Origin of the sequence: Pseudarthrobacter cellobiosi, assembly GCF_023913755.1 — a bacterium.
GTDB classification, from domain to species: domain Bacteria; phylum Actinomycetota; class Actinomycetes; order Actinomycetales; family Micrococcaceae; genus Arthrobacter; species Arthrobacter cellobiosi.
This window is the reverse complement of record NZ_JAMXBJ010000033.1, coordinates 1-55,210: the sequence shown is the minus strand read 5'-3', so window position 1 is coordinate 55,210 and position 55,210 is coordinate 1. Positions and strand designations below refer to the sequence as shown.

At 64.5% G+C, this 55,210-nt stretch carries 59 protein-coding genes, 5 pseudogenes and 1 riboswitch (1 of these 65 cut by a window edge); of the genes and pseudogenes, 33 read left to right on the top strand and 31 right to left on the bottom strand.

Features of this window, described 5'->3' with window-relative positions:
* The 6 genes from NG696_RS04555 to NG696_RS04530 all read right to left on the bottom strand — a co-directional run.
* Positions 1–235, bottom strand: partial view of a copper resistance CopC family protein gene (locus tag NG696_RS04555; RefSeq protein WP_252574319.1) — the beginning only. It extends 389 nt beyond the left edge of the window; 235 of the gene's 624 nt are visible here — the first part of the coding sequence; the start codon lies at positions 233–235; the stop codon falls past the left edge of the window.
* 70 nt (positions 236–305) lie between these two features.
* Positions 306–932 (bottom strand): hypothetical protein, encoded by a 627-nt coding sequence (locus NG696_RS04550; RefSeq protein WP_252574317.1) that lies wholly within the window; start codon positions 930–932, stop codon positions 306–308.
* Positions 933–1,011: 79 nt separating this feature from the next.
* Positions 1,012–1,671, bottom strand: coding sequence for a DsbA family protein (locus NG696_RS04545; protein WP_252574315.1), 660 nt, complete (start codon positions 1,669–1,671; stop codon positions 1,012–1,014).
* A 47-nt stretch (positions 1,672–1,718) separates the two neighbouring features.
* Positions 1,719–2,630 carry a cation diffusion facilitator family transporter gene (locus tag NG696_RS04540; RefSeq protein WP_252574313.1) on the bottom strand — a complete coding sequence of 304 codons (912 nt, stop codon included), beginning with the start codon at positions 2,628–2,630 and terminating at the stop codon, positions 1,719–1,721.
* A complete protein-coding gene (locus tag NG696_RS04535; protein WP_252574413.1) occupies positions 2,627–3,007 on the bottom strand; it encodes an ArsR/SmtB family transcription factor in 381 nt (126 codons plus the stop codon). The genes NG696_RS04540 and NG696_RS04535 overlap by 4 nt, the downstream gene beginning before the upstream one ends.
* Before the next feature lie 54 nt (positions 3,008–3,061).
* Positions 3,062–5,158 carry a bifunctional copper resistance protein CopD/cytochrome c oxidase assembly protein gene (locus NG696_RS04530; RefSeq protein WP_252574311.1) on the bottom strand — a complete coding sequence of 699 codons (2,097 nt, stop codon included), beginning with the start codon at positions 5,156–5,158 and terminating at the stop codon, positions 3,062–3,064.
* Between the two features lie 215 nt (positions 5,159–5,373).
* Here NG696_RS04530 and NG696_RS04525 point away from each other — a divergent pair, with 215 nt between their 5' ends.
* The 6 genes from NG696_RS04525 to NG696_RS04500 all read left to right on the top strand — a co-directional run bounded on the left by NG696_RS04525 (position 5,374) and on the right by NG696_RS04500 (position 10,138).
* Positions 5,374–5,790, top strand: coding sequence for an ArsR/SmtB family transcription factor (locus tag NG696_RS04525; RefSeq protein WP_305884616.1), 417 nt, complete (start codon positions 5,374–5,376; stop codon positions 5,788–5,790).
* Positions 5,791–5,832: 42 nt separating this feature from the next.
* Positions 5,833–6,810 carry a cytochrome c oxidase assembly protein gene (locus NG696_RS04520; protein ID WP_252574309.1) on the top strand — a complete coding sequence of 326 codons (978 nt, stop codon included), beginning with the start codon at positions 5,833–5,835 and terminating at the stop codon, positions 6,808–6,810.
* A 144-nt stretch (positions 6,811–6,954) separates the two neighbouring features.
* A riboswitch (cyclic di-AMP (ydaO/yuaA leader) is annotated at positions 6,955–7,138 on the top strand.
* A gap of 3 nt (positions 7,139–7,141) precedes the next feature.
* Complete coding sequence (locus NG696_RS04515) at positions 7,142–7,927, top strand: M23 family metallopeptidase (RefSeq protein ID WP_252574307.1); 786 nt, start codon at positions 7,142–7,144, stop codon at positions 7,925–7,927.
* Positions 7,924–8,598: a DUF305 domain-containing protein gene (locus tag NG696_RS04510; protein ID WP_252574305.1), complete on the top strand. Its 675-nt coding sequence runs from the start codon at positions 7,924–7,926 to the stop codon at positions 8,596–8,598. Before NG696_RS04515 ends, NG696_RS04510 begins: the two co-directional genes overlap by 4 nt.
* A 26-nt stretch (positions 8,599–8,624) precedes the next feature.
* Complete coding sequence (locus NG696_RS04505) at positions 8,625–9,260, top strand: thioredoxin-like domain-containing protein (RefSeq protein WP_252574302.1); 636 nt, start codon at positions 8,625–8,627, stop codon at positions 9,258–9,260.
* Positions 9,261–9,265: 5 nt separating this feature from the next.
* A complete protein-coding gene (locus NG696_RS04500; protein WP_252574299.1) occupies positions 9,266–10,138 on the top strand; it encodes an SURF1 family cytochrome oxidase biogenesis protein in 873 nt (290 codons plus the stop codon).
* A gap of 325 nt (positions 10,139–10,463) precedes the next feature.
* On the opposite strand, the gene NG696_RS04495 is transcribed toward NG696_RS04500, so the two are convergent.
* Positions 10,464–11,138, bottom strand: a complete 675-nt coding sequence (locus NG696_RS04495) for a metal-dependent transcriptional regulator (RefSeq protein WP_252574297.1) — start codon at positions 11,136–11,138, stop codon at positions 10,464–10,466.
* 82 nt (positions 11,139–11,220) lie between these two features.
* Between NG696_RS04495 and NG696_RS04490 the strand changes: the two genes are divergently transcribed.
* Positions 11,221–12,336, top strand: coding sequence for a multicopper oxidase domain-containing protein (locus NG696_RS04490; RefSeq protein WP_252574294.1), 1,116 nt, complete (start codon positions 11,221–11,223; stop codon positions 12,334–12,336).
* Positions 12,333–13,565, top strand: coding sequence for a ZIP family metal transporter (locus tag NG696_RS04485; protein ID WP_252574291.1), 1,233 nt, complete (start codon positions 12,333–12,335; stop codon positions 13,563–13,565). Before NG696_RS04490 ends, NG696_RS04485 begins: the two co-directional genes overlap by 4 nt.
* Positions 13,566–13,846: 281 nt before the next feature.
* Here the strand turns inward: NG696_RS04485 and NG696_RS04480 are convergent, their stop codons facing one another.
* The 3 genes from NG696_RS04480 to nhaA form a co-directional block, all read right to left on the bottom strand.
* Positions 13,847–14,650 carry a hypothetical protein gene (locus tag NG696_RS04480; RefSeq protein ID WP_252574289.1) on the bottom strand — a complete coding sequence of 268 codons (804 nt, stop codon included), beginning with the start codon at positions 14,648–14,650 and terminating at the stop codon, positions 13,847–13,849.
* Positions 14,643–15,326 carry a DNA-binding protein gene (locus NG696_RS04475; RefSeq protein WP_252574287.1) on the bottom strand — a complete coding sequence of 228 codons (684 nt, stop codon included), beginning with the start codon at positions 15,324–15,326 and terminating at the stop codon, positions 14,643–14,645. Before NG696_RS04475 ends, NG696_RS04480 begins: the two co-directional genes overlap by 8 nt.
* 215 nt (positions 15,327–15,541) lie before the next feature.
* Positions 15,542–16,885, bottom strand: a complete 1,344-nt coding sequence (gene nhaA, locus NG696_RS04470) for a Na+/H+ antiporter NhaA (RefSeq protein ID WP_252574285.1) — start codon at positions 16,883–16,885, stop codon at positions 15,542–15,544.
* Positions 16,886–17,065: 180 nt separating this feature from the next.
* On the opposite strand from nhaA, the pseudogene NG696_RS04465 reads away from it, so the two are divergent.
* A pseudogene (locus NG696_RS04465) lies at positions 17,066–17,198 on the top strand (DsbA family protein); the annotation flags it as partial.
* A 384-nt stretch (positions 17,199–17,582) separates the two neighbouring features.
* Here NG696_RS04465 and NG696_RS04460 read toward each other — a convergent pair.
* From NG696_RS04460 to NG696_RS04450, 3 genes are all read right to left on the bottom strand, one after another.
* The gene (locus NG696_RS04460; RefSeq protein WP_252574409.1) at positions 17,583–18,449 is read right to left on the bottom strand and encodes a F510_1955 family glycosylhydrolase; all 867 of its coding nucleotides are present in this window, start codon (positions 18,447–18,449) and stop codon (positions 17,583–17,585) included.
* Between the two features lie 356 nt (positions 18,450–18,805).
* Positions 18,806–19,033: a hypothetical protein gene (locus NG696_RS04455; protein ID WP_252574283.1), complete on the bottom strand. Its 228-nt coding sequence runs from the start codon at positions 19,031–19,033 to the stop codon at positions 18,806–18,808.
* 2 nt (positions 19,034–19,035) lie between these two features.
* Positions 19,036–19,269, bottom strand: coding sequence for a hypothetical protein (locus NG696_RS04450; RefSeq protein WP_252574281.1), 234 nt, complete (start codon positions 19,267–19,269; stop codon positions 19,036–19,038).
* Positions 19,270–19,737: 468 nt separating this feature from the next.
* Here NG696_RS04450 and NG696_RS04445 point away from each other — a divergent pair, with 468 nt between their 5' ends.
* Entirely contained in the window at positions 19,738–20,067 is a 330-nt protein-coding gene (locus NG696_RS04445; RefSeq protein WP_252574279.1) for a zf-HC2 domain-containing protein, read from the top strand.
* A 23-nt stretch (positions 20,068–20,090) separates the two neighbouring features.
* Here NG696_RS04445 and NG696_RS04440 read toward each other — a convergent pair whose 3' ends face one another.
* The 3 genes from NG696_RS04440 to NG696_RS04430 form a co-directional block, all read right to left on the bottom strand.
* A complete protein-coding gene (locus NG696_RS04440; RefSeq protein WP_252574277.1) occupies positions 20,091–22,358 on the bottom strand; it encodes a heavy metal translocating P-type ATPase in 2,268 nt (755 codons plus the stop codon).
* Positions 22,359–22,369: 11 nt separating this feature from the next.
* Positions 22,370–22,600: a heavy-metal-associated domain-containing protein gene (locus tag NG696_RS04435; RefSeq protein WP_252574275.1), complete on the bottom strand. Its 231-nt coding sequence runs from the start codon at positions 22,598–22,600 to the stop codon at positions 22,370–22,372.
* A 67-nt stretch (positions 22,601–22,667) separates the two neighbouring features.
* On the bottom strand, positions 22,668–23,009 hold the full coding sequence (locus NG696_RS04430) for a metal-sensitive transcriptional regulator (protein WP_252574272.1): 342 nt from the start codon (positions 23,007–23,009) through the stop codon (positions 22,668–22,670).
* A gap of 363 nt (positions 23,010–23,372) precedes the next feature.
* Here NG696_RS04430 and NG696_RS04425 point away from each other — a divergent pair, with 363 nt between their 5' ends.
* Positions 23,373–23,966 (top strand): TlpA family protein disulfide reductase, encoded by a 594-nt coding sequence (locus NG696_RS04425; protein ID WP_252574270.1) that lies wholly within the window; start codon positions 23,373–23,375, stop codon positions 23,964–23,966.
* A gap of 97 nt (positions 23,967–24,063) precedes the next feature.
* Here the strand turns inward: NG696_RS04425 and NG696_RS04420 are convergent, their stop codons facing one another.
* Both NG696_RS04420 and NG696_RS04415 read right to left on the bottom strand, forming a co-directional pair.
* Positions 24,064–25,980: a bifunctional copper resistance protein CopD/cytochrome c oxidase assembly protein gene (locus tag NG696_RS04420; RefSeq protein WP_252574267.1), complete on the bottom strand. Its 1,917-nt coding sequence runs from the start codon at positions 25,978–25,980 to the stop codon at positions 24,064–24,066.
* Positions 25,977–26,633, bottom strand: coding sequence for a copper resistance CopC family protein (locus NG696_RS04415; protein WP_252574265.1), 657 nt, complete (start codon positions 26,631–26,633; stop codon positions 25,977–25,979). Before NG696_RS04415 ends, NG696_RS04420 begins: the two co-directional genes overlap by 4 nt.
* Before the next feature lie 166 nt (positions 26,634–26,799).
* Between NG696_RS04415 and NG696_RS04410 the strand changes: the two genes are divergently transcribed.
* The 6 genes from NG696_RS04410 (at position 26,800) to NG696_RS04385 (ending at position 30,966) form a co-directional block, all read left to right on the top strand.
* A complete protein-coding gene (locus NG696_RS04410) occupies positions 26,800–27,795 on the top strand; it encodes a cytochrome c biogenesis CcdA family protein (RefSeq protein ID WP_252574262.1) in 996 nt (331 codons plus the stop codon).
* Entirely contained in the window at positions 27,795–28,472 is a 678-nt protein-coding gene (locus tag NG696_RS04405) for a peroxiredoxin family protein (RefSeq protein WP_252574259.1), read from the top strand. Before NG696_RS04410 ends, NG696_RS04405 begins: the two co-directional genes overlap by 1 nt.
* On the top strand, positions 28,469–28,774 hold the full coding sequence (locus tag NG696_RS04400; RefSeq protein ID WP_252574255.1) for a glutaredoxin family protein: 306 nt from the start codon (positions 28,469–28,471) through the stop codon (positions 28,772–28,774). Before NG696_RS04405 ends, NG696_RS04400 begins: the two co-directional genes overlap by 4 nt.
* 102 nt (positions 28,775–28,876) lie before the next feature.
* Positions 28,877–29,515, top strand: a complete 639-nt coding sequence (locus NG696_RS04395) for a thioredoxin-like domain-containing protein (RefSeq protein WP_252574252.1) — start codon at positions 28,877–28,879, stop codon at positions 29,513–29,515.
* Between the two features lie 105 nt (positions 29,516–29,620).
* Positions 29,621–30,001: a BlaI/MecI/CopY family transcriptional regulator gene (locus NG696_RS04390; protein WP_252574250.1), complete on the top strand. Its 381-nt coding sequence runs from the start codon at positions 29,621–29,623 to the stop codon at positions 29,999–30,001.
* Positions 29,998–30,966 (top strand): M56 family metallopeptidase, encoded by a 969-nt coding sequence (locus NG696_RS04385; protein ID WP_252574247.1) that lies wholly within the window; start codon positions 29,998–30,000, stop codon positions 30,964–30,966. The genes NG696_RS04390 and NG696_RS04385 overlap by 4 nt, the downstream gene beginning before the upstream one ends.
* An 86-nt stretch (positions 30,967–31,052) precedes the next feature.
* Here the strand turns inward: NG696_RS04385 and NG696_RS04380 are convergent, their stop codons facing one another.
* The 6 genes from NG696_RS04380 to NG696_RS04355 form a co-directional block, all read right to left on the bottom strand.
* Positions 31,053–32,402: a prolipoprotein diacylglyceryl transferase gene (locus NG696_RS04380; RefSeq protein ID WP_252574245.1), complete on the bottom strand. Its 1,350-nt coding sequence runs from the start codon at positions 32,400–32,402 to the stop codon at positions 31,053–31,055.
* A 213-nt stretch (positions 32,403–32,615) separates the two neighbouring features.
* Complete coding sequence (locus NG696_RS04375) at positions 32,616–33,068, bottom strand: hypothetical protein (protein WP_252574242.1); 453 nt, start codon at positions 33,066–33,068, stop codon at positions 32,616–32,618.
* Between the two features lie 195 nt (positions 33,069–33,263).
* Positions 33,264–33,485, bottom strand: coding sequence for a hypothetical protein (locus NG696_RS04370; RefSeq protein ID WP_252574240.1), 222 nt, complete (start codon positions 33,483–33,485; stop codon positions 33,264–33,266).
* Positions 33,482–33,736: a hypothetical protein gene (locus NG696_RS04365; protein WP_252574238.1), complete on the bottom strand. Its 255-nt coding sequence runs from the start codon at positions 33,734–33,736 to the stop codon at positions 33,482–33,484. The genes NG696_RS04370 and NG696_RS04365 overlap by 4 nt, the downstream gene beginning before the upstream one ends.
* Before the next feature lie 146 nt (positions 33,737–33,882).
* Positions 33,883–34,164, bottom strand: coding sequence for an SHOCT domain-containing protein (locus tag NG696_RS04360; protein WP_252574236.1), 282 nt, complete (start codon positions 34,162–34,164; stop codon positions 33,883–33,885).
* Positions 34,165–34,348: 184 nt separating this feature from the next.
* Positions 34,349–35,098 (bottom strand): cytochrome c biogenesis CcdA family protein, encoded by a 750-nt coding sequence (locus NG696_RS04355; protein ID WP_252574234.1) that lies wholly within the window; start codon positions 35,096–35,098, stop codon positions 34,349–34,351.
* A gap of 401 nt (positions 35,099–35,499) precedes the next feature.
* Between NG696_RS04355 and NG696_RS04350 the strand changes: the two genes are divergently transcribed.
* The 5 genes and pseudogenes from NG696_RS04350 (at position 35,500) to NG696_RS04330 (ending at position 39,114) form a co-directional block, all read left to right on the top strand.
* The gene (locus NG696_RS04350; RefSeq protein ID WP_374211170.1) at positions 35,500–36,174 is read left to right on the top strand and encodes a vitamin K epoxide reductase family protein; all 675 of its coding nucleotides are present in this window, start codon (positions 35,500–35,502) and stop codon (positions 36,172–36,174) included.
* Between the two features lie 122 nt (positions 36,175–36,296).
* Positions 36,297–36,478 (top strand): annotated as a pseudogene (locus tag NG696_RS04345) (thymidine phosphorylase); the annotation flags it as partial.
* Positions 36,479–36,557: 79 nt separating this feature from the next.
* Positions 36,558–37,193 (top strand): DedA family protein, encoded by a 636-nt coding sequence (locus NG696_RS04340; RefSeq protein ID WP_252574232.1) that lies wholly within the window; start codon positions 36,558–36,560, stop codon positions 37,191–37,193.
* Between the two features lie 584 nt (positions 37,194–37,777).
* Positions 37,778–38,263, top strand: coding sequence for a hypothetical protein (locus tag NG696_RS04335; protein ID WP_252574230.1), 486 nt, complete (start codon positions 37,778–37,780; stop codon positions 38,261–38,263).
* 98 nt (positions 38,264–38,361) lie between these two features.
* Complete coding sequence (locus tag NG696_RS04330) at positions 38,362–39,114, top strand: class F sortase (RefSeq protein WP_252574228.1); 753 nt, start codon at positions 38,362–38,364, stop codon at positions 39,112–39,114.
* A gap of 832 nt (positions 39,115–39,946) precedes the next feature.
* Here the strand turns inward: NG696_RS04330 and NG696_RS04325 are convergent.
* Complete coding sequence (locus NG696_RS04325) at positions 39,947–40,249, bottom strand: hypothetical protein (RefSeq protein ID WP_252574226.1); 303 nt, start codon at positions 40,247–40,249, stop codon at positions 39,947–39,949.
* Positions 40,250–40,723: 474 nt separating this feature from the next.
* Between NG696_RS04325 and NG696_RS04320 the strand changes: the two genes are divergently transcribed.
* From NG696_RS04320 to NG696_RS04305, 4 genes and pseudogenes are all read left to right on the top strand, one after another.
* Positions 40,724–43,543 (top strand): heavy metal translocating P-type ATPase, encoded by a 2,820-nt coding sequence (locus tag NG696_RS04320; protein ID WP_252574223.1) that lies wholly within the window; start codon positions 40,724–40,726, stop codon positions 43,541–43,543.
* Between the two features lie 221 nt (positions 43,544–43,764).
* Complete coding sequence (locus NG696_RS04315; protein WP_252574218.1) at positions 43,765–43,938, top strand: YHS domain-containing protein; 174 nt, start codon at positions 43,765–43,767, stop codon at positions 43,936–43,938.
* A 302-nt stretch (positions 43,939–44,240) separates the two neighbouring features.
* Positions 44,241–44,502: pseudogene (locus NG696_RS04310) on the top strand (helix-turn-helix domain-containing protein); the annotation flags it as partial.
* A gap of 109 nt (positions 44,503–44,611) precedes the next feature.
* Positions 44,612–45,034, top strand: a complete 423-nt coding sequence (locus NG696_RS04305; protein ID WP_252574216.1) for a YybH family protein — start codon at positions 44,612–44,614, stop codon at positions 45,032–45,034.
* Between the two features lie 246 nt (positions 45,035–45,280).
* Here NG696_RS04305 and NG696_RS04300 read toward each other — a convergent pair whose 3' ends face one another.
* Positions 45,281–45,652 (bottom strand): DUF7793 family protein, encoded by a 372-nt coding sequence (locus NG696_RS04300; protein WP_252574214.1) that lies wholly within the window; start codon positions 45,650–45,652, stop codon positions 45,281–45,283.
* Between the two features lie 250 nt (positions 45,653–45,902).
* On the bottom strand, positions 45,903–46,211 hold the full coding sequence (locus NG696_RS04295) for a hypothetical protein (protein ID WP_252574211.1): 309 nt from the start codon (positions 46,209–46,211) through the stop codon (positions 45,903–45,905).
* Positions 46,212–46,684: 473 nt separating this feature from the next.
* Here NG696_RS04295 and NG696_RS20930 point away from each other — a divergent pair.
* The 4 genes and pseudogenes from NG696_RS20930 to NG696_RS04275 all read left to right on the top strand — a co-directional run.
* A pseudogene (locus tag NG696_RS20930) lies at positions 46,685–47,158 on the top strand (FAD-binding oxidoreductase); the annotation flags it as partial.
* 98 nt (positions 47,159–47,256) lie between these two features.
* The gene (locus NG696_RS20925; protein ID WP_252574209.1) at positions 47,257–48,144 is read left to right on the top strand and encodes an FAD-binding oxidoreductase; all 888 of its coding nucleotides are present in this window, start codon (positions 47,257–47,259) and stop codon (positions 48,142–48,144) included.
* 15 nt (positions 48,145–48,159) lie between these two features.
* Positions 48,160–48,395 (top strand): annotated as a pseudogene (locus tag NG696_RS04280) (DUF4193 family protein); the annotation flags it as partial.
* A complete protein-coding gene (locus tag NG696_RS04275; protein WP_252574206.1) occupies positions 48,367–48,783 on the top strand; it encodes a hypothetical protein in 417 nt (138 codons plus the stop codon). The pseudogene NG696_RS04280 and the gene NG696_RS04275, both read left to right, overlap by 29 nt.
* A gap of 77 nt (positions 48,784–48,860) precedes the next feature.
* On the opposite strand, the gene NG696_RS04270 is transcribed toward NG696_RS04275, so the two are convergent.
* A complete protein-coding gene (locus tag NG696_RS04270) occupies positions 48,861–49,517 on the bottom strand; it encodes a uracil-DNA glycosylase (RefSeq protein ID WP_252574202.1) in 657 nt (218 codons plus the stop codon).
* A gap of 222 nt (positions 49,518–49,739) precedes the next feature.
* On the opposite strand from NG696_RS04270, the gene NG696_RS04265 reads away from it, so the two are divergent.
* Both NG696_RS04265 and NG696_RS04260 read left to right on the top strand, forming a co-directional pair.
* Entirely contained in the window at positions 49,740–50,897 is a 1,158-nt protein-coding gene (locus NG696_RS04265) for a competence protein CoiA family protein (RefSeq protein WP_252574199.1), read from the top strand.
* Positions 50,898–51,025: 128 nt separating this feature from the next.
* Complete coding sequence (locus NG696_RS04260; RefSeq protein WP_252574196.1) at positions 51,026–51,238, top strand: DUF4177 domain-containing protein; 213 nt, start codon at positions 51,026–51,028, stop codon at positions 51,236–51,238.
* A gap of 128 nt (positions 51,239–51,366) precedes the next feature.
* On the opposite strand, the gene NG696_RS04255 is transcribed toward NG696_RS04260, so the two are convergent.
* Together NG696_RS04255 and NG696_RS04250 are read right to left on the bottom strand one after the other, a co-directional pair.
* Entirely contained in the window at positions 51,367–52,233 is an 867-nt protein-coding gene (locus NG696_RS04255; protein WP_252574193.1) for a DUF6994 family protein, read from the bottom strand.
* A gap of 57 nt (positions 52,234–52,290) precedes the next feature.
* A complete protein-coding gene (locus tag NG696_RS04250; RefSeq protein WP_256471946.1) occupies positions 52,291–52,779 on the bottom strand; it encodes a DUF2199 domain-containing protein in 489 nt (162 codons plus the stop codon).
* 170 nt (positions 52,780–52,949) lie between these two features.
* On the opposite strand from NG696_RS04250, the gene NG696_RS04245 reads away from it, so the two are divergent.
* Positions 52,950–54,653 carry a hypothetical protein gene (locus tag NG696_RS04245; protein ID WP_252574187.1) on the top strand — a complete coding sequence of 568 codons (1,704 nt, stop codon included), beginning with the start codon at positions 52,950–52,952 and terminating at the stop codon, positions 54,651–54,653.
* Positions 54,654–54,758: 105 nt separating this feature from the next.
* Here the strand turns inward: NG696_RS04245 and NG696_RS04240 are convergent, their stop codons facing one another.
* On the bottom strand, positions 54,759–54,941 hold the full coding sequence (locus tag NG696_RS04240) for a hypothetical protein (protein ID WP_252574185.1): 183 nt from the start codon (positions 54,939–54,941) through the stop codon (positions 54,759–54,761).
* Positions 54,942–55,210: the final 269 nt, after the last annotated feature.

Genomic DNA, 55,210 nt, shown 5'->3' with positions numbered 1-55,210 from the left:
CGGTTGAGTCTGTCACCGTGATGATGCTCAGGTTCAGGCTTTTCGAATCCGTGGGTGGTTCCGAGAGCGTCAGAGTCACAATCTCCGGGGCCGCGGCCACGGTGGTGTCGCGTTCAGGGGATGTTGACTGGAGGGCATCGTGGGCCTGCGCCGGCCCGGCCCCCAGCGCGGTGAACAGCAGGGCGCCGGCGAGGGCAAGCACTGCCTTGGAGCGTCCACGTTTCAGATCATTCATGAAATTGGTTCTGCAATTCTGGTTGTATCCGGACACTTGACGCCGTACTTTTGCGGCGCGGTGGCCCCGCTTAGCAGGCGGGGGCTTGGTGATTGCAGAACCCGTGCGGGGGTCCCCGGACACCGACCTGCCCGGGAACCGCAGCCCTGGCCGGGACCGTCCGGGGCTGTGCGGGCAGGACCCGGAAACGCGGCGGAATGGTCCCGGTTTCAGAGATCCCGTGCAGCGGCTTCAACCAGGCCGCCAGCGCCCAGAGGGCAGCCTCGCCCCGGGCCAGAAGGATCGCCGTCAGCAGTGTCGCCGCCAGGTGCAGGAGCGTCATTGTTGAACCGGCGTCGGCCGCCAGATGCTCGTAGGGCGCCGGGGTCTGGGCCGGCACCGAACTGGCCGCCGTGGTGGCGAACCCATGGTGGGGCTGGCCGGTAGGACCGGACGTCCCGGCGTCTGCGAGCCGTGAGAAGGCCAGGTGCAGGGCGAGCTGGGAGGTACCGAGGTAGCCGACCAGGCGCGGGGCTGTCATTTTCCGCCCCGCGAGAAGAACCGCGGAGAGGCCAACAACCGCGGCCACCGCCGTCAGGATCGGCAGTGCCGGGAGCTGCCCGCCGGCGGCGACGTGAGCGCCGCCGGCCAGGGTCAGCACGGTCAGCGCCACGGCGCCGGCCCGCGGCAACCGCAGAGGTGCACGCTGCAGGATCACTTAGGCTGCCTCCTTCCGGCGGACATAGTCTGTTCTACATCAAGTAGAACGCTAGCGGTTCTGAACCTTGCTGTGTGGGCTATTTGACGGCGTCGGCCAGTTTCTGCCGGAATTCGGCTTCGGTGTTAAGGGTGAGCTTTTCGCCGTTCAGGAAAAAGGTTGGAGTTCCGGAAACGCCAAGTGCCTTTCCGTCGGCAATATCTTTGCGGATCCGTTCCTTGGTCTCTTCAGCAGCCATGGCCGCGTCGTATTTTTCCATGTCCAGTCCAAGCTCTTCGGCGAAGGTCCTGAACAGGGCGTTCTGGAAGTCCTGCTTTTCGCCCCATTGGGGCTGGGTTTCGAACATCTTGGCGTACATCTGTTCGTACTTGCCCTGCTGGGCTGCTGCTTCGACGGCGAGGGCGGCCTGGCCGGAGTTCTTGTGTGAAGGGATCGGGAAGTAGCGGTGGATGAAGGTGATCTGGTCACCGAATTCCTTTTTCAGCTCAGCCACCAACGGTTCGGCGGCGCGGCAGGCTTCACATTCGAAGTCCAGGAATTCCACCAGTTGGGCTTTTTCCGTCGCCGGTGAGGTAACGCGGTGGCTGTCCTCCCGCACGAGCTGGGCGTCCGGTGCGGCCTGTGGCTCCACCGGGGCGGGTTTGGCTGCCGTAAAAACGGCGTACCAGATGATGCCTGCGCCCACGATGATGGCCAGCAGGATCCAAATGAGGCGGCGGGCCTTTTTGGCGGGGTCCATCGGGGAGTGCTCTGGTCGTGAAGGGGCGGTCTTGGTTGGTGGTGTCATCAGTGGTGCATGCTTTCCTGGTCGCGGTGGGCGGCTGGTTCGATCTGGAAGGTGGAGTGTTCGATGCTGACGTCAAAATGCTCGGCGACGCAGCGTTGCAGGTCCGCCAGGATTTCTGCGGCGTGCCCGTCGGTCATGCAGCCGTCTTCGACGGTGACGTGGGCCGAGAGGACGGGTGTTCCCGAGGCGACCAGGGAGGCGTGCAGGTCATGGACGTCTATGACGTGCGGCAGGGCCAGCATGTGCTCCCGGACCTTCGCCAGGTCCAGGCCCTTAGGGGTGCTTTCCATAAGCACATCGACTGTGGCGCGGAGCAGTTTCAGGGTCCGGGGAATGATCAGGACGCCGATGAACAGGGAGACCAGGGCGTCGGCCTGGAGCCAGCCGGTCAGGGCGATGATGACGGCGGCGGCGATGACAGCGACGGATCCCAGGGCGTCGTTGAGGACTTCGAGGAACGCGGCCTTCATGTTGAAGTTGTGGTTCCGGCCCGAGGAGAGGATGACCAGGCCCACGACGTTGCCGGCCAGCCCGATGATACCGAACCACAGCATCAACGACTCGCCCACCTCCGGAGGTTCGAACAGCCGGCGGATGCCTTCGACAATGACGAAACCGCCCACGGCCAGCAATAGCGCCGCCTGGGCAGCAGCAGCGATGATCTCGGCGCGTTTATACCCCCAGGTGCGTTTCAGGGTGGCAGGTTTCAGGGCCAGGGATGAGGCGATCAGCGCAATCAGGAGCCCGGCAGAATCGGTGAACATGTGGCCGGCGTCGGCCAGCAGCGCGAGGCTGCCCGTGAGGACCGAGCCCAGGATCTCGGCGAGCATCACCGTGAAGGTGATGGCGAAGACGGCGATGAGCTTGCCCCGCTGGCCGGACGCCGCCGCCCCGTGATCGTGTCCGCTCACGCGTGAAGCTCCATTCCCAAGGGTCCGGCGGTGGTCGCCCCTTCGTTGTTCTCCTGTGCACAGTCCGGTTCGTTGCAGCTGCAGATCGGCTCCACCGTCAGGATGGTGCCCAGCAGATCGCCTAGCGCGTGGGCCAGGCGGGGGTCCGAGAGTTCATACCGGACACGCCGGCCTGCCGGTTCGGCCACGACCAGTCCGCAGTCGCGCAGACAGGCCAGATGATTGGACAGGATCTGGCGGCTGACGCCGATGCCGGCGGCCAGGTCTGACGGGAAGGCAGGACCATTTCGCAGTTCGAGCAGTACCGCGGCGCGGGTCGGGTCGGCCAGGGCTTTGCCGAACCTGGCCAGGACATCGGTGCTGGAGAGGATACGCATACCCGCCATAGTACAGAATTTCATGGATTCAGAAATTCTGGACGCCGACAACTCTCACGGCAGGTCCTGTTGGCGGTCTATTCTCCTGCTGCGGTCATCAAGGCGGGCGAGCATGGCGTTGTACTCGCCCAGGTCCGCGTCGTTGTTGCGTAATGCGGCGCGGTCGGTGCGTCGCATCTCCCGGGTGTCGGAGCGTGACCACATAATGGCGACGCCCATGGCGATGAGCAGGGTGGGGATTTCGCCGATGCCCCAGGTGATGGCACCGGCCATCTGCTGGTCCTGCAGGGCAGGCAGTCCCCAGTCCCGTCCCAGCCCCGTGAACCAGTCCGGCTGCAGGAGGGTGGTCGAGCCCATGAGCGTCACGCCGAAGAAAGCGTGGAAGGCCATGGTCGCCAGCAGCAGCAGGAGCCGCAGCGGGTAGGGGGCGCGGCGGGGAACCGGATCTGTGCCGATCATCGAGAGGACAAACAGGTAGCCGGTGATGAGGAAGTGGACCGTCATCAACTCGTGTCCGGCATGCTCGCGCAGAGCAAATCCGAAGGCGTCCGAGTAGTAGAACAGGACGATGGAGCCAGCAAAGTTGGCGGCAACGAACAAAGGGTGCGTCAGGACCGCCGCGGCCCGGGAATGGACCAGGACCATCACCCATTCGCGGGGTCCGCGGGAGCCGTCCCGCCGGGGCGCCAGGGTCCGCAGGGCAAGGGTGACCGGGGCGCCCAGGACCAGGAAGATGGGGACGATCATGGTCAGGGCCATGTGGTCGAGCATGTGGGCGCTGAAAAGGACCCGGCCGTAGACCGAGGGGCCGCCGGAGGTGAAGAACACCAGCGCGGCCAGGCCAACGAACCACAGTACGGTCCGGATCCACGGCCAGCTGTCTCCGCGCCGCCGCAGGCGCCGGGCACCCATGAGGTAGAGGACGGCGCCGGTGATGGCCAGGGCGATCCACAGCCAGTCCGGCCGCCACACCGTAAACCACCGTTCCGGCGTCAGTTCCGGCGGAAGGAGGTATCCGGTGAGGATTTCGGCCGGGGTGAGGGCGGCGCGGATTTCTTCTCCGCCCGGGGGAGGGGTGCGGCCCAACGCCGCGGCAAGGCCGCTGGCGGCGCCCATGATCAGCAGTTCGGCCACGATGAACCGCCACAGCAGCCGGCCCGCACTCCCGCTCGGGGCTTTCTGCTCCAGCGCAGGGATCAGGCGTGCACGGTGCAGATACCCGATGATGCCCAGGACGATGACGGCCGCGGTTTTGGCCAGGACCAGGACGCCGTACGGGGAGGCCAGCCCTTCGGGCAGCGGCATCCGGATCGAGGCGTTGATAATGCCGGAAGCGGAGACCAGGATGAAAGCGAACAGGGCCAGGGACGAGAACCGGCGCAGGACTGGGGCTGTGTCCTTGCCCAGTGCTGTTCCGGCGACGGTGAGGGCGATCAGCCCGCCGAACCAGAGGCACACCCCGACCAGGTGCAGGCCCAGGGAGTTGGTGGCCTGCTCGTGGTCGGTGCCGCTGGAGGCGTGGCCAATCAGGATAAGGGGCAGCAGCCCTGCCATGGCCAGCAGCGCAGTGGCCGCAAGGGACCCCGGGGACCGGACACTGAAGGTCAGGGTCGATACGACTGCTGCGATGATGACCACCGACAGCCACGCATTTCCGGTGGGCAGTTCCGTTATGTAGGCGACGAGGCCGGCAGAGAACTCGGGACCGCCCGAGACGGGCACACCGGCGATGTCGGCGAAGCCCAGCACCAGCACGGCGAGGGCCGCAAAGGCCCAGAGAGTGCTCGCAGCGGCGGCCAGCATCATGATCCGGGTAAAGGCCGGATGTTCGGCCGCCGCCGGGGAAGCCGGAACATTACTCCGCGTCCGGGAACCCCGTCCCGGAGCCTTCGGCAGGGGCGGGACGATGAACGCGGCAAAGACAAGGGCCCCGATCGTCGCGGCCATCGCAACATTGTGCGCGGTCTGCGCGAGACCGTATCCCCACCGGACCAGCGCCCCCGGATCCCGGGCCTCGGCCGGAAGAGTTCCCCGGCCATAGGCGGTCGCAACCAACACCACCGCCAGGGCAATCGCGCAGGCGACAACCAGCCATACCGGCCTGGGCAAAACAGCCGGGCTCTCCTGTGAAGTGGAGGCTTTGAGCGCCACAATAAGTCCTAACCTGGTCCTGGCCCCGTCCCGGGAGGGCAGGAAATGGAGCGCGAAACTGAGCTCAGCGCGCGACACCAGATTATCTGTAGAGTTGTTCACACGTTAATCGCCCGCGCCCGGACGGGCGTCCCGGCGTCGGCGGGCCTTCTGTGCGCTTGCCAGGGAACTATGGGAAAGCGCGAAGCGTTAGCACGTAAAGGTAGCCTAGATGGATGATGCAGATTCCACCCCGGCCCACCGGGCCGGAGTGTTTTGTCCGGCTCGTCGATGCAGACAAAGTCGAAGCTGTCAGATCCAGGATGCCCGGGGACGCCGACGTGGCCGACCTGGCCGTGATCTTCGGGCTGCTCTCGGACCCTGGCCGGGTCAGGATCCTCATCGCCCTCCTCGAAGGGGAAATGTGCGTCTGCGACCTGGCAGCAACGACCGGTTTGAGCGAGTCCGGTGTCTCCCACGCCCTGCGCCTGCTGCGCGGGCCGCGGGTCGTGTCGGTGCGCCGTTCGGGAAGGATGGCCTACTACTCACTGGCCGACTCCCACGTCCGTATGCTCCTCGATCTCGGCCTGACACACGTCGGCCATACGGGCCAGGACCGGCTGCGCATGGTCGGAAGCGGTCACACACCCTGACAGGGGCAGGCCGGTCCCGGCAGGGCGATACCCGGTGCAGCGATGTCTGAGCCTGACATCACCGGTCCGGTCTGGCTTCCGTCGCTGCCCCCGTCGCTGGCTGAATACCTGGCGCCCAACCTGCAGCCTGTCCCGCTGATCCCTGCCCTGATGCTCCTGGCCGCAGTGCTCTACCTGGCGGGGGCGATCAGCTTATGGCGGCAGGGCCGGCGCTGGTCCGTGGTACGGACCTGTTCCTTCCTGACGGGCTGCCTGGCCCTCGTCGTGGTCATGGGCGCCGGCATCGAAGGGTACGGGCTGCGGATGTTCTCGATTTTCATGTTCCAGCAGTTGACCCTGATGATGGCCGTTCCGCCGCTGCTGGTCATCGGATCCCCTGGGACACTGCTGCTGCGGGCAACACCGCACGGCAGGCTGGGCCGCCGGGTTCTCCGGACAGCGCTCTGGGGGCTGCGTTCGCGCTGGGGACGCGTGGCAGTTCACCCCGCCTTCATGGTCCCGCTGTTCCTGCTCAGCTTTTACGGTGTGTACTTCTCCGGCCTGGCAGACCTGCTGCTGCCGACCTGGTACGGCCATGTCGGCCTGGAACTGCTGTTTTTAATCTCCGGGATACTCTTCACGGTGCCGCTGATCTCCGCTGACCCCCTGCCGAGCCGCCAGACCCACTTCGGACGGATGATCGACATCTTCGCGGAAATGCCGCTCCACGCCTTCTTCGGGGTCGTCCTCATGATGGCCACCGCACCCATGGTGAAATTCTTCGCCACACCACCCCCGGCCTGGAACATCAACCCGATAACGGACCAGGGCATAGCCGGCGGACTGGCCTGGTCCTACGGCGAACTGCCCGGAGTGCTCCTGCTGATGTTCATCCTGGTCCGCTGGCAACGCGAAGAAACCAAATCCAATGCCAGTATCGACCGGGCCGAACTGACCGCAGGGACCCCCGAACTCGACGCCTACAACGACTACCTGCAGCAGTTGGCGGACAGGCCCGAGCCGCGGCGCTGGCCCGAGTAGCCCGGGAACGATTTGACCCTCTTGAGAGTTGTACGGGTTGTAGAAATCACCATCTCCGTTGTTATCGAATTGTGACATATGTGGTGGTCGTGTAATGTTGATTCAGGCTTTTCTGTATTAAGCCTTGGCTCCGGACGCTCAGCCCCGCCGGCGGCGCCATACTACGAACTCACACGGCGGGGGCGGAGGACCCATTAACGGCAGCGTGCTGCCTTGGGGTTAAGACACACAGCGGTACGGGCCCACGCGGGCCGGCGCCGGAACTGTGTCCGGGCTTTTCCTTGGTCCGAACCCGACAGCTAACTTCGCAGGCGACCCGAAAGGATCAGCTGTGCCCCCCTCCCGCCACGGCCGCCGCCGCGCCCTGCCCCATGACCACTCCCGCCGCCGCGCCGCCGCCCGACCTCAGGCCCCGTCCCCGCGCCCGGCCTGGCTGCCCGGTGCTTCGGCTTTTGCCGCTGTTGTCATGCTGGCCGCCGGCATACCCGCCGCGCATGCCGGACTCATCGCCGCCGGAACCGTCACCGCCGCCCAGCCGGCTGCTGTTGAGGCCGCCCCGGCCATAGCAGCGCAGGCACAGGCAGTCATCACCTATCCACGGACTGAAGTCGGGACCCGGCCCGCCGACCTGCCGGCGCCAGCAGCGCCTGCCGCCACAGGAGCTGCTGCCGTAACCCCCGCCGCAGCAGCAGCGGCACCGCCAACCGCCGTACCTGTGGATTCCACCCTGGGGGCACCGCTGGCCAGCATGTCCATTTCTTCTCCGTTCGGATTCCGTACCAGCCCGATCACAGGCGGTTCCGGTGAGCTGCATACCGGACTGGATCTGGTCGCCTCCTGCCAGACCGCAGTCTTCAGCGCCGGCTCCGGGACCGTCGTGGAAGCTGGATGGTCCCAGAACGGTGGCGGGAACCGCATCGTGGTTGACCATGGCAACGGCATGAAAAGCACGTACAACCATCTGTCATCGATAGAGGTCTCGGTCGGTGCCGTGGTGGCCAAGGGCCAGCGGCTCGGCGGGGCCGGAACGACCGGAAACTCCACCGGATGCCACCTGCACTTCGAAATCGTCCGAAACGGCGTACCCGTCGATCCCCGGGGCTGGCTGCGGTCGTGAACCTCACCGAGCCGCGTGAACAGCCCACGGCACCATCGCCGCTGCCCCGAAAGCGGCTCTGGGCCGTCTTCGTCACAGTCATCGCCCTCACCGCACTGGGTTTCTTTGCCCTGGGCCGGCTTTCGACAGCGCCCGCACTCGTCCCGGACTCGGGCGCGGACGCGGGATTTGCCCGGGACATGCAGACCCATCACGCGCAGGCAGTGGAGATGGCCCTGTTGATCCGGGACAAGTCCGACGACCCCGAGATCCGGGCGGTCGCCTACGACATTGCCACCGCCCAGCAGCATCAGAACGGCCAGATGTTCGCTTGGCTGCAGGACTGGGGACTGACCCAGGCCGGGACAGCACCGCCGATGGCATGGATGACGGCCGGCGGTACTCATGACGGGACCGGAGCCTCGCACGGGACCCAAGGGGCCGGCACCGAAGATGTCATGGAAGGGATGGCCACCCCGGAACAGATGCAGGCGCTGCGCGAAACCTCAGGTGCGGAGGCGGACCGGCTGTTCACCGACCTGATGATCCGCCATCATCAAGGTGGCGTGGCCATGGCCTCCGCCGGTACCCGCTTGGCGGAAACCTCAAAGGTCCGAGACTTCGCCGCCCGTATAGTCGAAGCCCAGACGGCCGAAATTACTGCCCTTGAAGAGCTCCGCGGCCGACTTTGACCGCGCCTAAGAAAGCGAGACCGCCCATGTCTGGTAAACCGAAACCCCACGAGGACCGTAAAGCGCTCCTGGCTGCGGTGCAGGCCAAGCAGCGCGCGGCCGACAGGCGGCGGGCCTGGCTGATTTACGGCACGGGTGCGGCCGTGGTCCTCGCAATCGTCGCGGCGGTGACCTTCGTCGTTGTCGGGGAGGTGCAGCAGCGCGACCGGCTTAATGCCGCGGCGGCCCGGCCCATCGAGGGCGAGCAGGACTATCCCGACCAGTCCAGGAACCACACCAGCGAGCCCGTCAGCTATCCCCGGACTCCGGCCACGGGCGGGGACCATGCCCCGGTCTGGACGAACTGCGGAATCTACACCACGCCCGTTGAACAGACGCGGGCAGTGCATTCCCTGGAACACGGGGCGGTCTGGCTCACCTACCGTCCCGACCTGGGCGCCGACCAGCTTGCCGAGCTGACGGCCTTGGCCGGCAAGCAGGATTACCTCCTGCTCAGCCCGGTAGCCGGACAAACCTCCCCGGTTGTGGCAACAGCCTGGGGCAAACAGCTCGCCGTGGACAGCGGCAGCGATGAACGCCTGGCTCCGTTCATTAAGAAGTACCGTCAAGGGCCGCAGTCCCCCGAACCGGGGGCCGTGTGTTCCGGCGGCGTGCAGGGCTGACATTCATGCTGAACAAGGACCGGGGCCCCCGGGCCTACGGATTCCTGCTGTCCTGGCGGTGGCTGGGCATCCTGGGCATGGCCGCGCTGTTTGCCGCCGCCTGCGTAGGGCTGGGTAACTGGCAGATGGACCGTAGGAACCAGGCGGTGGCCGAAATCCGCCGCGTCCAGCAGAACTACGACAAGCCGCCCGTCCCTTACGCAGAAGCCAGCCGGTACTTCGAGACCCCGGACCCGGACGCGAAATGGGCGACTGTTTCTGTAAGGGGTCACTACATCGCTGAGGACCAGCGCATCGTCCGGAACCGGCCCAACCACTCTGCCGCAGGGTATGAGGTTGTGGTGCCGTTCCGCCTGGTCTCCGGGGAAACAATCATTATTAACCGGGGTTGGCTTCCCATCGGAAACAACCGGCCCGGCTACCCGGACACGGTTCCTGCACCGCCGCGCGGAACCATCGCTGCGGTCGTGCGGATCAAACCCTCAGAGGCTGACCTTGACCGGAGTGCTCCGGACGGGCAACTGGCCAGCATTGACCTGGGCTCCTACGCGCGCCAGCTGGAGTATCCGGTCAAGACCGGCAGCTATGGCCTCATGGCCTCCGAAACGCCCCCTCCACAGCTTGCCCCTCAGCCACTTGCCCCGCCAAAAGTGCAGGAAGGGTCCAATCTGTCCTACGCGTTGCAGTGGATTACCTTCGGGGTGCTGGCCTTTGTCGGGTTCGGCTACATGGCCCGGCAGCAGGCCCGCATCGACCGGGAGGAACGTGAAATCCAGGAACCGTCCGGGCCCGGCCAGCGCACAGGCCCACAAGGCAAACCGCGCCGCCCGGGCTCCGATGACGAGGAAGATGCTCTTCTCGACGCCATGGGCCTCTGACCCGGCGTCAGACAACCTAGCTTCAGCCTCAATTCGCGCCGGCGGCACCAGCGTCAGGCGGACTGCGGGGTCATCCGAAGCGCCCCGTCCCGAGCCTTTTGTATTGCGCCGAGGTCGAGGACCCGAGCTGTGGTTATCTGCCCTCTCTGGGAATGTTGCGCCGGTCAGTGACGGATGCTGTCGAGAGGCATGGTGAGCACGTAGGGAGCTGTTGCGGCGTCGGCGTGGCGGTTCAGCATCGATGCCGCAGCCGTCCGCGCATATTGCCCCGGAACGCGCGAGCCCTGCCTGGGATGGACAGGAGGGGAGCCCTCCCTGCGTACCGCTAGACCGCGACGACCCAGATCGCTTCCGACGCTGACGCTCCCAGATCAATATCCCGCCCGGGCCCGTGCAGCCGGATGGTGGTGATATCTGCGTAGGGGCGGTGTTCCTTCACGGTGAGCCTCGTGTCCGGCGCGAGTCCTAATTCGGTGAAGTAGCGCAGCATCTGTGGATCAGCGTCGGAAATGCGCGTGATGGCCACGGTGCCGCCGGCGGCTGCGGCCGAGAGCTGCGTTCCTGTCGGCAAGTGCGGGAGTCCGTCGGTAGGCGGGATGGGGTCCCCGTGCGGATCCCGTGTCGGGTGGCCGAGTTGTTGGTCAATGCGTTCGATCAGCTTGTCCGAAACGGCATGCTCAAGGGTTTCGGCTTCATCGTGAACCTCATCCCAGCCGTACCCGAGCGCTTGGACCAGGAAGGTCTCCAGGAGGCGGTGCCGGCGGACCATGGCGACGGCGTGTTCGCGCCCCGCTGCAGTCAGCTCTATGCTCCCGTACGGTGCGTGGGTGACAAGTTCCTGCTTGGCCAGCTTCTTGATCCCATCCGACACGGTGGAGGGTCTGACGCCGAGGCGCTCGGCCATGACGCTGACTGTAATGGGAGTAGCCGACCACTCCGTGGCCGACCAGATCAGCTTGAGGTAGTCCTGGGCTGACGAGGACAAATCGGAGACGGGCATGCCATCAATGGTACCAAGGGCAGGCAGAATGTTAGGCTTATCGAACAATTTAGTTTTCCTATTGAAGCGAAAAGGAATCGGCATGCCGAAAACATTGTCGGAGAAGCTCCCGAGCAGGCGGTCCATGCTGTCCGGCGCTGCCGCTTTTGCAGCTGTCCCGGCCTTTTCCGTTCTGCAGGCTGAGGCGTCCAGCGGGCATGACCAGCATTCCGGCAACGGTGCCGGGGGAGGGGCCGCGGCACGGTCGGGCTCCGGGGCAGCGCAGGCCGGCAGCCCGTCGTCGGCCGTTGGTACTGGCGTCAGCCACGCCGGACATGCCGGTTTTGCCGGCGGATCGGTCCTTCCTGAGCGGGCCGGGATCGACCCGACCGCGATCCTGCACGACTTCGACCGGGGCAAGACCAGCACCCTGCCCGACGGCAGGACCCTGCGGGAATGGGACATCGTCGCGGTCGATAAGGACTTCGAGATCGCACCGGGCGTGACGTTCCCGGGCTGGAGCTACAACGGCCGAATTCCCGGCCCGACCCTCTGGGCGCAGGAAGGCGATGCGCTGAAGATCCACTTCACCAACGCCGGAGCCCACCCCCACACAATCCACTTCCACGGGATCCACACGGCTGAAATGGACGGCACGCCCGGCATCGGCGCCGGTTCCATCGCCCCGGGCCAAAGCTTCACCTACGAATTCGATGCCACCCCGTTCGGCACGCACCTCTACCACTGCCACCAGTCACCGCTTGCCCCGCACATCGCGAAGGGCCTCTACGGCGGGTTCATCATCGAACCCAAGGAAGGCCGGCCGAAGGCCGACAACGAAATGGTGATGGTCATGAACGGCTACAACACCGACGGCGGGGACGACAACGAGTTCTACTCCGTCAACGGCCTGCCCTTCCATTTCATGGACTTCCCCGTGCAGGTCAAGCAGAACGAGCTGGTGCGGATCCACCTGATCAACGTGCTGGAGTATGACCCCATCAATTCGTTCCACGTGCACGGCAACTTCTTCCACTACTACCCCACGGGGACCATGCTGACCCCCAGCGAGTTCACGGATACCATCTCGCAGGTGCAGGGCCAGCGCGGCATCGTGGAACTCCGGTTCCCGTTCCCGGGCAAGTACATGTTCCACGCCCACAAGACGGAGTTTGCCGAGCTGGGCTGGATGGGATTCTTCGAGGTGAGCGCATCATGACTCTCGATGAGAAAACGGTCCCGGCACAGGCGGCAGCACCGCACCGCCGGAAGCCGGTACCGCGGTGGCTGCTCGGCGTCGGGCCGCTGGTCCTGATCGCGATCCTGGTGGGCCTGTTCTCGCTCCTGAACGCGCCGGGCCTCGGCACGCTCTCCGAGGGCGTTCCGCCCAAGGAGGAGGTCGCAGTCGAGGACATCCGCCTCACGCCCGGCCAGATCGAAATCACGGTCCGGAACGAGGGACCGGATCCGGTGTCCATCGCCCAAGTGAACGTCTCGGACTATTACGCGATGTTTACCCAGAGCCGCGAGACCATGGCGCCGCTGGAGTCCACGACCCTGAGCATCAGTTACCACTGGGTGGACGGTGATCCCTACGAAGTGGCCCTGGTGACCTCCGCCGGAGGCAAGATCCCCGCGGACATCGAGGCCGCAGCCCTCAGTCCGGAACGCGGCGGCTCCTTCTTCGCACTCATGGCGCTCCTGGGGATCTATGTTGGCGTGATACCGGTTGCCCTGGGAATGCTGTGGATGCCTTTCGTGCGCCGTTCGTCCGCCTCCTGGGTCCGGGTCCTGCTGGGCGTCACGGTGGGCCTGCTCGCGTTCCTGGCCATCGACGCGACCCTTGAAGCCGTGGAACTCGTGGCCGGCAACGGCGCGTTCGGCGGCCCCATGGTCGTCTTCCTCGGCGCCCTGACCGCCTACCTCATACTTGAGGGAACAGATGCCTGGATGCGTCGGCGCCAGGAACTCGGCGCCACGGGCCGGCCTGCAGCCCTGCCGCCGCAGCGTCTGGCGCTGCTGATCGCCATCGGCATCGGCCTGCACAACCTCGGCGAAGGCCTCGCCATCGGTTCCGCATACGCGGTCGGCTCACTCGCCCTGGGTGCCTCCCTGATCGTCGGCTTCGCCATCCACAACACCACCGAGGGCCTGGCGATCGTCACCCCGCTCGCCAAACAGCCTCCCGGCCTGGGCCGCCTGGTGATCCTGGGACTCATCGCAGGAGCGCCCGCGGCCGCAGGGGCACTCATAGGAGCGACCGTCTACCAGCCGGCCCTTGCGGCTTTCCTGCTCGGCATCGGAGCCGGAGCCGTGGCCCAGGTGGCCGTCAAACTCCTGCCGCTGCTCAAGGACACCTCGGGCAAGACCTTCACCCCGCTCACCGGCGCAGGCATCATCCTGGGGCTGGGCGTGATGTTCGCAACCGGCCTGCTCGTTCAGGCCTAGGCCAAAGGAATGCCGGCAGGGATTGCCTGGTTGGCAGTTAACTGGATTCCTCCGATGCCAGCGAGGTTCGCAGTCCTCTTAAGAGTCCGGTAATTCGGGACTTCCGTCGTCAGGCGGGTGTATGCGAACGATTGGTGGGCCGACCGATGGATCGTTTGTGCCGGAAACCGGTCGGCCTTGCCCGTGCCGATAGTGGTTGGTGCCGACACCGAAGATGGCGAGCGGTAGGCTCAGGATCCCGCGCTGACATTCAAGGTGCCGAAGAGCCGGTTGGGTGCAGCTCAGCTTTTTCCCACTTTGCGGAATTTGGGCGGTGCCTGTGGGTTGTCGGCCAGGGTTCGCAGGGTCATGTGTCCCCGATTCCGGTCCTCGTCCTCGAGCAGGGTCCAGGACTGGTGCCGGGGGTCGTCGAGTTTCTCGTGAAGGCCGATGATCCGTGACCTGTCGCTTCCCTTCATTTCCTCCCGGGTACTCAGCGGGGCATGGACGCAGGCGGCAAGGACGGCTGCGTCATCCAGGTGTCGGCGGGTGTCCCGGCTGTCTTCCCGGTAGGCGGCGCCCTTGAGTACGAGGGCGCCGAGAACGTTGGGGACGCTGATCAGGACGTCGCCGTTCTCGTCGGCGGAGAGCCGGCAATAGACTGTTCGCTGCAGCGCCTGGGTGCCCGCCGGCAGAGCGAACATGTCGTGTCCGCCGAGTCTCTGCGGAACCCGGGGTGCGATTTGGTCCGCGACCATGACGTCGACCTGTTCCTCACCCCGGAGGAACCGATGTGCCGGGGCAGAGGAGTCAATGGAGGTCTGCAGTGTGTACCCCATGCCTTGAAGGATGCCGGTGACCTGCGGGACGGTGGTTGCCGGCGTTTCCAGATGAAGGACGATGTCCACGTCGGCGGTCGGCCGGGTGACGGCCAGGCCCGCGTGGGCGGAATGGAGCTGCACCATGAGTCCGCCGACGAGTGTCCAGTGCTGGGCTGGAAGTTTTCGGGCCAGTTCAATGCATTGCGGCCACGGCTGTCCCCATCCACCGGGAGGAGTAGCGACGTTCCAGATTTCCCGACCGTCTTCGTTGATCGCGTCAGCCACGGGCCAGCAGTTCCTTGAGGACGGATCGACCGGCGGAGTGTTCACGCGTCGCGAGTGACTCGGCGAGGTCCAGGGCGATGGCGGCGATGGGTACTTCCAGGCTCAGTGCCTCTTCGAACTCGACCTCTCTTAGGGTGACGTTCCCTGTGGGGTCTTCCTCCATGTAGTAGGCGGCAGCCATTTCATCGGCAACTCCTGCCGGCACGTAGCCGTCGATGAAGCCCCCGCCGCCAGCCAGCCCGAAGAGGGATGCGATGTCAGGGTTGAGCATTGCCGTGCCGCCGGTCGCTGCGACATGCTCGCGGAGTCTCAAGACGGCTTCGGGGGTTGCCCGGAATCGTCTGGCGGTGGCGCGGTTCCGGGCCGCGGCCATGAGCTCATCCACGTTTCGGGTCTTGAGGGACTGGCGGAGCCGGTAGCGCTCGGAGGGCTGGAGCCATTTTGCCTCTCCTCCGCCGAGAAGATCCAAGGCGGCCCAGGCGACCCGGGGGCTCCATGCCCTTCCGGCCCGCCTAGGGATCTGGGCGGCCCTGGCGATGGAGTCGGTGGTGATCAGCAGGGTGCTGGCAGTTTCGAGGACGTCCAGCTGTCCGTGGGCGACCATGTTTCTGATCTGCCTGGCGCTGACCCCCAGTCGGTCGGCAGCTTCACTAGTCGTTGCATATTTCGAAGCCATAGGCACAATACTACCGGGAGGGGAAGTATTTCGTAGATACAGAATTCTTCCCCTGTGGGAAGAGTTGTGTCGCGTGGTGCAGTTAGGCCACTATTGGAAGTCCTGAAGAACAAGCCCGGCGCGTTCCCCGGATCGACTGCGCTTTCTCAGGCACGGGAGTCCGCACTACCCCGCGGCCACCTGAACCTGAAGGGTCCCCTGTGGACCGGTTCAGGTCACGGGCGGCGGTCTTCTTCGTAAACGTCCGGGATGCCGTCCTGGTCAGTGTCGATGGCCTCTTCCGCCTCCACGGCACGGTACTGACGGTTCCGGGTGCCCAGCACTGCCGCCGCCAGGAGTGCGGCCAGCAGCGACGCGGCGAGGATTCCTACCTTGGCGTGGTCATCGTGGGCGCTGCCCTGTCCGAAGCTCAGCTCCGCCACGAGGAGCGAAACTGTGAAGCCGATCCCGGCTAAAAGGGACACCCCGAATACATCAATCCACTTCAAGGACCGGTCCAGGGACGCTCTGGTGGCCTTTGTGAGGAGCCAAGTGGTGCCCATGATCCCGACCGGTTTGCCCAACACCAACGCCACGATGATGCCGATGGCTACAGGATCAGTCACGGCCGAAATCAGACCGTCCCAGCCACCCACTGCGACACCGGCGGAGAAGAAAGCAAAAACAGGGACCGCGATCCCGGCGGAAATCGGCCGGAACCGGTGTTCGAAAATCTCAGAGAGGCCAGGACCCGCAGAGGGGCCGCCGCTGGCCTGGGACCGGATCACCGGAATGGCGAACCCCAGCAGCACGCCGGCGACGGTGGCATGGATACCGGAGGCATGCACCAATCCCCAGGTGATCACGCCCAGGGGAAGAAGGATCACCCACGCCGCAGCAGGTCTGGTGCCAAAGAACCGGCGGTACTTCTGGGCCAGGAAGGTGTAAACCGCCAGCGGAATGAGGGCCAGCAGCAGCGGCCCGGCTTGGATGTCGCTGGAATAGAACACCGCGATGATGCAGATGGCCAGGAGGTCATCGACCACGGCCAAAGTCAGCAGGAAGATCCGCAGCGCATTGGGCAGGTGCGAACCGATGATCGCCAACACAGCCACGGCAAAGGCGATATCCGTTGCCGTAGGGATAGCCCAGCCCTGCAGGGTCTCAGGACTGGTGAGATTGATGAGCGCATAAATAACTGCAGGGACTGCCACACCTCCGACGGCCGCTGCGATGGGCACCACGGATTTACTGAATTGGCGAAGGTCTCCGGCCACGAACTCACGTTTGAGTTCCAGCCCCACAAGAAAGAAAAAGATCGCCAACAATCCGTCGGCAGCCCAGGCGCCCAGACTGAGTTCCAGATGCCACGGCTCGAAACCGATGCGGAAGTCGCGCAACGCGAAGTAGCTATCGGAAACCGGGGAATTGGCCCAGATCAGGGCAATGACCGCCGCGGCGACCAACAAGATGCCGCCAACGGTTTCCTTCCGCAGGATCTCGCCGATGCGCAGCACTTCGCCGTAGCTTCCCCGCCCCAAAACGGAGGAACGCGGAGGAGCAGTCGGATTCTTATTCATGAAGGTGTGTCCTAAAAATTTGGCTCGACAAAGAACATGCCGACCAGACTTCCCGGCTCACCTCCGGCCAGTCTACCCACCCACATCGCCCCATGACCGGCAGACGGGACCCGGGGCGAACAGACCTAGGTGGAGCCGAGTATGACCGTCACGCCGGGGCCAAGAACACTCGACACACTCATCCGTAAAGACGTAGCCGAGGGCAAAGCCCTCGGCTATCACCGGAACCCCCACGTTCTTCCTCAACGGGGAAAAGCTCACCCTGAACAGCGAATCCCAGTTCCTCCAACTGCTTGAGGACGCAACGAAATAGCTGTCCCAATTACTAACCGCCCTGGTTGTTTCTTGGCTGAGGTTCGCCAGGGGCCCCCGAAGACCAGGTGGAGGGCATCCTTCGCTTGGGATGGGGCGCGGACTTCCAAGCGCAGACCGGCTGCATTTACGGCGATGGTGAAGTCGAAGAATGAGCAGCAGCCGTATTCCTCGGCGGCGAGGCGGGCAAGGCTGGCTGCCAGCTCGGGGTTGTGAGCAAAGTCAAAGGCGTTAGTTGGGTCGGCGCAGTCCAGATCCGTGACCGGGTGCCCGACGGTTTCCATCGCCCATTTTGGGGCGGATCCTGATGGGTCCAGCGTAAGTCAGATCAGGACGGCCTGGCCGTGACCGTGACTGGCAAGGCGGATGGCCGGGAGCGGGTGGGTTATTTTGGATCGGAGTCCCGGAATGTCTCGCCGCCGTCGGTTGATGTCAGGATCCCGTCGGCGGTGGCGGCCCAGATCCGGAGTTTTCCGTCGGAGTCTTTCGCCGCGGTAATGGCCTGGACTTCGCCGGTGATCCGGCCTTTTGGCGTCCAGGTTGCTCCGCCGTCGGCGGAGTGGTGGACCGCACCGTCGGGTTGGACCCCGACGGCCTCTGTGGGGGTGGCGAAGGCGGCGAACTGGATTACGGGTGCGGAAGGGTCGAGCGTCCAGGTGGCACCGCCGTCGGTTGCCCGCCGCAGTCCGTCAGGGGTGGTGGCCAAAACGGTGTCGCTGGTGGGGTTTCCGGCCAGAACGGCCGGGCTAAAGTCGGCGGCCACTGTCGTCCAGGTTTTGCCGTCCGGGCTCGTGCGCAGGGTCCCGTCGAAGGCCACGATCCCGGACTTGCTGACGGTCAGGGCGTGGAAGTCCGATTCGCCTTGCCGGGAGAGCTGTTCCCATGTTTTGCCGCCGTCGGTGGATCTGACCAGACCGAGCGGGTTGGGAAGGTTGGAGCCTTTCCCGGGGTGGCCGGATGCATAGTAAACGCCCTGGTCCTTGCCTGAGGTGAAGCCCATCAGGTCATTGGTGGCCCCGATTTTGACGGCGGGTTCCTTCGTGACGTCGAACAGGCCGTCGTGGGTAGCCAGGAGTACCTGGTCCGTTTCGCCGTTGACGGTGAGGCCGTGGATGTGGGCGCTGGGAAGGCCGCTGGCGGCGCTGCTGGTCTGGGTCGGCTCGGTCGGGCCGGAGGCGGGAAGGCAAGCCGACAGCGCGAGTACCAGAATGGTGCCGGCGGTGACGAATGCTGCCGACCGGATACGGAACATGGACGGGAAGGTCACGGGTAACTCCAGGGATCGATGTGAGACAGGGGGCAAGAATACCCTTGTGGCCGTGACTGTCGGCCCACGATGCAGGGGAAAGGAGCGATACGAAGCCGGTAAACATCGCCAGCGAGATCGCAACCAGCAGGATGCAAGATTGCTGGTATCTGCGAAGAAGCCGCCAATCGTCCTACTTTTCCGCGCCTTGGTCCCGGACCCCCGAAGAACCGAAAGATCAACCGAATCTTCCATGAGTAGACTATTTTCTTAGCGGCTACAAATGTTGATGCAGGAAAGGCCTGTGGCTCGGAATCCCAACGATTCCGGGCCACAGGCCCCGTGTAACTGTGGTCTAGGCGTCAAATGACGTATTCATCACTTGGATCGACGGCATCACGAGTGGTGGCGTCGTCCTGCTGTTGGGGGGTGCGGCTGCGTTCGGTCTCTGAGCGAAGGTGCTGGGCCTCGCCCGGGGCGGCGGAGTCGTCCGGCGAAGCACCCCTTTCGCCTCTCATCATGAACGACATCAGCAGCCCGATGGCCACAGGGCCAGCCAGCAGCGGTACTGCATACAACGCCTTAGTCATCGTCAGTTTCGTCCAGTGGTGTCGGTGGGGGCCATCATAAGTTCGTGCATGCGCGCCATGCCGGGGTTGCCCTCGGTCATAAGTTCGTGCATGCGCGCCATGCCGGGGTTGCCCTCTTCGGAAGCCACTGCTGCTGGACGCGGGGTTGCGGCCGCAACCGCCGGTACTGCTATGACGGCCCCTGCAGCCAATGCAGCTGCCGTTGCGGCCACCACTACGGAAGTACGTATGAACATCATGCATCCCTTCGATTTACTACCTGACATAGTAGCCTAGTTACTAAATGACATAGTAGCCAAGCGGCGGATGACTTTTCAAATGATCCCGGGCGGCCCACTTCATTACGCCACGGCGATCCCGAGGGCGGGCGTGGATTCGTCCATCCGTTGCCTGCGACCGTATCAACGGCGTGAACGGGATGGGAGGGCCGCTGTTATGAGCCGAGGTGAACCAATGACTGTCCGGCGTCGTCTTAGGTTCAGGGGTGATCATTCGTAGTTAGCAGGCTGGGCTGCTGCTTTCGCTTCGCGAGGCGTATGCGCCGGCGTCATGGCGGTTCGTCATGGGGATTTAGCGGCGACCTCGGACTCTTGGTTGGTCTGGCCTTGCCCTCGGAAATCCGGGGATTGGTTGTGGAGGCGGCCGTGACGTCGGGAAGGCGTCATGTGCTGCGTCGTTGTAGTTGTAGTAGTGAGGTTGACTCTGTGAACCCGAACGTGACAGATAAGTACCGCCAGTGGGCCCCCGTCTATGTTCTTGGGTCCTTGATTCCCTCCGAGCGACGTGAATATGAGCTGCACCTGGCCGGGTGCAGTAATTGCGCGGCGGCCGTGACCGAAATCGCCTGGCTGCCCGACCTGCTGGCCGTCCTGACGCCGAAGGAGGCACAAGCTGTAGGGGCGATCGGCAACGTCAACACGCCGCCGGAATCACTGAGCGGGCCGGAGGCGAAGGTCCTACGGTGGCAGCGGGCGCGTCTGGCCTTTGCCGGTCTTGTGATGGGCGTCCGTGGGGCTCACTGTGGCGGTCATTGATCCGGCGGCGCCGACCCTGCGTCCTACTTGCGGAATCTCCTCAGGCGGAGTGAGTTACCGACGACCAGTACGGAGCTGAAGGCCATGGCGGCTCCCGCGATGATCGGGTTGAGCAGGCCAAGGGCCGCGACGGGTATGCCGATGGCGTTGTAGAAGAACGCCCAGAACAGGTTGGCTTTGATGGTCGACAGCGTCTTCCGGGAAAGTTCGATGGCGGTGGCGACCTGGGCGAGCTCACTGCCCATGACGGTCAGGTCGGCGGCCTCGATGGCCACGTCCGTCCCGGAGCCCATCGCGATTCCGAGGTCGGCTTGGGCCAGGGCGGCGGCGTCGTTGACGCCGTCGCCGACCATCGCGACGATGGCGCCCGAGGCCTGCAGTTTCTTGACCGCGTCTACCTTGCCCTCCGGTAGGACATCCGCGAAGACGTCCTCGGCTGAGATTCCCACTGTGGCCGCGACCGTGGCTGCGACGGCGGCGTTGTCGCCGGTGAGCAGGATCGGCCGCAGCCCCAGCTCTTTGAGTTTGGCGATGGCGGCCGCTGACCCGTCTTTGACCGAGTCCTGCAGGTTGATGATGCATTCGACGTTGCCGTCCACGGCGACCCAGATGGCCGTAGCGCCGGTGGCCTGTTCCTCCCGCAACCGGGCCCTGTGCGCGGCGCTGGGGAAGATGCCATTCTCCTCAAGCCAGCGGGCCTTGCCGGCTACCACGAGGGTGCCGTTGACGCTGCCACGCACGCCGCCGCCGGCCGCGCTCCGGAAGGCGTTCACGGGGGAGAGTGGAGCACGTGCCGCGGCAGCGGCTGCGATGGCGCGGGCGATGGGATGTTCGCTGGCCGCTTCGACCGATCCAGCCAGGTGCAGACCCTCCTCTTCCCCCAGGGAGCCCAGGGTTATGATCCTGCCCACGGCGAGCTTGCCGGTCGTCACCGTGCCGGTCTTGTCGAGCAGGACGGTGTTCACGGTGCGGGTGTCCTCGAGGATCTGCGGGCCTTTGATCAGGATGCCCAGCTGTGCTGCCCGGCCCGATCCTGTGAGCATGGCTGTGGGTGTGGCCAGTCCCAGGGCGCAGGGGCAGGCGATGATGAGGACAGTGACGGCAGCGACGAATCCGCCCCGGACATCGCCCGCTACCGCAGCCCAGAGGATGAAGGAGAGTACGGCGATTCCCAGGACGATCGGCACGAACACGGAACTGATCCGGTCCGCCAGGCGGGCGATGCGCGCCTTGCCGCTCTGGGCCTGGCTGACCAGCCGTCCCATCTGGGCCAGGGTGGTTTCGCTGCCGACCCTGGTGGCGCGGACCAGTAGTCGGCCGTCGGTATTGATGGTGGCACCGGTGACGGCGTCGCCGGGCACAACCTCGATGGGAAGCGATTCGCCGGTGATGAGAGAGGCGTCGACTGCGCCGTGGCCCTCCGTGACGACACCATCCGTGGCGATCTTTTCGCCCGGCCGCACGATGAATATGTCGCCGTGCACGAGGTCTTCAATCGGAAGCTTGACTTCAGCCCCGTCGCGGATCACGGTGGCGTCCTTGGCGCCGAGGCCCAGGAGCGCCTTGAGGGCGTCGCCGGCCTTCTCCTTGGCACGACGCTCCAGATAGCGGCCCAGTAACAGGAATGTGGCCACGATAGCGGTCACCTCGTAGTACAGCGGCACCTCGCCCGCATGCTCCGGGTCGGCAGTCAGTTCCGGATTGCTTACCAGCGTGTAGGTGGAGAACAGGAACGCTGCGGTTATGCCGATCGACACGAGGGTGTCCATGGTGGATGCCAGGTGGCGGGCGTTGATCGCCGCCGCGCGGTGGAACGGCCAGGCCGACCATGCCCACACGGGCAGCGTCAGCGCGCCGATGACCCACCCCCAGTTCGGGAAATGCAAGGGCGGGACCATGGCGATGAGCACGACCGGGATGGTCAGGACGATGGCCACTATCAGGCGGAGCAACAACGTGTCTGGCTTGCGGCCGCGGCGGATTTGTCCGTGGTCGTCGGCCGGTCGCCCTTCCTGCGGGGTATCGGGGATGGGCACCGCAATGATGCCGTGCGTCTTCAGCCGGGCGGTGTAGCCGGTCGCGTTGACCGTGTCGATGATCTGCTGGTCGGTGATGCCTGAGGGAACGGTGACGGCGGCTGATTCGAGGGGGAGGTTTACGCTCGCGTTAACGCCGTCGAGCCGGCCGAGTTTACGCTCGATGCGTCCGACGCAGGAGGCGCAGGTCATGCCTTCGATGTCGAGTTCAATCACCCGGGTTACGGGCTGCTGGAGGATGTCCTGGTTAGTCATGGTGATCCCGCTCAGGCCTGGTTGGATACAACCAGGTAGCCGGCTTCGGCCACGGCTTCGCCGACTTCCGACGGAGACAACTCCTGCGTTGAGGTGATGGTGACGGAGGAGACGCCACCGGCGTTGAGGTCGACGTCGATGGTTTCGACGCCGGCCAGCGACTCCAGTTCCTCGCTGACAGAGGAGACGCAGTGGCCGCAGGTCATGCCGGACACGTTGACGGTCGTGGAGATGGTACTCATGGCTGGCTCCTTGTTGATGGACTGATTGGGGTTGGTCAGCTGGATGGTGTGGTGAGTGGTGTTGCCGCTACCGCAGCAGGCGCCCGATGGCATCGGTGGCTTCCTTTACCTTGAAGTCGATTTGTTCGGCACGCAGGGCGTCGTCCGGCTCCGAGGCGGCGCCGACCACGCAGTGGCCGATGTGTTCCTCGACGAGTCCCAGGCTGACGGCGTGCAGAGCCTTGGTGACGGCGGCTACCTGGGTGAGGATGTCGATGCAGTATTTGTCATCCTCAACCATCCGGGCGATGCCGCGGACCTGACCCTCGATCCGTTTGAGCCTGAGCAGGTAGGCAGTCTTGTGGGGCGCATACCCCCATGTCGGTGGGTGTGGATCACCGGCCGGAGGTGCGGAATTCTGCTCGCTCATGATGCCTCCTTGATGTGGAATAACTCCAGTTTATACCCCCATGGGGTATCTAATCAAGTACCCCCCCAGGGTATTTTCGGAAGCTCGGGTCGGCGGGATCGCCTCGCAGGGGCTTCCACCCGATAGGCCCCTGATTACTGAAAGACGACACTGCCGGACATGTACTACTATATGGCTTAGTAGACGGGCAGTGACTGCCGCCCCGGCAACCACGCATGAGGGGCAGGCTGATGAAGGTGCCGGGTGCGGCTTGCCCCGGCCATGAGTGTGAACGCGAGGGTGCAAACGACAATGATGAGTTCCTTTCCCGGAAGTACGCCGCCGACGAAACGGCCGCGCCCTCACGGCCCTTCCGGGGAGCCCGTGCGGGCCCGGGCGATCCGCACGGCCACCGCAGCGCTCCTGATCGTCGTCGTGCTCAGTGCCTGCGGGGCCAAGGATCCGCTCGCCCAGCAGGCCGCGGCGGGGGACAACAAGAACTATGTGGCCGGCGACGGGTCGGTGACCGAGTACGCCGCCGCGCTCCGGGGAGCACCCATTGAGCTGGATGCCCCGATGATGGACGGAACACGGCTTACCTCCGCGGACCTCAGGGGCCATGTGGCGGTGCTCAACTTCTGGTATGCCGCCTGCGCACCGTGCCGGCTCGAGGCTCCCACTCTGGAATCCCTGCACAATGAGTTCGCCCCGAAGGGTGTGCTTTTCAACGGGGTCAACATCCGCGACGAGGCTCCGACCGGGGAGGCGTTCGAGCGGTCCTTCGGCATCACTTATCCAAGCCTGCTGGATAAGTCCGGCACGGTGCTGCTGGCGATGAGCCGGTACGTGCCGCCCCAGGCCGTTCCGACAACGCTGGTGATCGACAAACAGGGGCGCGTGGCCGCCAGGATCCTCGGCGTTGCCGATAAGAGCACCCTTAAAACCCTGCTGGCCGATGCCGTCGCGGAACCCTCCTGACAGCCAGTTAGGCCCGGGATGGCCAGGTCAGGGTTATCGTCCGCGACACCGGGTTTAAGCGGCGGCCAGACACGGAATACCCGGCGCCGCCGGCTTCTCAGGCCGGGTGGTCAGCTTTTGCCCGGGCGGCGGGACGGGCGGGCGCGGTCTGCGGACCGGAATCGGGCCCCAGGACAGCAACGCCGAGTGCCAGCAGCGGAAGCAGTGCGGAGCCCCACAGTACTTCGCCCGCGGTGCGCTGCTGTGCCGTGGGAGAGAAGCTCCACAGTGACTGGATGTAGACATACCAGTCGCCGGCCTGCATGGCGCCGGCCATCACGGCAATACCGGAGCCTGCATGCACGGCCGCGGCAGCGGCCAGGGCCCACGGTACGATCCGGCGTGCAGTGCTTTTCCGCTGGGCCGCCGACTGGAGCAGGGCGGCCGCCAGATTGAGGCCCACGCACAGGGCAACGGCCATGGCCGCGAGCCTGAACGGGTTGTTGCTCAGGGACAGCTGCAGCACGGGCGTGAAATAGTACCCGGTGACAAACGCCGCATACAGGGCCACGGCCGGGACGGGCCGGCAGATCCAGCGCACGGCACCGGACCGCAGGAAGACGGCCGCCCATTCCCGCAGGCCCCGGCTTCCGTCCGAGCGCCGCGGGAGCGTGCCGCCGGCGAGGATTCCGGGCCCACCGAGCAGGAGCAGGACGGGGACCGTCAGGCCGATGATCATTTCTCCGAGCACGTGCATCCCCGGCAGCAGCCGGCCGTAGGCGGCCGGCGCGCCGCTGGTGGCCCAGGCCAGGAACGCGCAGCCCAGCAGCCAGGAGAGCGTGCGGAGGTGCGGCCACGGCCCGGTACTGCGGCTCCACCGGATGACGGCGGCGAGGTATCCGCCGGCCAGCAGCACCGCTGCCGGCAACCAGACCACGTCGGGGTGCCACTGGGTAAACCACTGGGCCGGGCCCAGTCCGGGCGGCAGCGCAGAGCCCAGCAGGGATTCGGCAGTGCTCCGCACCGGGCTCGTCGCAAAGGGTGAAGTGCGGCCCAGGGCGACCGCCAGACCCACGGTGGCCGCCATCAGGACGAGCTCGACACCGGCCACGCGGGCGAAGACAGCCTTGTTGTGCGGATCGCGCTCCAGGGCCGGGATAGCGCGGGCCCGGTGCAGCCATCCGGCGGCCCCGAGCAGGAGCAGGGCCGCGGACTTGAGCAGCAGGAGTACCCCGTACGCGCTGCCCAGAGCGGCCGGGCCGTCCAGTCGCAGCAGCGCGCTTGCGGTGCCCGAGACCAGCACCAGGATGAAGCACCATCCGGCCAGCCGGGAGTAGCGGCGGACCGCCACCGCCAGGTCCCCGTTCAGATGACGGCGCAGGAAGTACATGGCCGCCAGGCCGCCGACCCAGACCGTCGCGCCGATCAGATGAAGGGCCAGCAGATTGACGGCGTCCTCGTGGTTGGAGGCACCGTGGGCGGTCACGGTCAGGGGCAGCAGTGCGGCCAGGGCCAGCACGGTACACACCCCGGCCGTCGTGGTGCGGGTGGCCAGCCAGGCCCCCGTGGCAGCGGCCGCGGCCAGCAGGACATTGACGGCCAGGGACCGGCCGAGCGCCAGATCGAGGACGAAGGACATGACCGCATCAGCCGAGGCCCCGGGGCCAAGCGGGTCCGTGCCGGCAACATCGGCGTAGGAGAGGGTCAGCACGACCGTGCCAGCCACCGTCCACACGCTGCCGGCAATCGCGGCCAGGAGCATGGCCCGGGCCCCGGCACGGCCGAGGCTTCCGGGCGTGCCGGGGTCCTGCGGCAGCACGGTCGCGGCGACGGCGAGAAATCCTATCGTCACGGTCGCCGCCGCATCGTGGACGGCGCGGGCAGCCGGCAGGACCCAGCGGGTCAGGGTCCCGGCGTCGGGAAGGCCGGGCAGAGGCTCCCTCATGGCACCAGCCAGGCTCAGGGCGACAAGGGCTGTGACGGGAACGAGCAGGAGCAGGGCAACGGGCAGGACCGTTCGGGCAAGGGGTTTCACCGGTGTCCGGACCTCCGCGCATGGCGCGCCAGCAGCCACAGCACGGAGGCCAGGACCAGCGTCCCCGCGGACAGCAGACCAACCGTCGGCCACGGGAACGGTTCGGCCGCGTCCGCCGCGGCCTGCTGCCGGGCATCACCTGCCCGGGGCTGGGCGTCGGGCCCCTGTGTTGTGGCGCCCGATGCTGAGGTTCCCGCCGGGGTTGGGACCTTCGTTGCGGGGGACGCCCCAGGGGAGGAGGCAGTGACCCTGAAGGACAGGGTCCCCTCCACCGGGTGTCCGTCGCCGGCCACGGTACGGTAGGTGACTTTCCAGGACTCGGTACTCCCGGGCGGCTGGCGGCCGGCGATGGAGGCAGGGACCGGAACCACGACGGTCTGGTCCGCGATGTCCGTTGCGAGCGTGGCCGGTGCGGCTGATCCGACTGCCAGGGTCACTTTCGTGAACTGGACCTGGATATCGTCATCGAAGACCAGGCTCACCGAGTCCGGGGCGGCGGACAGCTGCGCGTCCTGGGCCGGGTCGCTGCTTTCCAGGTAGGCGTGCGCCGATGCCGGAACGGCCGGGATCACCGTGAGTACCAGCCCAAGCACAAGTGCGGACCAGAGCAGGGCCAGGAGGTGCGGTTGCCCGCGCCGTGTCGTGTATCGCATGCAGTCGTCTTTTCTGTCCGTCGTTCGTCCATCGCACCGGTGCTGTCCAATCCTTCCCGGGGGCAGGTCCCGAACACCACCTACTACTATAGTCCCTAGTAGATGTACTACTATTGCCGATAGTAGTTTGGTCAAGGTCTCGGTTGTCCCCATAGGAGCTGGTTTTATGGAGCAGGTTCTGCTCTCCACGACGATCCTGGCGTCGTTTCTTGGCGGCATGGTGGCTTTGATGGCCCCGTGCTGCGTCTCGGTCATGCTTCCGGCGTTCTTCGCCTCCAGCTTCCGGCGGCGCAGCCGGATCCTGGCCATGACGCTCGTCTTCGCGGCCGGGGTCGGAACCATTATCCTGCCCATTGCCCTGGGGGCCGCGGCCATCAGCCGGGTGCTTTTCGGCTACCACATCTGGATTTTCAGTATTGTCGGTCTGGCGATGGTTGCGGTCGGGGCTGCCACTCTGGGCGGCTGGAAGATGATGCTGCCGATGCCCTCCGGACGTGGCGGCGGCACGGGTATCGGATCCGTGTACGGGCTCGGGGTGTTCTCCGGTGCCGCAAGTGCCTGCTGCGCGCCGGTGCTTGCCGGTGTGGCGGCGCTCTCGGGTGCGGCGTCCTCTTTTCCGGCCGCACTGGCAGTCGGTGTCGCCTACGTTTTCGGGATGGTGGCCCCTCTGTGTGCCCTGGCTCTGGTGTGGGACAAGAAGGACTGGGGCGCGAGCCGGCTCCTCTCCGCCCGGACCGTCCCGCTGTGGCCCGGAGCGGCCCGGCGGGTGCCTCTGGTGACACTGCTCTCCGGCGCCCTGATGATCGGCATGGGACTGATCACCGTCATCATCGCCGTGCAGGGCCCGGCAATGGCCCCGGACGGGTGGCAGGTGGAGGTCACCGCCGCCCTGGGCCACGCCGCAACCGTCATCCAGGATTTCCTGGCCTTCGTTCCCGGCTGGATTTCCGCGACCGCGGTCTTCGCGGTCCTGGGGGTCCTGTTGTGGAAGGCTGTGCGTCGCAGGAAGCCAGCCTCCGCCAGGTCCGAAGGCGACGCCGCTCCGGCGGAATCCTGCGCAGCCTGCCCTCCTCAGACCGAAAGCATCGAAAGCATCGGCAGATCAGCACAGACATCATCCCCGGCGGGCGCAGTCCCCGGACACCTGAAGGAGACCCTCTAATGGCATCGACAAAAATCCAAAGGCAGCCCGCCAGGGGCCCGAAGAACAGTCCGAAGCGCCGGGGCCTGCTCTGGGCCGGCATTGCTGCGGCCGTCGTCGCGGTGCTGGTCGCAGTGATTCTTGCCATCATCAGCACCCAGCCCGCACCCCAGGCAGGGCCGGCACAGTCTTCTGCCGCAGGCTACGCAGTCGGCAGCCCCGCCCCGGGGGCGCAGGCCCCCGGCTTCTCCCTGCCCTCGGCCTCCGGCGGCACCGTCAACCTCAGTGACTACCGCGGCAAGACCGTCCTGCTGTACTTCCATGAAGGCCTCGGCTGCCAGCCGTGCTGGGACCAGATCAGGGATCTGGACGCGGCCGGACCCCAGCTGACGGCGGCCGGCATCGACCAGCTGTTGACCATCACCAGCGGACCGGTGAACCTCATCTCCCAGAAGATGGCCGACGACAAGCTCTCCGCCATCGCCCTGGTCGACACCAGGCTCGATGTTTCCCGCACCTACCAGGCCAACAAATACGGCATGATGGGTGACTCCCGCGACGGCCACAGCTTCATCCTCGTCGGCCCGGACGGAACCATCCAGTGGCGTGCCGACTACGGCGGAGCCCCGGACTACACCATGTACGTGCCGGTCACCAGGCTCCTGTCCGACCTGCAGGAAGGACGGACAGACAAATGACCGACGGGCACATGACAGACGTCACCATCCTGACCCAGGCCTCGTGCGCCTCCTGCGTGCAGGCCAAGGACGTGCTCTCCCGGCTGGAGCAGGAATACCCGCTCCAGATCCGGGAAATCAGCCTGGACACCGAGGAGGGGCGCGGCCTCGCAGCCGGAAGCGGGGTCGTCTTCGCTCCCGGCATCCTGATCGACGGCAGGCTGTTCAGCTACGGGAGGCTCTCGGAAAAGAAACTGCGCCGCCACCTAACCAACAGCAACCAGTTCGGCCGCAACCACCCCCGCGGCAGCGCCGACGCCTGATGATGCCAGACCGGGATTTCCGCCCGCAAAGTCCGGTCAGATCCTCTGAATTCGTGATCGGGTCTGCGGATTCATCAACAAGCACCAGGAAGGAGCGCCGGCATGGGACGTGCGCGTAATCAACAGGACACCGAACGAAAGGCTATCCTGGCTGCGGTGCGGGCCAAACAGCAACGCCAGGAGCGGCGCAAGGCGTTCCGGATCTACGGCACCGCAGCCGTTGTCCTTCTTGCCCTGGCCGGCACGGTAACCTCGGTCATCGTGGTGGACCAGCAGAACAAAGCCCAGACCAAGGCTGAGGCCTCCAAACCGATCGATGGTCTCCTGAGCGTCGATGGTCTCAGCCGCAACCACACCGCCAGCCAGACGCCCTACCCGCGGACTCCCCCCGTCGGCGGAGACCACGCACCCCAGTTCCTTAACTGCGGGACCTACACGTCCCCGGTCAATCCCTGGCAGGCGGTGCACTCCCTGGAACACGGCGCGGTCTGGGTCACCTACCGCCCCGACCTGCCTAAAGAGCAGATCGACGCACTGACGAAGCAGGCGGCAGCCAACCGGTACGAGCTGCTGAGCCCGTTCCCGGACCTTCCGTCACCGGTCGTGGCCAGCGCATGGGGCAAGCAGCTGCAAGTGGACAGTGCGGAGGACCCGCGCCTGCCGGTATTCCTGAAGGCACACCTTCAGGGCCCGCAGACGCCCGAACCCGGCGCACCGTGTTCCGGGGGCATCCAGGGCTGACCGCCCGCACGCCTGCGGAAACCCGGATAACGACCCGGTGGACTACTATGGGTGATAGTTGAATCCGTGCACCCGGAAGGGGGCAAACACAGGAAGGCGCGTCTGGTGGTACGTCAGCTTGGCGAACTGGAAAAGTTGGTCATGGACCGGATGTGGTCCTGGGACCACCCTGTTGCCGTGCGCGAGGTCCTGGAAGACCTGCAGCGCGACCGGGTCCTGGCCTACACGACAGTCATGACCGTCATGGACAACCTGCGCCGCAAAGGTGTGCTGACACGGCAAAAGGCCGGGCGGGCCTTCGTCTACCGTCCCGCGCAGACCCGGGAACAGCACACGGCGGCCTTCATGGGCGAGGTCCTGGCCGGCAGCCCCGACCGGGAAGTGACCCTGCTCCACTTCCTTGAACAGATTCCCCCTGACGAAGTGGCGCGACTGCGCGAAGCACTGGGCGGGCACCTGCGGGACGGGACCGGGGCAGGCCAATGACGGCCCCGGTCGTGCTGATCGTTCTTGCCCTGGTGCTTGCCGTGCCGGCGCCGATGCTGCTGCGACGCAGTACCTGGCTGGAGCGGTCCCCGCGGATCGGCATTGCCGCGTGGCAGGCCCTGAGCGTCTCGCTGGTGTCCACTGTCGTGCTCGCCGGCCTGGCCCTGGCTGTTCCGGCGGTTCCCTGGACCACGGACCTGGCCCAACTGGTCCGGGCCTGCGCGATGGCCCTCCTCGAGCAGTATTCCACCCCGGGCGGCGCCGTCGTCAGTACCACCGGTGCCGTCGCGGCTCTCGCCGTGCTCGCCAGGGTCGGATACAGCATGGCCAAGGGCCTGACAAACGCAGCCCGCAACAGAGCGCGGCAGCTGCAGGCGCTGGCCATGATCGCCAGCCCGCACCACGACCTGGACGCGCTGGTCATCGAACACGCCGCCGCGGCCGCCTACTGCCTCCCCGGCCGGCACAGCCAGATCGTTCTGACCAGCGCCGCCCTGACGGCCCTGGACCGCAACCAGCTCGACGCCGTCCTCGCCCACGAACGCGCACACCTGCACGGACGCCACCACCTCATACTCGCAGCGGCCGACGCTCTGCTGCACGCCTTCCCCGGGATCCCGGCCTTCAGAGAAGCCCGCACTGCCCTCGGGCGGCTCGTGGAAATGCTCGCCGACGACGACGCCGCCCGGTGCAGTGACCGCCTGACGGTCGCCACAGCCCTGGTGCGCCTGGCCGAGCACGGCGTGACCCCTGCAGCGGCCCTCGGCGCCGGCGGCGAGTCGGCGCTGATCCGGGTCCGGCGCCTCGTCGCCCCGGCCCGGCCCCTGGGCACAGGCCGTACCGTTGTGGCAACGCTGGCAACCGGTGCCCTGCTGGCCCTGCCGATGTTCTTCGCGATCGTTCCCGCAGCCGCGGCAGGGACCATGCCGCCATGCCCCGTGGATGGCATCTCGACGACCGCATAACGTGCCCATCCTGGTTGATCAGACTCCGCCCGGACGCCGAACCCGGGCTCCCCGCGCAGGGGTGCCCGGGCTCCGGTTCCCGATGATCAGGACATGACAGCCAGCACAATGTCGGCGCCCAGGATGACCGTGCACACCACGATGGTCAGGATCCGTCCCTTCCGGGTGCGGGGGTCCACCCGCAGCGGGAAGAGCAACTGCCGGCCCAGGGTGTAGACCATGACGGATCCGACGAAGACCAGGCCCGGAATACGCGGCGGGGCCGCCAGCATGAACGGCAGCGTCCCCAGCCCGATCAGCAGGGACAGGAAGGCCTCGTAGAGCTGGACGGGATGCCTGCGGCGCGCTGTGCGCCGGTCCGAAGACCACAGGCCCCACCGTGAAGCCGTGGGGCGCCCGTAACAGCACCCGGTGAAGAAGCAGCCCGGCCGGCCGACCGCCATGCCGAAGAAGAGTCCGGCCGCCGTTGCGTCCAGGATCCTGCCCACCGGCCAGCCAAAGACCAGGGCCCCGATGATGATCGTGGCCAGTGCGCCGGCCAGGAAGCCCTGGATGCACGCACCGGTCTTGAGGAAGCTGCTCAGTGGCTGGCGGTTCAGGGCAAGCGACCAGAGACGGGCGCCGACCCCTCCCACCGCGTTCGCCAGGACAGTCAGCCACACCGGGCCCGCCGGATCGATGCCCTGCGCTGTCAGGAACATGGCCTGGAGGACAACGGCCAGGACGGCGCCCAGGGCCACCAGCAATGGCCAAGAGGAGAGGTGGACACCGGGTCCTTGGGCGAGGGCGTCGAATCGGGTGTGCACGGTGGTGCGCTCCGGTCTCTGTCCCGGAAGGGCTGCGGCGGTGCGCTGAGCATCCCGGGCCGCCCGCGCAACGGGCGTCGCCTTGACATCCCAGGCACCGCCGGTAATGCCGGACACCCGCGATGTGACGGCGATCCGTCCGATGCCGGGCGTGACCGAGTCAACGTCTTCATAGTGCTCGAACCGTTCGGCCGCCTGACCGGTTTTCCGGTCTGCTTTGGTTCCGGTAAACCTCACCGACAGTTCGCCGGGCCCCTCCCACTCGTCGGTGTCGATCCAGTACGTGGCCGCCAGCCCCTGCGGCTCCAGATCGTCGAAGAACCCGTGGCGGTGACCCGCATCCGCCGGGGGCCCCGGGGCGGGTGGAACCGTCTGCGCCATGACAGGCGGAAGCGCCGCGGCACGGACAGGTGCGGACCGGGCCGGGGCCGGCACGGTTTTGACGAACGGCACTGGTGCCCGGTCGCCCGGTTGTACATCCGCCCGGGGGCGGCCATTGTGTACCGTAGCCTGCCGGGATTCCAGGGCGCCAAGGATCCCGTTCCAGCCGGGATATCCGATCTCGTGACGGACGTCCCGGACGGGGATGGAGGGTCTTTTTGCTGCCGGCTTGCGCCGTTTCTTGGTCATGGTGAACATGCCCTTCAGGGATGGCCCGGTGATATTGCCGTGAAGGCTCCCGGGAATGGCGGAGGGGGTTGCCGATCGGGCAACGTCGTAAATGGGGTAGCCGAGACTGATGGCCGGTGCTCGCGGGCCGGAACGGGTGCGGCTGAACCAGCGGACGGATAGTCGGCTGGCAGCGGAGTCCGGGGCGGTCGACGCCGAACTAAAGGGGGTCTTTTACGTCCGGCTGATGGACAGCAGGGCCAGGGACGGGGTGACTGCGGGGCGTGTCCGGATGAATTCCGGTATTCCCGGCAGTACGTTCAGAACGGGCCGTTGCAAAGAGATGGGTGGTGCGTCAGAGGGCTGGCCGGGTTGGTTCTGGTCCCGGGTGCCTGCCTGGACGGCGGTGTCGCCGGTGCATGATGCGGGGGCAGCGGCCGCCCGGTCGTGGCCCGAGGTGGCGCAGGGCTCCTCCGAGGGAGCCGGCACTGACGCTGCGGTCTGCACATTGGAGGATGCCGGAAGGCCGGCCGCCGCGGACAGCACCGGGCGGGATGGCAGACCACTGGGAGCGCACAGGGCAGAGACTGCCAGGACGATCAGGATCAGCAGGGCAGAGGCCGGAGGGAGGACCCTCTTTGCGGCCCGCCGGATCCTGGGCTGGTCTGACGGGCGGGCGGGCATCACGGCCGTTGCGCTGCGTCCGGAAACGGACCGCACCGAGTTGTGTCGGAACCGTCCGCCGGCGGGACGGCACAGGAGGGTTGGGCCCCAGGCGCTAGGCCATGGCGGCCCCGCGGCTCACAGACGGGCATGCGGAGTCCTTTTCGGCTGTAACGGCCGTGGCGGGTCAGGCTCAGGGGAGCCGGGGACGGTTCGTGGCTACTCGGAGCCCGGGCGGGCTGACTGCGTGCGCAGGGCCGCGATCTCGGATTTCAGGCGTGCGGCTTCTGCCCCGGACTCCAGGTCCTTGGACGCGGCGCCGGCACAGGAGGCATCCTGCCCCATCGCACAGTTGCCTTTGCGCATGGGGCGGACACAGAAGAAGTACGTTGACCCGAGGGCGAGCAGCAACACAATAAGGGCAAAAAGGGTCCCGTTCATCGGGGTCCCTTTTCGGCGGCGCCGCCGTCATGGGCGAGGCCCCGTCCGGCGCGCAACCTGTCAAGGTCGGCGCGCAGCTGCGCCAGCTCTGCTGCGGAGGCCTCCGCCGGAGGGGCGTCGCTGGTCGGTTTTTTGTTCGACCGCATCATCAGCCACATCATCACGCCCATGCCCACCGGGCAGGCCAGAACCGCCAGGCCGTAGAAGATCTGTTCCATCGTTGCACTCCTCATGTCTGTTGAATCGGTCAAGATACTCAGTGTGCCCGGCCGGAACCTGCACAGACAGGAGGGCAATCACACCAAGTATCTACTATGAACCATAGTAGATGATCTGGGCTGTGACGTCGAGGGAGCCGTGTCCGGCGGCGGGTTCCGGGATCTGCGCGGCATGGGTCTTATTGCCCTTCCAGGGCCGCGAGGCGGCGCCTGAACTCCTCGTCATCAATATCGCCCGATGCGAAGCGCCGGCGCAGGATCTCACCGGCTTCCTGCCCCCCGCGTACTGCCCCGCCCGGCGCGGAGGGGCCCCGCCTGATGAGCCAGACCGCGAACAGGGTCACCGCCGCGATGGCAGCCACCACAAATATCAGCATCAGGAGGCCCCAGAGGGGCGACCCGCCGCCCATCATTCCGTATCCGTTCCAGCCGCCCATCATTCCGTCCCCGTAACCCATCATCCCGATCACACTTTCTCTCGTGCTGTAGTTGGTTCGAATCCAGATACTACTATTCATCATAGTAGTTGAGAATGCCCGGAAGAGGTCCGCATGGCGGTTAGAAACGACCGGTGCCTGGCCGGAGTCGCCCCGGGGCGGGGTCGCGTCATGCGGGCCTGGCGCCGTGCCGGAGCGGCTGGTCTGCTCAGACCGGCGTCGCGAAGGTGCCGATCAGGTTCTGCAGCTGGTAGATCCACTGGGTCCAGACACCTGAGACCATGAGCAGGCCCAGGACCGCCAGGATGGCGCCTCCTGCGATGTTGAATGTGCGGATGTGGCGCCTGATCAACGAGACCGCACCGCTGACCCAGTTGACGCCCAACGCGACGAGGAGGAATGGGATGCCGAGCCCGATGCAGTAGGCGAAAGCGAGCAGGGCGCCGCGCCAGGCCGAACCGCTGGCGGTGCTCAGGGCCAGGACCGCGCTGAGGGTGGGGCCGATGCACGGTGTCCAGCCCAGGCCGAAGACAATGCCCAGGAAGGGCGCGCCGGCGATCCCCGATGACGGCTTCCACGGCAATTTGATGGTCCGCTGCAGGAAAGGGAAACGTCCGATGAGCACAAAGCCCATCAGGATGACCACCAGGCCGAGAGCCCGGATCAGAAGGTCCTGCCACCGGACCAGCCACCCGCCGACCGCCCCGAAGGCTGCGCCGTAAAGGACAAAAACAGCCGCGAACCCGAGAACGAAGAGACCGACCCCCATGACGATCCGGCGCTTTGCGCGGGTCTGATCCGTACCGGCCAGGCCCGAAACATAGCCAAGATAGCCCGGCACCAGAGGCAGCACACAGGGGGAGATAAAGGAAATGATTCCCGCGATGAGCGCCAGCGGCACCGCGAGCAGGAGCGCACCGGAAAACGCTGTCTCCGCGAAGAATCCACCGACGGTCATTGCGCTCCTGCAGATCCGTGGGGCCGACATCGGCCCGCATTGCTACTATCGGATATAGTACTTGACTGTTGCGGCGGATTTGTCCGGGTCTCCACAGCAGCCGGCGCCGGTTGTCGCATACTGTCGTGTTCTCTGCCGGGGCACCGCGCCGGCCGCGTCGCCAATCACAAACCGGTGTAATGATGAGTGCAGAATCTGAAGGGACTTTGTCATGGACACCGTATTTTCTCCCACCTTTACGGACGCGGCCGTTCTCACCTGTCCGGCCACGCCGATTCCGCGGCGAAGAATGCCCGGCAGCACTTCCCTCCATCTCAGCCTGGATTTGAAACGGCCCGCGGCATCTTAAGAGCCCTGCCAGAACCATTCCAGGCACAAACCAGCCAAAGGACGGCATAGATATGGTTAAAACAACGGAACAACTTCCACCGGCCATGGGAGGGTCCCAGGGCACCGGTGCTCCCGGTCCGGCAGTTTCCGATGTTCCCGCGACTACGCGAAGCAAACCTCTCGGCCTGTTGATGGTCATCACCGGTGTCATCGGATGGATCGCTTCCGGGATCCTCGTCCTTGAGAAACTCGAGGCGCTCAGGGATCCCAACCACATCACCAGCTGCGACATCAACCCGTGGGTCTCCTGCGGCGACGTGATGAAGACCTGGCAGAGTTCACTCTTCGGTTTCCCCAATATGTTCATTGGCATTGTGGCCTTTGCCGTGATCATCACCACCGGAATGGCTCTGCTCTCCGGGGCGAACTTCGCACGCTGGTACTGGATCGGGCTGCAGACGGGCGTGACGCTGGGAATGGTCTTCGTCGGCTGGCTGTGGTCCCAGGCGCTGTACGCGATCGGGATCCTCTGTCCGTACTGCATGGTGGTCTGGGCCATGATGATTCCGCTGTTCATCTGGGTCACCATCAGAAACATCACCTCAGGGGCCATCAGGCTGCCGGCGCGCGCCACCCGCCTCATCGGGGACACTGGATGGATGCTGGTCGCACTTCTGTACGTGGCGGTCATCGCCAGCATCTTCTTCCGCTTCCTGCCCGTCTTCATCGGCACGTCCGGGCAGTAGAGCGGCGAAAAACAGATGAGCCTTGGTGACTCCGGGCGGACCGGCCGAACGTCAGGACAACGACAGGGACGTCCGGCATTTAGCCCTCACGCCACCATGGCTAACCGGACTTTAGGGGGCACCGTGCCCGCAAGGAACACACGGTTCAGACCATTGCAGGTGTGCGCATGTACTCCAAGCCGGGTGCTGCCGCCCGCGCCGGGGAACCGCTCACGACCCTCCTGACGGACACCCCGGAAAGGTTTGGCCGGGCCGCGGAAGCGCTGGAAACGCCGTCGTCCTTGCGCCGGAAGGATCCCGCCCGGACTCATCATCGACCGGCTGCCGGGGTTGCCCGTCCGGGACAGCCCTGGGGAGAACTACAGGCCAAGCGTTAGGAAACCATGCAGGCAATCAACGACTTCATCCTGGCAGCCGCTGGGCAGCCCTGGGTGCTCCTGCTGGTGCTGGCCTGCAGCATCATTGACGGCTTCTTTCCGCCGATACCGAGCGAGTCCGTGGTGGTAGGGCTGGCTGCTGTTTCCGCCAGTGCCGGAGTGCCCAATGCATGGCTTCTCGTCCTCCTGGCCGCCGTCGGCGCATTCACCGGTGACAACATCGCCTACCTCATCGGCAGGAAGGCGGGCGTGCGCCGCTGGCGCTGGATGCGGTCCCAGCGCATGCAGGCCGCCTTCGGCTGGGCCGGCAGGGAGCTCCGCCGACGTGCCGCCTCGCTGATCATCGTGGCCCGCTTCATCCCGGTGGGCCGGGTCGCGGTCAACATCACGGCCGGCGCCACGCATTTCCCCCGCGGCCGTTTCATGGCACTCACCGCGGTTTCCGGAAGTCTCTGGGCCGGCTATTCGGTCTCGATCGGGTTGTTCTTCGGGCAGTGGTTCGAGAACAACCATCTCCTCGCGGCGGTTATCGCGATCGTCTTCGCTGTCATTCTCGGCATCGTGGTGGATCTGGTCATCAGCCGCCTCCGCGGCAACCTACCGGAAGAAATCGGGAAACAGGGCCCCCGGCCGCGATCCTGATCTCCACCCGTCGGCGGACAAGCGGGAGCCGAATATCGGCACCTCAGGGAGTTGCCGCCCTCCGCGGGGGATAGAAAATTCACGGTCCGTACCGGCTGGTTCACGCCCCTGCTGGGACTACAGCCCGGAGCGCAGGCCGGACTTAACGCTGCGCGAACCAGAGGCCGCAACGGCGGCCGCAGAGCGACGATGACCGCCGAGCTCATCGACAGGATCCAGCACATGTACGATGCGCGACAAAAGCCCATCCCGCCCTTTCTGGTGCTCCAACGTTAGGCGCAGGCCTGGCCACGTTCAAGGGCGGCCAGCGTACCGCTAGTACTCACCCGTTTCCGAGTACGAACAGGTAACACCGCAGGTCAGAGGTGCAAAAAGACGAGTACTCGCTACTCACGACCGCACCCGGACGCCGCCCCTAGCCTTTAGGCACATACAAACTGACCATGCTGCTGGGGCACTCAGAGCCGACTCTTCTCCCTGTCAACGTGGTCCATTCCTAAACAGGCTGGGGAGAAACCATGAAAGGAGCTTTAGCCACTGTAGGGGTAGCGGGGTTGGGCGGATATAACTGGGACGCTCAGGGGATGGCGGACTTTGCCAATTCCTGCGTCCCTGTGACGCTGTCGCCGGTTATTGATCCGCCGGTCGTCGTCGAACCACCCGTGTTGGTCGTCCCGCCTGTCGTGGTTGAGCCACCCGTGGTCGTGGTTGACCCGCCTGTCGTCGTGGATCCTCCCGTGGTGGCCGATCCGCCGGTCACCGTGGACCCACCCACCCAGGTGGAGCAGCCCGTAGTGGTAACTGAAACGCCGGCCACACTCACTCCGGCGGTCCAGGTGCCCGCCGCGCAGGTGCTGGCACCTCAGGCAGCCGCCCCGACAGGCGCAGCTGCCCAGGCGCCCGCGGCCGCCGTCAGCAGGGGCATCAACCAGGGCTTCAACGCGCAAACCACCGTGGGTGGAGCAGAGGGGAATACCACTTGGATGGCCGGTCTGGGCGTGCTGCTGGGTGCGGCCGCGGTGGTCGCCGTGCGGCGCGGATCCCGCGTGAAAAGTCCGACGGCGGGCTGACGCGGCATGTTAACGGACCGCAACCGAGGGCGTCCCGCCGAAACCCGGCGGGACGCCCTCGCCCATCATCAACCTTCTGTATCCACAAGGAGTACATCATGGCCAAACGTGCCGGCAGGCCTGGTATCCGCGAGGGCATCCTGCACGTCCTGCGCGGCAGGGCATTGAACCGGGGCGATCTTGCCATACTGCTGTGTGGGGTACTGGGCTTCCTGTCCCTGACTTTTGGCGGACCCCTCCTCAACCACGGGGAAGCCGGCGTCCCGGCAGGGGAACTCTCGGCACAGTCCCCGGCCACGCCGTCGTCCGTTCAAGGGCCGCTCGCTGCCACGGGCCGCGCGCAGGCGGCCGCACCCGAAGCAGCCGCTCCCGGACCTGCCGCAGCTGCCGCTCCGGTTCCCTCTTTGCCGGAAGCCTCCGCGCCGCTGCGCATCCTTTATCCGGCGGCCGACATTGATGTCCCGGTCCACCCGCTCGAACCGGACGCCTCGGCGGTGGCCAGCCGGACACTCGTGCCGCCCCCCACCATGGACGGGTATTGGCTGACACCGTTCGGAACTCCCGGCAGCGGCTCGGACAACACCACGTACGTCATCGGGCACAGCTGGGAAGGCCGGGATGCCCCGTTCAACCACCTCAGCTCCGCCGCCGCGGTGGGCGACGTCTTCGATGTCGTCACCTCAACCGGCAGTATCCGTTACCGCGTGGACAGTGTCACCACCTATCTCAAGGAGGGCCTCAAAGACAGCCCCATCTGGGACATGGTGCCCAGCCGGGTGGTCCTCATCAGCTGCTACACCGAAGACCTTTGGGGGAAGAACGTGGTGGTTTCGGCGTCACCCATCGCGTGAAGGGACGGCGGCCAGGTCCGGCCCCACCCGCCCCGGCTAAGGCGGTGCCTGTTCAAGCCGCCCCACGCGGGCAAGAATGGGGTTATGAGTCCAGAACGGTTCAGCGGCCCTCCTCCCCTCCTTGTCGGGGTGCTGCCGAACCAGCACCCGTAGGTACCTGTTCGGAGTGGGGTGCGGCCGACTGGCTAAGCATTACGCCGTTCCCAGGATCTGGGGTTCTTACCAGCACGGCTCTCGATAACGAAGCATTCCGAGAAGGCCTTGAATCGAGAATTGACCGCCGGCTGTCATATGGCTTCGGCCAGCCGTCCTGCAGCGGAGAGTCGCTTATACAAATGTCATTTTTCGAAGGCGACTGCACTGGAAGTCCAAAGTCCTCTGCACTGCACGGAGCAACGATGCGCGGCGACGGGGCGAGATTCGAGTGCCCAACCTGCACGGGCGGAGTCTTCTTTCTGGAAGACGGCGAACTCGTAGACTCCATGCACAGAGGCAGAGGAAACGCAGGTTCCTGCATAGGCTGCTATGGCTCTCTCGCAGGTGCGGGCTACACGTCAGAGCATCGGGAAACAGGGCCCCCGGCCGCGATCCTGATCTCAACTCAATGGACGGCAAGAGCGAGTCGAATATCAGCAGCCCAAGGACCTCCATGCGGTCGAAAATTAGCGGTCCGTACTGGATTCCCGCCTCTATCGGGTTGACCGTCCGGAGCGAGGCGGGAATCCAGTGCGGGGCGCGAAAGCAGAGGCCGACCAGGCGGCGGCAAACCCGAAGATGATCGACGGATTCATCGAATGCTCCACCTTTATTAATATGGAATCACCAGAAGGTGCTAGATCTGCGATGTCCCCTCGGACGCGCTATCAGTCATCATCTTTTCGCACATTTTAGCCAGGCCCGGTATGCGCTGCATCATCTCTTCCATGCTGGCCATGTCCCGCATGCCCTTCATCATCTGCTCGTGCATCCGACCCATGTCAGGCGCGCCGTCCCGACCACTTGCCGCGGCCCGTTCCGCCGCCGGAGCCGAGCTTGCGGCCGGGGCCGTGCCTTCGGCGGCATAGGCGGGCGCTGCGGCGCCGGCGGCAAGAAGTCCAGCCGTTGCGAGTGTGACCATCCAAGTACGTGAGCGCATGAGCGCCTCCATCTTTCGTCTATGAGTAGTTATCTACTAAGTAGCATAGTATTGTGCAGGGACTGAGCAGGCAAGGGGGAGCGGTATTTGCAAGAGCAGGGAGACGACGTATGAACCCGGCCCTAAACGCTCGACAGACGGCAGCAGCACCCGGGCCCTGGGGCGGCTCGGCCCCGGTGATTCGATACGCAGCCTTCACGGACGCCAAGAAGGTGACCGGCGTGGACCTGTCCACTACTCCTCCGACTACAGAGCCGCATGTACTTCTCCGGGGTCGGACCCGGGGAAGTCCGCCCATGGAAGGTTCCGAAGGGAACCGGCACCTCTGAGCCGCGACGGCCAAGGGACTATTCATGTCCAGCGACGGCGGGATGACTCTTAGCCCTCGTCAGGCATAGGCGATTCCTCGGGTCGGAATGAGCAGAATGGGTATTTGAGGATGGAGCAGAACCACGAAAGCAGGGGAAGAGCGGAATGGACCTTATCGACCTGGTAGTGATTTTTGGCGGGGCTGCGCTCATCGGGCTTCTGGCGTGGTATTTCTTCGCTCCCCGAAATGCCGTTTCGGCGGAGCTAAGGGGCGGGGTGCAGCAAGTGGATATCGAAGTCCGGGGGGGTTATTCCCCTGACCTTGTCCGCGTCAGCGCGGGAAAGCCGGTCCGGCTCCGCTTCAACCGGCAGGACAACAGCGAGTGCACCAGCAGGGTCGTTTTCCCGGATCTGCGCAAAAGCGCGTCGCTTGCGGCCTTTGACACAACGTCTGTTGACCTCCTTATTGAGGAGCCCGGGGAGTACGCGTGGGCCTGCGGAATGAATATGCTCCACGGTCGGCTGATTGTTGACCCGGCAGACGGCGCAACTGCTGCCGGTGCCGGGGGCGGCACAGCGCACGACGATACGGCCGGTGGGCCTGTCGGCTCTGAAACGGCCCACGGCGGCGCTGCGGCGCCCGCCTCGAAGCCATCCGTGCCGCGCGACCGGGAGACCGCACGTGCTGTCGGCGTTGGACCCATGGTGGAGCGGCAGCTAGCACCCGAACGGGCGGAATTCCTGCTTCCCGGAGCCCTCAGCAGCCTGCCCAGGGACAGCGGACATGCCGAGGCGGCACTCCTCCACATACCGGGTGTGGACAGCGCCAACGTCAACTTCGGTGCGGAGCGTGCCGTGGTGATGTACGACCCGACACAATCCGATGTGAAGACCCTTGAACAAGCCGTGTCCCAAGCCACCGGCTTCCCTGCCCGGCTGCGCATCGAGCCCGGATCCTCAGGTAAGCAGGATGCGGAGGCCGGGGCACGCGAGGCGGAGTTGCGGGACCTGCGGTGGCGGGTCGGTCTGGGGACCATGCTTACGCTGCCGGTGCTGTACGCGGTCATGGGAAAGTACTTCCTCGGAGACCAGTATGTGCCGGATATCCTGCAAAGCCCGTTGACCCAGCTGCTGCTGACACTGCCGGTCATGTTCGTTGTCGGCTGGCCCATCCACCGGATCGGCTGGCGGGCGCTGGCCAACCGCTCCGCGGAAATGAACAGCCTCATCACGCTGGGCACCACGGCGGCGTTCGGATACAGCCTGGTCGTGACGTTTGCCCCGCAGCTTCTCCCGCCGGACGTGCGGGAGGTCTACTACGAGGTGGTGTCCTTCATCATCACCGTGATCCTTCTGGGCCGTCTCGTGGAAGCAAGAGCCCGCGCCGGCACCGGAAACGCCATCCGTGCACTCGTCGCGCTCACCCCCGCAACCGCGAAAGTGCTCAGGGACGGACAGGAATTCGAGACGGCCGTCGAAGACGTCCAGCTCGGGGACGAGATCCGGGTCCGGCCGGGTGAAAAGATCCCTGTCGATGGCGAAATCATCGAGGGCCGCTCGGCCGTGGATGAGTCGATGGTCACCGGCGAGAGCATTCCCGTGACCAAGCAGGCCGGGGACACTGTCATCGGTGCGACCGTCAACGGCACCGGCGCGTTCACCATGCGCGCCACCCGCGTCGGCGCCGACACCGCACTTGCACAAATCATCAAGCTCGTCCAGGAAGCCCAGAGCTCCAAAGCGCCGATCCAGCGGTTGGCCGACGCCGTTTCGGGATACTTCGTGCCCGCCGTGGTGTTCATCGCGATCGCAACGTTTGTTCTCTGGTTCACGGCGGGCGATTCACTGTCCCTGGCCGTCGTTGCCGGGGTCAGCGTGCTGATTATTGCCTGCCCCTGCGCGCTCGGGCTGGCGACTCCGCTGTCGATCATGGTAGCCAGCGGCAAGGGCGCCTCACTCGGGGTCCTCGTCAAGAGCGCCGCGGCCCTGGAGACAGTGCACAAGCTCCACACCGTTGTGCTGGACAAAACAGGAACACTCACCCGAGGGAAACCGGCCCTCACTGACATTGCCCCTGCCGATGGCTACGACAGCACTGAACTGCTGCGCCTCGCCGGAGCGGCCGAGGCGGACAGCGAACATCCCCTCGCCGCGGCCATCATCAACGGGGCGCGCGAACAGGGGACGGAACTCCCGTCGGCAACCGCCTTCGACTCGATCACCGGCAAGGGCATCCGCGCCACCGTGGAAAACCATGAGGTGCTGATCGGAAACGTCAGCCTTCTGTCCGACGCCGGGATCTCCACATCAGAACTCCAGGCAGATGCCGAGCGGTTGGCACGCGACGGGAAGACCGCTGTGTATGTTGCCATCGACAGCCGGCCCGCGGGAGTCCTCGCCGTGGCGGACACGCTTAAGCCAGACTCCGCGGACGCCGTCGCTGACTTGCGCCGGCGAGGGCTCGAGGTGGTCATGATCACCGGAGACAACAAGGCAACGGCCGAAGCCATCGCCCGGCAGACCGGCATCGACCGGGTGTTGGCGGATGTCCTGCCCAGGGACAAAGCGTCCGAGATCCGTTCGCTCCAGGACGAGGGGAAACTGGTGGCCATGGTGGGCGACGGCATCAACGATGCCCCTGCCCTCGCGCAGGCCGACGTCGGCATCGCCATTGGCACCGGAACCGACGTGGCCATCGAGGCCGCCGACGTCACACTCATGTCAGGGGAGCTGTCCGGACTAACCAAGACCGTCGCGCTGTCACGGGCCACCATGCGCAACATCCGGCAGAACCTCGTGCTGGCCTTCGGCTACAACACCGCAGCCATCCCCCTCGCGGCAGGCCTGCTCTATCCCTGGACGGGAGCGCTGCTGTCCCCGATGGTCGCCGGCGCCGCCATGGCGCTCTCCAGCATCAGCGTGGTGGTCAACTCCAGCCGCCTGAATGCCTTCAAGGCACCCGCAGCCGGGAGACAAGGCGGATGACAACGACGGAAAAGACTGGCCCGCGTAACGTGGAATCTTTTGGCATTGGGAAGGAGAGACGGGCATGTTCGATGGTGGAGCATGATTGGGAAGGATGGGCTCCGGCGGGCCTGATGGTCTTTCGGGGGCAGTAACACCTCCAACTGGTCCCATGCTCGTGACAACAAAAGCCGCCGTTCCAGTGCTGGAAGGATTGGAACCGATAAGAGAAGGAGGAATACATGTCCCGCACATCAGAGAAGGTGACCGATCCCGTCTGCGGAATGACCGTGGACCCCGCTACCGCCGCGGCCAGCGCCGAGTACGAGGGCCGGACTTACTACTTCTGCTCGCAGACCTGCGCGACCAGTTTTAAGGCCGATCCAGCCAAGTACGCCGCGGGCGCCACGAGCTGATGGGACGGCCTGTTCGGCCGCTGCCAGCTGCCCGGGCTCACATTTTATGGATCCCCCAGTGAAAAGGGGTGCGTCACACAGAGATTCAAAACGTCGCGCGCGCACCGGAGTTTAGGCGGGAGCGTTGAATGGCTAATCATGTTCCACTGGTTAAAAGGGACAGAACAATGACACGCATCAAGTGCTGGCGATTGACTACCTATGCTGCTTTGAAGACGCCACTCATTTGGCACGCGGCGAAGGTGACCTCCTGACAGGCTGGGAAGGCGCCTGATTGACTGTGATCGTCAAAGCCACGGGTATCACTCTTGGCGAACCTGATGCTCTCCGTCATGGGCGCCTTCGCCGAATTTGAACGGGCACTGATCGGTGAACGGCAGCGCGAAGGCATCACGCTGGCCAAGGCGCGCGGAGCCTACCGCGGACGCCGGAAAGCACTCTCTCCCGAGAAGGCAGGCGAGCTGAGGAAACGGGCCGGCGCCGGTGAACAGAAGACCGGCCTCGCCCGCGAATTCGGCATCAGCCGCGAAACCCTTTTACCAGTACCTCAAGGCAGACAGCTAAAATGAGTGCCGCTGTTTGGAGATGAATTTAGGAAGCTGGTGACGGGCTGGGTGCCGTGCCGTAGTATGCGCATACTCCAAACGCCACAAGCGGTCAGAAGGTGGAAACAATGCAGCTTGACGAAGTCGTCGGCCAGTTTCATCAAACGATGAATGATTTTGCTAAAGGAGACCCGGAACCCGCCAAGGCCATTTTCTCCCACGGCGAGGATGTGTCCCTTGCCAATCCCTGGGGTCCACCGGTTGTGGGATGGGAGCGAGTATTAAAGGCCCTCAATTCAGCCGCTGCCCGGTTCAAAGACGGAAGCATCACTGCTGTTGATGGCCTCACCCGGCACGTCACTTCCGAACTCGCCGTTTTCCTCGACATAGAACATTGGCAGGCCAAGCTTGGAGGAGGAGACGAAATATCGCCGTTTGATCTGCGCGTAACGAGCGTTTATCGCCCCGAAGGCGACACGTGGGCACTGGTGCATCGCCATGCAGACCCGGTCATCGCACCGCGTCCCCCTGACGCTGTCCTGCATAACTAGCGCACGGGATTCACGCCGTCCGTTTCCAGTCCTTCGGCTCAAGGGGATCAGATCATGTGGGTCGGCGCCGTCCGTCGGTTCTTTTGGTCATGGACGTGTGACGGTGTCCCCGCGGTCCGGGCCGCAGCAGCTGAATGCCGAGGAACTGGACTTCGAGCACAGTTTGGTGCAGAGGGATTTTCCTGGATTTAGCACTCCCCGGACATTTCCCGGATGCTCCCAAAGCGATGTTCAGCGGCGGGCAGCCTATTCTCTGAGCAACCAGCTTATGGATTCGGTCCGGGAACTGAAATAGCGGGTGGGGCAAGGGGGGACGCCCATGTCGAAGAAGAAGTTTGCGAGAACGCGATCCACAGGGCCGGATCCAAGAAAGGCGATCCGGGAGGCCGCAGACGGGATGGAGAAGAAGGCGCGGGCCTGGCGGCTCACGGCCTCTACTGTCGCCATTTCCATCAGCATCGGATATGCCGAACCGTCGGCTATTTCGTTGACTGCGGCCATTGCGGCGCGTGCGTCTTGAGCCCCGATACTGACATTGGGCTTCCAGGTGACGTGAATGACTCCATCAGCTTGGAGTTCGACGGTGCCTTTGCCGCCTTCCACTATTATCGATTCCATGGTCCATCCCCTACGTCTGTGGCAACGGTAGCGGCTTTGGGCCGAGCGGCGAAGCGGAAATGCTCTTTGTGACCTGCTTGACGAGTGGGAGACGATGGCTGCTACTTTGCTGGCGACCGTCGCATAGTTGGACGCTCAGCAACTCTTTCCACGAAAAGCGCGCTCGTCCTGAGCGCGGCAGTGTCTGTCGATGAAGTGATACGCGCGCCCCTCCCAGACAGGGGCCGCGCATCCTGCGCATCCTGTTTGCCTAGCGGCCAACCTGCCCGCAAACACCGTTGAGCTTGAAGTCAGACCATGCCGGGCTCGAGACCGTGAAGTCCTTCGTCGTGGCCGCCAGCGATGCAAGGTCACTCTTGGTCGAGTGGCTGCCGTAGCTTGGTGTGACACCGGGCGGTTCTGCGACATCTCCCAGTGGATGATTCGCAAAGGCGTTGGCGTTGGCGCAATCGAAGGATTCCACGATCGGGTGGATTGTTGCAGACGCAGCCGGCGCAAACCCTAAAGTTCCAGCAAAAACGATAACGGAAACTGCGAGTGATTTCCTTGTCAGGGTCATGGTTTTCTCCTTACTGTCCGGAGCGACGGAGCGACGGAGCGTCGCTCGAGCTCCATTAAGCTCTTTTGCCGACGGCAAAGACAATAGCGCTGGCATTCGAAACAGCCGGCCCTCTACGAGGCAGTATTTCAAGGTCCATCTGTTGAAATCGGCGACCGCCTCAGGTCGGCAGGCGCAGCTCGGCTACCGCGTGTCTCCTTATGCCGTAGCCAGGTGACGACGGCCTAGAGGGCAACGCCTTTCTTGCCGCTTCTTGACGTCGGAAACGGGCAGGCGTACGTTACGGTTAGTCGTCGATCCGAGGGGTGTGCTCGCCAGCTTCGCCTACCGGGCTCGCGGCAGGCGCATGTTCGCGAATCACGCCGATAGCTGCGTGCCAAGACTCACGCAGCATAGGTGCATCCGGTCTCCGCCGCTGGAGCAGGCCTGTCGGTCTGCTCCCGGGCTCTCCTCCGGCCCGCAGTGGCTGCATCATGAATGTCCCGCACGGCCGGGAGGGTGGCTGTGCCGAGTCCCTGATCGTGAAGGCATGCTCAGGGGGAATGGGAGTCACCATGGACAACAACGGATTTCAGGCCCTGCAGGACAAAGTACGCGGCCAGGTCATCACTTCCGACCACCCCCTCTACGACGCCTCACGGACCGTCTATAACGGCATGATTGACAAACATCCCGCAGCCATATTGCGTGTTTCGCAAGTTGCGGACGTCATCGCGGGAGTCAACTTTGCCCGCGACGAGGGCCTGGACCTGGCGCTTAGAGGTGGTGGGCACAGTGCGCCCGGATTCGGGACCTGCGACGGGGGCCTCGTGCTCGACTTCGCCGACCGCAGGGGCGTCCGGGTAGATCCTACTGCCGCAACGGCCCGGGCTGAAGCAGGCACCACCTGGGCCGACTTCAACCACGCAACAAACGCCTTCGGGCTCGCAACAACCGGCGGCATTATCGGATCCACGGGTGTTGCTGGCCTGACGCTCGGCGGCGGCATCGGCNCTACCTCGCCCGTAAGTATGGCCTGTCCTGCGACAACCTCAAATCCGCGGATGTGGTTACCGCAGAGGGGAAGTTCCTCACAGCCAGCGCAACCGAGAATGACGATCTCTTCTGGGCGTTACGTGGCGGCACAGGAAACTTCGGCGTCGTCACTTCCCTGGAATTCGACCTACATCCCGTCGACGTGGTGTACGGCGGTGTGGTCATCTATCTGCTCGAGCACGCTGAGGCTGTTGCCCAGCTGTACCGGGACTACATTGCCACGGCTCCGGAAGACATGGGAATCTTCCTCGGATTCCACCAGGGCCCGCCGGTCCCCTTCCTGCCGGAGGAGCACCACGGCAAACCCGTGGTGGTTGTGGTGGGTGGCTGGACCGGTCCCCACGATGAAGGCGAGCGGCAGTGGCAGCAATTCCTGGATGTCGCCCCAGTTGCTGGGTCATTTGTCGGGCCCCTCCCTTACCCGATGCTCAACACTCTGTTCGACCCCCTTCTCCCTAAAGGCCTCCAAGCATATTGGAAGGCGGAGTTCCTTCCAGAGCTAAGCGACGATGTGATCGGCGTTGCCCAGAAATTCGGAGCCGGCGTGCCCAGTCCCCAAACGGCCAATCATTTCTATCCCATTAATGGCGCGGCCCAACGCGTAGGACAGGATGAGACAGCCTTTCCTTATCGGGACGCCAACTTCTCGGTAGCCATCGCCGGAATGTGGGAGTCACCGGCGGACAACGACGCCAACACGAAGTGGGTCAGAGACTACTACCAGGCCCTGCATCCTTATGGGGCCGGAGCGGGCTATGTCAATTTCCTTGATGCTGACGACCAGCCTCGCATCGAGGACAACTACGCAGGCAACTACGCCCGGTTGGCCCAGATCAAGGCGAAGTACGATCCCGGCAACCTGTTCCATATCAACCAGAACATCAAACCGGTGGCCTGAAACGGGGAAGAGTCTTCACTAAAGTCCGCCAAGGCTCCGGACGCGCAATCCGTGGTCCAGGAGCTCGACGAGGCTGACGCCCTGGACGGCCTGACCCCTGGTGGCGAGTTCATCGCCGAAGAGCTCGCGTCCAGGTCATCCCGCAGGCCGACGACGAGTTCACCTGCTATTCCTGCTTCCTGGTCCGCCACCGTTCACAGAAGGCGCGCGAGAAGGACGGGCATGCCTACTGCGTCGAATGTGAAGGCTGAGCGGTTCTGGTCGGCTGTCCCGGAGCACATCTGGGACAGCATCCGCGAAGAATTCACCCTGCCAACCGCGGCGGACCTGGAAACACACTTCCAGTCCCTCGGCGACCGCGAGGCCATGCGCCGGGCAGTCCGGGCCTTCATCGGTGAGGAAACATTCTGCCCCGGCTTCCAGCTCAAGGACGGGCACTTCCAGGGACCGGTGCTGCGGCTGTTTGATTTGGCGATGAGCCTGAAGATTCCTCATAACGTGTTCGCCGCCTGGATGGTCAGCCCGCTGCCGGCAGAATCCCGTTCCAGGCCCGTGGACATGCTGCACAGCATGACGCTGCTTCAGAACTCCATGGCTGCCTTCGGTGACAGGTACCGGCCGGTCGAAAAGCGTAGCTAACGGCCTGGCTCTGCCGCATCCAAAAGTCAGATGGCTCTACGGAGGGCATGGACAAACGGCTGCGACATGTACCCGACCTAGCTGCCGTCCTGCCCGCGGTCCAGGACCTGGCGGACCTCGCGGAATGCTTCGAAGCGGCGGTTGGCCCGGGCTTCTCGCACTGCCGGGTCCGGGTCACGGAGCGCTGTCCTTCCGGGGTGATAGGTCTCCACCGCCACGTACCGGGCAGCCACGCTGGGTAGTTTGCGGGCGAACCGTTTCCACAGGGTTTGCGCCTCTCCACCCTGGAGAAGCACCACTTTCAGGTTTGGCATCAGCTCTATCAACCGGGTCAGCGGGTCCAGTCCTTCAGTGATCTGCGGGCTCCTCAGACCGCTGGACTGATCGTGGCGGTACCACGGGTAGGCGTTCCATGGGGTCAGGTCAGCAGGCGTCAGGGCCACCGAGGAGAGCAGTTGGCATTGGAGCGCAGCGGAATCGTCGTCGTTTTCCACGCACAGCGTTCCGGAGCCCTTAGTCTCGTGGGTCATCGGCCCGGGATCACGCAAAATGCTCAGGATCCGGGCCTCCGAGCCGCCATGGAGAGGCGCGACGTACGGCACCCACCCCCGGCCGGCCGAAGGCTCAGGCTCCCGGAGGGACTCGACCAGCTGGTTCACAGCGGTGACGTGTGGAAGGTGCACACCGGCGAACTGCTCTGCTTTGAAGGCCGGGTCCCTCATCTGTTTGACCATGGATGGATACTAACTGTCGTCCGGTTCCGTCCCGGGCCTCGCTTTGTCGTGTTTCCGCTGGTCGGGGCCTCTTCCCCTCACGGGAACGCCAGGGCAAGCAGTCTGGAACAGAGGCTGCACCATTGAGATGGTCAGGCGCGCAGTCCGGCGCTCACGGCACAGCTTTACTTAGCTGGGCACCTCGTACCCGGTGATGTCAGAGGTATCGGCTATATTTCGCGCATGTGCAGCGAATCGTCTCCGGAACGCCGTGATATCTACGCGGTTCTTGGTTCTCCTGACTCGCGCGTTCCGGTCCAGGCCCCGGCAGACCCAAAGGAAGCCCGGCGGCTGAAGGGCGGGAATTCCTTCTATTGTTCGGGGGCGCTTGGTGGATGTGGCGGGGAACTGACCTTTGCCATCGGTGATGTAAACGTTCCCCATTTCAGGCACCAGGTAGGAAGCAGATGCTCCCTCATCTCGTCCAAATCCCTGGCTGACCGCTACACCCACCTTGCCATGCAGGAAGCATTGAGGACGTGGATCGAAACCATGCCGGGATTCTCCTGCCGCCTTGAGGTTTCCATCGAAAACGGACGCACCGATGTGCTGGTCTCAGCTCCGTCTTTTGAGGTCGCCCTCGAAGTGCAGCGGTCGGCGCTCTCGGCCCGCAGCGCCCTGGAGCGGACGGAGGTCTACCGCCAAAGAGCCAACACAGTGCAGTGGCTGTACGCGTCCAGGGACATCGAGGCCTACAAGGCAGAACTTGCCGACCGTGGCTGGAGCCTGAGGATCTGGTGGGGCTGGGCCAAAAAGGAATGCAGGATTGGCGTCAGCTACGAAAGCGACAACGAGACCGAGGTTGAAATAAAGGAAGCCGGGGGACCGCTGACAGACTGGGAGATATCCCCCCTTGGTTTGGACTCGGTTCACCTCCGGCACGCCAAGGTGTCCGTGGAACGCCGACAAGCTGCGGAGCGCGAGCGACGCCGGGAGGAGGCCGAGGAGGAGGCCGTGCGTGAAGCCGCAGAGAAGGCACGGAAAGAGGCAGCCCGGCTACGGCGCATCGCGGAGCAGAGAGCAGCGCAGGAGTCTCTTCTTCGGGCCCTGAAACACACCCCGGAGGGGCTGGAAGACAAATGGCCATCGTCGTGGCCTCAGCTCATTGGCAGCCCCAGGCAGGTCACATGGGCCGAATCAATCCGGGCCCGGACCGTCGCCTTATTGCGTGAAGAACTGGTCGAGGAGTGGCTTCCTGAAGCCCGAGGGGTGCCGGTCGCCCGGTGGCTGGCCCTGCAGTCTTCGGCCGCATTTTGGATTCATTGCCGCTTTATGGACACCTTGGCCGTAGTTCAGGCGTACGAGCACCAATTCGGTTCATCGGGGCAACCCCGACGTTGAGAAGCCGGAACAGGCATTACCGCCGGCGGCGAAACCCTTAAGGCGCCGCCGCTCATGGCCCCGAGGTGCGTCCCGAGTCATCGCGTAGCATTGCTGCCAGTTGGCCGGCAACGGGAGGAAGCAGCGTCATGCAGCAGTACGTCGTCATACAGGTAATCCTCAAAGAGAAACTGTGGGGAACAGGTTCGGGCAACCTGACCTCCCTTGAGAAGGCCATCAACGATCAGGCCGCGAAGGGCTACCGACTCCACACCATCACCACCGCGAGCAGCGGGAGCAAGGGAGTGATTGGCGGCGGTGACCGCATCCAGGCAACGATGGTGTTCGAGCGCATCGGATGATTGCCCATCACGAACTGAACTGTGGCCTGCGACGCCCTCAGCCGCGGCGATTTTGGGCGTGGAATGCCTTGCCGGTACTTCAGCACCCACTCAGGATCGGGGGCAGAGCGCCTATCAGATCAGGCCTATCAGATCAGGTGGACGCCGTCCTCTGGCTTATCGGGTCGCCACCAAGGGCAACGAACCTCAACCTCGGCATGGTTTTTCGTGACCCACTCGGCCATCCGACGCTTCCGTCCCGCGATGAACTCCAGCGTGGCATTCCGGTACGTCACGTACTGCCCAGTTGTGGCCGGTATCCCGGAACGCTCGAAGTTGTCAAAGGGCAGGTAGAACCGAATCTCTTTGTAGTCTGGCGTCACGAGGTCTTGCAGGTGGAAGAAGTCCACGAACCCTGTGAACCCATGCTCCCGCCGCCCGAAGAGTTCGAAGAAGTCCGCATAGGCGCTGGTGACATCGGCGAGGGGGCTCCCCGGTTCTCCTGTGTAGTGACGCCGGATGCATTCAAGGGTGAGGTCCATGCGGTCAGCGACCGACATACGTAGCCCTCGTGCCGTGTTTATGGTGGGTAGGTCCTTCGACCTGAGAGGCCAAATCATCGCACTGCCGATGGTGTACGGAGTGTCCAGGTAGACGGACTTCTGGTCCTCGTTCAGCCCGGCGATAGCGTCAACCAGAGCCTTCGACTTCGGCTTCATATTCGGCTTCACCCAGGTGGTGTATGAGCTGGTGATGGCGTCGCTGCCGTAGCAATGCCTCGCCCCGGAGACGTCGGTGAAGATGAGGTACTCGTTCGGTCCAACTGATGAAATGCGCGGGGCGAAAAGTGCCCCGGAGGGCAATTCCTTGGTCCACAGCAGCTCGTGGTCCGCCCGGAGCATCTGACTGTCACTGTCGGCGTCGGGTTTGGTCCTCGAAGGGGTGTCGGTCTTGTAGTCGAATGAAGTATCGACGACGCGTGGCTGTTCCTGCTGCGGGTATTCCGGATTGCTCAAAGTTCCCCCAAAGACCAGAGTGATCAGACGCTGTTCATCGTACGGGAGAGAGGCCTGTCAGCGATGACCATTTCGACCAGAGGGAAGTGCCGCGAGAATGTCGTGTGACCACTCTTTGGTGAGCACGTCGTTCAGGTCATCGTTGGGGCTGCTCACACAGTAGGGCGTGTGGTTCGTGTCCAGCACTGCGAGGTTCACCGGAACAGCGAACAGGCCCCAGGGCTCGATCCTGTTGGCCAGGTAGCCCGTGAGTTTCAGGTCGCCGTACTCGGGGGCGTTCCAGACCCGGCAGGCCAGCTGTAAGTCGTCGGGATGGATGGCGATCCAGACCCCGAAGCGGAATTCGTGACCGCCTTCGAGCTTGACTGGAAGCAGGGCCCGGACGAACGGGCTGATGTTGGGGATTTGCATGAGCGTCGCCTTGTTGGGGTCCGGGTCGCTCAACCAGCTGTCTTCGGCGCGGAGCTGCTCCGGGCTTTCCAAGACCGGGTCCGGGAGGCGGAACCGGACATCCCTGTTATGTTCCGCTGTCTTCAACCCACACATCTCACACGTGTGCTTCCTGGCAAAGATCATCCGTCCCCCAGTTCTTTGATCTTCGGGCGATTCTACGCGGGGGAGGGCGTGCCTTGAGCCCAGGTCCCCATTACGAGGTTCCGGCGTTTGGGCCCTGGCGATGGGCATAATTGGGAAATCACGTTCAACGAGGGGACCAAATGGAATCGGCTTCGCGAATCAACTGGAGAAACATCAGCGAGAACGATTTCAACGAGACGGTGGAAGCCTTGATTGTGCGCGATCGAACCGGAGGCGGGCTGGTGGCGCAGGCGATAGACGGTCGCGGCGGGGACGGTGGGATCGACATTGACGTCAAGGTGGCGAAAACGGGGCAGCTGACCGAAATCCTCCAACTGAAGTGGTTTCCGGACGGCTTTTCGGGTCCCCGTGTTAGGCGCAGGGAGCAGATCAAGGACTCCTTTAAGTCTGCAATGGTCCACAAACCAGCGGTGTGGACGTTGGTTGTTCCAGCCAACCTGACGATCCCGGAGCGGCAATCCATCTACGCGCTGAAGAAGAGCCAGAAAGTGCAGGTTCGGTTGATTGGCGCCGCTGAGCTGAACAATTTGCTTGCTCTTTACCCGAAAGTCCATGACTGGGCCTTGCGTGACGCTGCCCGAGACTTGCTCAGCATCGTCGGCCGTGAAAAGGCCACTCTATCCAAGCCAGGGGATCTGATAGCGGAAATTCAGAACCTGGCCGATCGAAGCGACGCCATCAGCCCTTACTGGGGCTTTAACTTCAGTAGCCGTGATGGCGTCACCTCTTCGCAGCTGTATGCAAAGCGCGACGACGCCATGCAACGGGAACCCTTGTCACTTAGCCTGGAGACCGAATTTGGCCCAGACGACGACGAGCTGCGGCGAGAGTTTGAAGACAGCCTTGATTATGGGGTGACGAAACGTCTTATTTTGCCCAGCCACGTTGTCAGCTCCTTCACTAAAGAGGGACCTGAATGGTTCGCGGGTGAGGTTGGTTCTGGTGAGCTTCACATCATCCCTGCGGAGGGTAATTCCCGGGACATCCGAATAAATGTCACCAGCTTCAACGGAGACGGCAAACGGTTGGCTGCCGTTTCGGCACGGAGGGGCAGCTTCGTAGCCGGCAACCTAGGGGGGACTCTGGAATTTTCAACGCCAGGCGGATTGTCATTAGGTTGGCGACTCCCCAAGGTCGCCGGTGAAGGCACCGTTCGCGCTGATTTCGCACCGGAGGGCCACAGCGCGTTGGACGTCCGCAAGGCATTGGGGTTCGTGTCCACTCTCCATCTGGCCGCAAGCTTCCTTGTTGCAGTTGATGGTCAGGTCAGTGAACTCGTCCTCCCGGAACGTTCGGGTTCGCCGGTCGGGAACCCGGAAATCTCGGAACTCGTTGAAGACCTCGCGGTCATCGAAGTGAAGACGGGCGTGACGTTCGCTTTCCCCGAGTACCTTCCTCCGGCATTGGACCGGGTGTGGGCACGGACCATCAGGCGCATATTGGAAGGTGGGTACGTAGCCCTTCCCAATACAGATGGATTCAACGTCACTCTTCGCGGGACCGGTGGAGAAACCATCGAGAGAGTCCTATTGGAAGGCGGCGCCATGGTCATCAGCAGTGAAGAGTGGGCAGTGGAGTTTTTGGGCGAAACCGTCTTTGTCGGCAACGTTGCGATTTACCACGGCGATGTCCGAGCTGATAACGGTGCGCAACATGCCGAAGCGTTGAGGGCCGGTAATGGTGCCGGTCGCCGGGTGAATTTCAGAAGCGCTTCCGGTTCGCCTGGCGTGATCTATATGCCCGGCCATCCGGACGCCAAAGAAACGGTTGTCGCAGAACCTTGGGGGCTTACTGGTATCCGTGAGCATGCAGGCATTCAGTAGGCAAGGTTCCGTCGCCGAGCCACCGTCAACCGACGAGGTACTGCGGTGCGGGGCCGCAGCCCTCCTTAATCCAGGTCGCTGGGAAGCGTCCACGTTCCCGGCGACTTATCTGTGATGGGATCTCATCGGCGGGAGCTTCATCTCGGCCAGGGCCTTCTGCGCCGGCGTAGTTGGACGGTTCAGTTCCTTGTCCAGAGTGACTTTCAGACGCGCAATAAGGATGTTGCGGCGAAGCTTGGCAAACATCTCATCCCTGCGCTCCGCGCTGATTTTCTTTCGCTCAGTCATCGTTGTCACCCTCCTTCATGGGTTCATTGTCCCTGATTTACCAGGGTCGTATACGGCGGACTCATGCAATAAGCCAACTGTTCAAATGTCTCCGGGTTGCTTCGCGCCTTGATAATGGTCCCCGAAGTAGAGGTGGACGCGGTCATCCAACGGTCCTCACACACCGTGCGCTTAGGACCCTGCTGCCGCCCGAGCGAAGGCTTCCTGTAACAGTTCTCTGTTGGGTTTGCCCGTGGCCGCATCTGTCTTGTTATAGGCGAGCGGACTCG

Coding starts and splice junctions, on each gene's coding strand:
- NG696_RS04245 (WP_252574187.1), top strand. CDS start 52,950: ATGGAATCGGCTTCGCGAATCAACTGGAGAAACATCAGCGAGAACGAT.
- NG696_RS04360 (WP_252574236.1), bottom strand. CDS start 34,164: ATGATGGGTTACGGGGACGGAATGATGGGCGGCTGGAACGGATACGGA.
- NG696_RS04260 (WP_252574196.1), top strand. CDS start 51,026: ATGCAGCAGTACGTCGTCATACAGGTAATCCTCAAAGAGAAACTGTGG.
- NG696_RS04450 (WP_252574281.1), bottom strand. CDS start 19,269: ATGTTCATACGTACTTCCGTAGTGGTGGCCGCAACGGCAGCTGCATTG.
- NG696_RS04535 (WP_252574413.1), bottom strand. CDS start 3,007: ATGCGTATCCTCTCCAGCACCGATGTCCTGGCCAGGTTCGGCAAAGCC.
- NG696_RS04525 (WP_305884616.1), top strand. CDS start 5,374: ATGATGCAGATTCCACCCCGGCCCACCGGGCCGGAGTGTTTTGTCCGG.
- NG696_RS04475 (WP_252574287.1), bottom strand. CDS start 15,326: ATGGCTTCGAAATATGCAACGACTAGTGAAGCTGCCGACCGACTGGGG.
- NG696_RS04395 (WP_252574252.1), top strand. CDS start 28,877: ATGGGACGTGCGCGTAATCAACAGGACACCGAACGAAAGGCTATCCTG.
- NG696_RS04430 (WP_252574272.1), bottom strand. CDS start 23,009: ATGAGCGAGCAGAATTCCGCACCTCCGGCCGGTGATCCACACCCACCG.
- NG696_RS04275 (WP_252574206.1), top strand. CDS start 48,367: ATGCCTACTGCGTCGAATGTGAAGGCTGAGCGGTTCTGGTCGGCTGTC.
- NG696_RS04415 (WP_252574265.1), bottom strand. CDS start 26,633: ATGCGATACACGACACGGCGCGGGCAACCGCACCTCCTGGCCCTGCTC.
- NG696_RS04520 (WP_252574309.1), top strand. CDS start 5,833: ATGTCTGAGCCTGACATCACCGGTCCGGTCTGGCTTCCGTCGCTGCCC.
- NG696_RS04270 (WP_252574202.1), bottom strand. CDS start 49,517: ATGGTCAAACAGATGAGGGACCCGGCCTTCAAAGCAGAGCAGTTCGCC.
- NG696_RS04400 (WP_252574255.1), top strand. CDS start 28,469: ATGACCGACGGGCACATGACAGACGTCACCATCCTGACCCAGGCCTCG.
- NG696_RS04300 (WP_252574214.1), bottom strand. CDS start 45,652: ATGGAATCGATAATAGTGGAAGGCGGCAAAGGCACCGTCGAACTCCAA.
- NG696_RS04505 (WP_252574302.1), top strand. CDS start 8,625: ATGTCTGGTAAACCGAAACCCCACGAGGACCGTAAAGCGCTCCTGGCT.
- NG696_RS04355 (WP_252574234.1), bottom strand. CDS start 35,098: ATGACCGTCGGTGGATTCTTCGCGGAGACAGCGTTTTCCGGTGCGCTC.
- NG696_RS04545 (WP_252574315.1), bottom strand. CDS start 1,671: ATGGACCCCGCCAAAAAGGCCCGCCGCCTCATTTGGATCCTGCTGGCC.
- NG696_RS04490 (WP_252574294.1), top strand. CDS start 11,221: ATGCCGAAAACATTGTCGGAGAAGCTCCCGAGCAGGCGGTCCATGCTG.
- NG696_RS04340 (WP_252574232.1), top strand. CDS start 36,558: ATGCAGGCAATCAACGACTTCATCCTGGCAGCCGCTGGGCAGCCCTGG.
- NG696_RS04455 (WP_252574283.1), bottom strand. CDS start 19,033: ATGACTAAGGCGTTGTATGCAGTACCGCTGCTGGCTGGCCCTGTGGCC.
- NG696_RS04460 (WP_252574409.1), bottom strand. CDS start 18,449: ATGTTCCGTATCCGGTCGGCAGCATTCGTCACCGCCGGCACCATTCTG.
- NG696_RS04495 (WP_252574297.1), bottom strand. CDS start 11,138: ATGCCCGTCTCCGATTTGTCCTCGTCAGCCCAGGACTACCTCAAGCTG.
- nhaA (WP_252574285.1), bottom strand. CDS start 16,885: ATGAATAAGAATCCGACTGCTCCTCCGCGTTCCTCCGTTTTGGGGCGG.
- NG696_RS04405 (WP_252574259.1), top strand. CDS start 27,795: ATGGCATCGACAAAAATCCAAAGGCAGCCCGCCAGGGGCCCGAAGAAC.
- NG696_RS04315 (WP_252574218.1), top strand. CDS start 43,765: ATGTCCCGCACATCAGAGAAGGTGACCGATCCCGTCTGCGGAATGACC.
- NG696_RS04250 (WP_256471946.1), bottom strand. CDS start 52,779: ATGTGTGGGTTGAAGACAGCGGAACATAACAGGGATGTCCGGTTCCGC.
- NG696_RS04350 (WP_374211170.1), top strand. CDS start 35,500: ATGGTTAAAACAACGGAACAACTTCCACCGGCCATGGGAGGGTCCCAG.
- NG696_RS04410 (WP_252574262.1), top strand. CDS start 26,800: ATGGAGCAGGTTCTGCTCTCCACGACGATCCTGGCGTCGTTTCTTGGC.
- NG696_RS04330 (WP_252574228.1), top strand. CDS start 38,362: ATGGCCAAACGTGCCGGCAGGCCTGGTATCCGCGAGGGCATCCTGCAC.
- NG696_RS04335 (WP_252574230.1), top strand. CDS start 37,778: ATGGCGGACTTTGCCAATTCCTGCGTCCCTGTGACGCTGTCGCCGGTT.
- NG696_RS04295 (WP_252574211.1), bottom strand. CDS start 46,211: ATGACCCTGACAAGGAAATCACTCGCAGTTTCCGTTATCGTTTTTGCT.
- NG696_RS04325 (WP_252574226.1), bottom strand. CDS start 40,249: ATGCGCTCACGTACTTGGATGGTCACACTCGCAACGGCTGGACTTCTT.
- NG696_RS04305 (WP_252574216.1), top strand. CDS start 44,612: ATGCAGCTTGACGAAGTCGTCGGCCAGTTTCATCAAACGATGAATGAT.
- NG696_RS04370 (WP_252574240.1), bottom strand. CDS start 33,485: ATGAACGGGACCCTTTTTGCCCTTATTGTGTTGCTGCTCGCCCTCGGG.
- NG696_RS04320 (WP_252574223.1), top strand. CDS start 40,724: ATGGACCTTATCGACCTGGTAGTGATTTTTGGCGGGGCTGCGCTCATC.
- NG696_RS04265 (WP_252574199.1), top strand. CDS start 49,740: ATGTGCAGCGAATCGTCTCCGGAACGCCGTGATATCTACGCGGTTCTT.
- NG696_RS04380 (WP_252574245.1), bottom strand. CDS start 32,402: ATGACCAAGAAACGGCGCAAGCCGGCAGCAAAAAGACCCTCCATCCCC.
- NG696_RS04385 (WP_252574247.1), top strand. CDS start 29,998: ATGACGGCCCCGGTCGTGCTGATCGTTCTTGCCCTGGTGCTTGCCGTG.
- NG696_RS04500 (WP_252574299.1), top strand. CDS start 9,266: ATGCTGAACAAGGACCGGGGCCCCCGGGCCTACGGATTCCTGCTGTCC.
- NG696_RS04440 (WP_252574277.1), bottom strand. CDS start 22,358: ATGACTAACCAGGACATCCTCCAGCAGCCCGTAACCCGGGTGATTGAA.
- NG696_RS04435 (WP_252574275.1), bottom strand. CDS start 22,600: ATGAGTACCATCTCCACGACCGTCAACGTGTCCGGCATGACCTGCGGC.
- NG696_RS04240 (WP_252574185.1), bottom strand. CDS start 54,941: ATGACTGAGCGAAAGAAAATCAGCGCGGAGCGCAGGGATGAGATGTTT.
- NG696_RS04485 (WP_252574291.1), top strand. CDS start 12,333: ATGACTCTCGATGAGAAAACGGTCCCGGCACAGGCGGCAGCACCGCAC.